Source organism: Haloferula sp. A504, assembly GCF_044385805.1.
Lineage (GTDB): Bacteria > Verrucomicrobiota > Verrucomicrobiia > Verrucomicrobiales > Akkermansiaceae > Haloferula.
This window is the reverse complement of the sequence record NZ_JBISBU010000010.1, coordinates 57,672-115,031: the sequence shown is the minus strand read 5'-3', so window position 1 is coordinate 115,031 and position 57,360 is coordinate 57,672. Positions and strand designations below refer to the sequence as shown.

Below are 57,360 nucleotides of genomic sequence, written 5' to 3'. Positions count from 1 at the left end.
GAACTCGTCTCGCTGGTCCAGCTCCTCCACGACCGCGGAATCCTCGATGACATCGGCGGGCGGCCGGCCGTCGCCGACATCTACACCTACTCGCCGAACGCCTCGCACTTCGCCACCCACCTCAAGATCGTCAAGGAGAAGCACGTCCTGCGCTCCATCATCCGCACCTGCACCGAGTCGATCGCCGAGGCCTACGAAAACCCGGAGGACACCAGCGTGCTCCTCGACCAGGTCGAGCAGGAGGTGCTCGGCATCCGCCAGGGATCGGAAACCAAGGCCAGCTTCGACATCCGCACGGAAGTTGCCGAGGTCTGGACCAAGTTCCAGGAAGTCCTCGCCGGCGAGGTGGAAACCCAGGGCATTCCGATGGGCTACACCGACCTCGACGGCATGAGCAAGGGACTCAAGCCCGGGGAGATGTTCGTCATCGCCGCCCGCCCCTCGATGGGCAAGACCTCGCTGATGATGAACATCGTCGAACACGTCTGCGTGGACCAGAACGTGCCGACCCTCGTTTTCTCGTGCGAGATGACGGCCTTCCAGATCGTCCAGCGCCTGGTCTTCTCGCGGGCACGCTTCGCCCAGAGCCGGATCGGCAAGGGTTTCAAACCTTCCAAGGAGGAACTCCTCAAACTCAAGCGCTCGACCAAGGAGATCGCCGAGTCCAAACTCTGGATCGACGACACCGCCGGAATTCCGATCGACACCCTGCGGGCCAAGGCGCGGCGGCGGCACCGGGAGGACAAGATCGGCCTGATCGCGATCGACTACCTGCAACTGCTCAAGTCGAACACCCGTCAGGCCTCCAACTCCCGCGAGCGGGAGATCGGTGAGATCTCCGCCGGCATCAAGGCCCTGGCCAAGGAGCTGAACGTGCCGATCCTCGTCCTCGCCCAGCTCAACCGCGGTCCCGAGAGCCGCACCGGATCGTCCCTCGGTGTGCCGCGCATGTCCGACCTCCGGGAATCCGGCACCATCGAGCAGGATGCCGACATGATCGGTCTGCTCTACCGCAGCGCCTACTATGCCGAAACCGAGGAAGAAAAGGAGGAACTCGCCGGAAAGTCCGAGCTGGTCCTCGCCAAGAACCGGAACGGCGAGACCGGCCACATCCCCCTGACCTTCATCGCCGAGCTGATGCGTTTCGAGACGCGCGCTCACGAGGCGGATTGACCGTTGGGCGGCGAATCCCGACCGCTCGACTTTCTCCGATTGACCGGATCACAGGTTGGCACGAAGAGTGTTAGGGACAGCTGCCGTGCATCGTTTCGCCAATAAATCCCTACTCATCCGGCTGCGTCTCTCGGCTCTGCTGCTGGTTGTTTTCGCACTCAGCATGTTCCTGCTGCCCCTCGCCGTGGTGTGGGGAACCTTGATTTATGATCCGCGCGGTCTTCAAGCCAGCATCATCCTGCTCCCGACCGCCGTCGTCTCCGGGCTGCTGTTCCTGCTGGTGAGTTCGGACGTCCGCTGCCCGCTCTGCCGCGGCCAGGTGATGCGCCGGATGCGGGGGGCTCCGATCGGCAGAGGCGTCCAGCCGCTCCTCGGAAGTTATCGCTTCCGGGTCGTCACCCGGCTCTTCTTCACCGGCAACTTCCGCTGCCTCCACTGTGGCGAGACCTGCGATGCGACCGATCCCCGGCACTGACCGCTCGGGCTCGAGGCGATTTTCCGATTGCGCGTCACCACCCGGCGGGCTCCCTTGGCGGCGGATGTCCTCGCTCGAAATCCCGGAAACCTGCGGCGCAATGCTGCTGCCCGACTGCACCCTCTTTCCCCACGGCGGACTTCCGCTCCGGATCTTCGAGGAGCGCTACCGCAAGATGCTCAGCGACAGCCTGGCCGGCAGCTGTTTCTTCGCCATTGCCCGCCTGGTCGGCGAGGAAACCGGGAATCCGGTCGAATGCGTCTCCCCGGTCGGCACCATCGGGCTCGTGAGGGCCTCGCGAGAGATGGAGGACGGCACTTCCAACCTGCTGCTGCACGGCGTGATCCGGGTCCATTTCGTCGAGTGGCTCGAAGGAGCGGACTACCCGACCGCCCGAATCCGGCCCATCCCGCAGATCTTCGAGCCCGAGTCGCAGACCGAGGGCGCTCTGGAAGCCCTGCGGGAGGCGGCCGAATACGCCACCGCGGGGCTTCCCGGGGAGGTCAAGGACGCCTTCGACGCCATGGCCGCGGGCATCGACGACCCCGCAATCCTGGCCGACGTGCTCAGCCAGCAGTTCATCCACGAGCCCGACGACCGCTACGAGCTGCTGAGCATGGAGTCGGTCGCCGCCCGGATCGCCTGGCTGTGCTCGCGCCTCAACCCCTAGCCTGACGAACCAGCTCCGTTCCCCGCGGAATCCAAGCCTGGGGAACGAAATCGCGGCTTGCTTTGCAAGTTTCCCTCGTTTCCGATCGTGCCAACAAAAGATGAGCGAGGAAACGCAATGGTTCGTGATGCAGGGAGAAGAGCAGCTCGGGCCCTACACCGGCACCCAACTGGTCGAATTCGCCGCCAACGGCAACATCGTGAGGGAATCGCTGGTGTGGACGGAAGGCATGGAAAACTGGCTGCCCGCCGGTCAGATTGAAGGCGTTTTCCCCGCCGAAGCCGCCCCTGCCCAGATGGCCCCCGCCGGCTCCCCCTACGGAACCCAGATGGCGGCGCCGGCGGACCCCTCCGCTCCCTACCCGGCTCCCGAGGTTGGCCCCGGGAAGTTCGGACTGTGGATGGGCCTCTTCCTGGGAGGCATCGCACTGATCCTCATCGGTGGCCTGATGGTGGCCTTGGTCGGTTCCAATGCCAGGCTCGACGCCGAAGGCAATCCTTCCAACCAGGCGACAGCCGGCATGCTGATCGCCGGCCTTCTCGGCATGGCGGGCTACCTCGTCACCCTTCTCAGTGTCATCCCCTTCTACATGACCCTGTTCCGCGCCTGGAAGTGCCTCCAGCCCGGTGGGATGGCCCGCAGCACGCCGGGAAAGGCGATCGGCTTCATGTTCATCCCGTTCTTCAACTTCTACTGGATCTTCATGGCCATCAAGGGTCTCGCGACCGATTGGAATCGCACGGTCTCCACCTTCGAGGATCTCAAGGCCGCTCCCAAGTTCTCCGAAGGGGTCTTCCTGACCTTCTGCATCGGTGTTTTCGTCCAACCCCTCGGACTCATCATGATGTTTCCGGTGCTGTCGCAGATGTCCAAGGGCGTGAACTACTTCTGCTATCGCCCCAAGCCCGGACAGTCGGTCTTCGGCGGTTCGCCCGGCACCGGTGGCGGCACCGTCACCCAGGCCGGCGGCGGACTCCGGATCGGTGGAGGATTCACCCAGCACTGAAGCCACCCGCAACCAGGGTGCCTCAAAAGAAAAGGCCGATCTCCCCACGAGGAAGACCGGCCTGAAATTGACGGCGGAAATTTCAGCCACCGATATCGGAGCGACCCGAGTGGGAGGCACCGTCCTCCATGACGATGCTCTTGGTCTTGATGTCGCCGATGAGCCGGCTGTCGGTCTTCAGCTCGCAGCGCTCCGAGGTGATCTTGCCCTCGACCTTGCCGAAGACCTTGACCTCGCCGGCGGTGACGTCGCCCTTGATCTCGGCGTTTTCACCAATGGTCACCCGGCCCTTGTCTGAGATGATTTCGCCCTCGATTTTGCCATCGATGATCATGTCGTTGGAGAAACGGATCGAGCCATTGATATCGATGCCGCTCGCCAGCACGTTGGTTGCATTTGCCATGACGCCGTCAATGCAGCAGGTCCGGACCCCGAAAGCAACCGGGATTTGCGCCTGAACGAGCGGATTTCGAGGATCGCTCATTGGGCGGAATTTTCCGTGCCATCCGCCCCTGATCCACGTTAGAAAGTCTCTCGAAACCCCGTTTGATCCGTATGCCACGCGTCACCATCACCGTCCCGGAAAAGAACTCGCAGCCCTACCGCTTCGCGCTCGACCGCAAGAGCGTGACTCTGGGCCGGGGAAGTGAGAACGACATCGTGGTCGACTGCGGCTCCATCTCCGTCCACCACGCCGTCATGGAGCGCATCGAGGGCGGCTACCAACTCCGCGACCTCGGGTCGACCAATGGCACCAAATTCAAAGGTGAACTGATGCCGAAAGTCGAGCTGCTCGACGGCATGACCGTGCAAATCGGCGACGTCGACTTCGACTTTTCCCTGACGGCAGACGAACAGATGGCGCTGGCCAAGGAGCGCCCCGACGGCGATTCGCCGATCATCAAGGAAGGCGAGGAGGCTCCGAAACGAAAGAAGAGCCCCCCATCCGGCAAGCCTCAGCCCCGCCACAGCCCGCCGGTGGCCCAGCCGAGTTCCGCCGCCAGTTTCTTCATGACCCTGCTGTTCTTCCTGCTGGCGGTGGGTGCCTTCTTCATCGGGCTCTCGATCCGCTACAGCAAGGAGACGGGCAGGTCTTCGCTGGTGAACGATATCCGGAACGGCGTGCCTCCAGCCGAAGCTCCGGCTGAACCCGAAGCGGCGACGCCGGAAGATCCGCCGGAAGACTGACCCCGGCCCGCGGCGGCCGCTCGGTCAGCGTCCCCGGCGATCACCGTCCGCATTGAGAATGCGGCCCTTGATGGAATCGTCGATCGCGGTGCTCGACTCGATGTAGGCCCTGGCGGCCGCCTCGTCTTCCTCCATCCAGCGACGAGCGGTCATGCCGATCGATCTGGCGCGGTTGTTTTCGTCGGTGATCGACTCCGCCAGCGTGATGGCTTCGGTCGGCTCCATGTCGCGATTCATCCACAGATAGGTCTGGGCGGCACCGTCGCGAATGTCGCCCGCCGGTTGATCCTCGATGAAGGCGCGCGCCCCGGCCGAGTCCTGCGCGACCCAGTTGCCCATGATCCGGCGCATCGCGTCGTCGCCTTCGGAAGTCTCCTGGGTAACCAGCCATTCGGCGGCTCCGGCCGGGTCCTGCCGCGACCACTCCCCGGCCACCCTCTCGATCGCCCGGTCCCGTTCACGCTCGTCGCCGAGGGTGGAAATTCGCGCCGCGGCGGCCGCCGGATCGCTGCCGGCCAGAACTTCGATCACTTCCCGCATCGCCCGGTCCCTCGCCTCGCCGCTCAGCGTCGAGGCCCACGCGTCGGCCGCCTCGAAATCATCCCGCGCCCAACGCTCGGCGATTTCGCCATAGGCCCGGGCCTGATCGGCCCCCTCGAGACCCGCGGCCATCGTCGCCGCCTTGGACGGATCGGTGGCGGCGACCTCGCCGATCACCGACACCATCGCGTCGGTCCGTTCCGAACCTTCCAGCCCTTCCGCCCACTGCATCGCCGCCGCCGGGTCCAGCTTGGCCCACTCGCGCGCCACGATTTCCGCCCCGGCATCGCCCCGCGGACCCCGGCCGCGGCCCATGCCGCCGAACTCGTTGGGGTTCTCGGTGTAGTATTTCGCCGCGTTGACCGGATCGACGCTCGCCCAGCTCCGGAGGATGGTCGGCTTGGCAAACATGCCCCCGAAGCCCATCCCGTTCGCATAGCTCATGGCCCCCTGCGGATCGACCTCCGCCCAGCGGCTGAACAGCAGGACCGACGCCAGAATGCGGTCGCCCATCGGCAAGCCGTCAAGCTTCTCAGCCTCGGCCTCGAGCTGCGACGGATCCATCCCCGCATACAGATCGATCAGCGCCTGCAGGCGGGCGCTCTGCCCGGGTTCGCGCATGATCTCGTCGAAACTCCGGCCTCCCGAACGGGCCGGGCGGTCCTGAACCGCTTGCGGGCCGTCGCGACGGATCTTGGCCGGAGGCGGCGCATCGCTGGCCGTCGCTGCGGCGGCATCAGCCCCTCCGTTCGACTTTCCGACGAGAAATCCACCAGCCGCTCCCGCCAGGAGAGCCGCCACCCCGATCACAATGCTCTGGTTCATCGGCAGCTATAAACCCCGGAATTTCCGAGAAGTCGCGCCCAAATTTCGGCCCGGCCCCGGGAGTTCCACTGCATTCCCGCTTGGCCAATCGCGTTCGAATTCCGAGCATCCCGGAGTGACTCCCTACCGCATCCTCTTCGTCTGCATGGGAAACATCTGCCGTTCCCCGGCGGCGGAGATCGTCTTCACCCGTCTCGCCGAGCAGGCCGGCCTCGGCGATCGACTGGAAATCGATTCCGCCGGCACCATCGGCTACCACGCCGGAAGCCCGCCCGACCCCCGGATGAGCGAGACGCTCGAGTCGCGCGGCTACGTGGTCGAGGGAAGTGCCCGACAGGTAAAACGCCGCGACCTCGAGATCCACGATCTGATCCTCTGCGCGGATCGGGAGAATCTCCACGACGTCCGCTTGCTCGATCCCTCGGGATCGACCCACCACAAGATCCGGTTGTTGACCGACTACTGCCGGGAACACGATGCCGACCACGTGCCCGACCCCTACTACGGGGCCAGGGGAGGCTTCGAAGAAGTCGCCGACCTGATCGAGGACGCGAGCGCGGGTCTGATCGAGGACCTTCTCAAGACCGGTGCCATCGATCCCTCCGCCGGCTGACGCGGAATTCCGCGCGGCTTCATCAAGCCTTCATCGACGACCTGAAGCATTTCCGGATCCAGCCCATGCAGCTCGAGCAACCTCCTCCCGATCTGGCGATTCCCGAGGCCACGCCCTTCGACCATCTCCGGCCCAGTCTGTGGCGGGCCTCGAAGGTGGCCCACATCACCCTCGTGTCGCTCGGCACCATCATGCTCCTGCCGGCGGGCCTGGTGATGTTCGGGCTGATCCAGTTCTTCATCTACTTTGGCGGCATGTCCGCCGGCGGCTTCGGTGGCATGGGTAGCGAGGAGATGCTGGCGATGGGCTCTGCCGTGGTCAGCAGCAGCTTCGGCGTGCTGGCCTGGTCGGCGCTGTCGATGCTGTTCTTCAAGCGCAACGACGCCCGCTGGCAACGGATCTGCTGGGCCATCTGCGGGGTCTTCGGCACGATCGCCTCGCCCTGCATCCTCGGCTGGATCGCCTGGATTTCGTCCGAGGGCGCCGGAGTCGACGAAAGCTGGCTGTTCCTGATCTTCTGGTCGATGTTCGGCGTCGCCCTCGCGTCCGCCATCGTGGGGTTCCGCTACAGCGCGTCCGCCCACAGGGCACTCCAGCACCCGCCCACCGAGGAAGACCGGTCCCTGATCGGCTGAATGCTTCCCGGGCGGAAATGACCGAATCTCCCGGCATCCGGCGGATTCCTATTGCAACCCAGTCTCAACTGCGGCACCTTTTTGCCGATGGCTCACGTCTCCGCCGCCGAACTCGAAACTGACAGCCTTCAAACGCTGGCTCAGGCCACGGTCGGCTGTGACTTTCGAATTCGCTTTCTCGAAGGACCGGCCTGCGAACAACTCAGGCGTCTTGGCTTTTGCGAGACGCTCCGGGTGCGGAAACTCTCCCACGGACGCAACCTGATCTGCACGGTCTGCGGCACCCGCATGGCGCTCAGCCGTGAGCTGGCCCAGCAGGTCAAGGGCACTCCCCTGACCGCCGCCTGATTCCCGATGACCGCGCGGGAGATGGAGACGGTCGTGCTGGCCGGCAATCCGAATGTCGGCAAGACCACCCTTTTCAACGCACTGACCGGCAAGACGGGAAAGGTCGCCAACGTCGCCGGCGCCACCGTCGACCTCAAGACCGGCGAGACCTTCACCCCGCACGGACAGAAGCTGCGGATCGTCGATCTGCCGGGTTGCCTCTCCCTCAATGGCGAGGCACCGGACCAGCAACTCGCGCGCCGGGCACTCCTCGGGGAGCTTGAGGAGCTGGGCAAGCCGGACCTCGCGTTGTGCGTACTCGATGCCTCGAACCTTGAGCGCAACCTGATGCTCGCCCTCGAGGTCATCGAAGCCGGGCTGCCCGTCATCGTCGTGCTCAACATGATCGATGTCGCCGAGGCCTCCGGCATCCGGCTCGACCCGGTCGTGCTTTCCGAGGAACTCGGCGTTCCCATCGTACCGGTCCAGGCCAACAAGCAGCACGGCATCGTGGAACTCAAGCAGGCGATCCGGCATCCCCTGCCCCCCGCGTCCGGCGCCCCGTGGGCCAGCGCCGAGCATCCGGTCGAAGCCCGGCAGCAGCTGGCCCTGGAACTCTGTGAGCTTGCCGCCCGCCGGCCCGACTCGCACCAGAGCACCCTGTCCGACAAGCTCGACGCCCAGCTCATCCATCCCGTGCTCGGCTGGGTGTATCTGATCGCGATCATGTTCGCCGTGTTCTGGTCGATCTTCTCGTTTGCGGCCATTCCGATGGGATGGGTCGAAGCCGGGCAGGGCTGGCTTGAGGGCCTCGTCGCCGGTGCCATGCCCGAGGGTGACTTCCGCGACCTGATCATCAGCGGCATCATCGGCGGGGTCGGCTCGGTGGTCGTCTTCCTGCCGCAGATCCTGATTTTGTTCTTCTTCATCGGGCTGCTCGAAAGCTCCGGCTACATGGCGCGGGCCGCCTTCATGATGGACGGCCTGATGTCGAAGGTCGGACTCAGCGGCAAGGCATTCCTGCCGCTCCTCAGCTCCTACGCCTGTGCGATTCCGGGCATCATGGCGACGCGTTCGATCGACTCCGCCAAGGAACGACTCACCACCATCTTCGTCGCGCCCTGGATGAGCTGCACCGCCCGGCTTCCGGTCTATTTCCTGCTCATCCCGATGCTCCTCGGCGGCAGCGAAGGCGGTCTGACCCAGGCGCTGGTGCTGCTGGCGATCTACGTTTTCGGAACGCTCAGCGCCTTTGTGGTCGCGCGGGTCCTGCGCGGCCGCCTCGGTGAGGACGCCCAGCCCCGCCACTTCACCCTCGAACTCCCGCCCTACCGCGCTCCGCAATGGGGCTACGTGTTCCGCCACCTCGCGGACCGCGGCTGGTCGTTCCTCCGGAAGGCCGGCACCGTGATCATGGGGATCTCGATCGTGCTGTGGGCCCTGAGCACCTATCCGAAATCCGACAGCGACGATCCGGCGGAAATGCTCCAGCACTCGCTCATGGGCCGGATCAGCTCCACCGTCGAGCCGGTGGTCAGACCGCTCGGGTTCGACGGCCGGACCGGGACCGCGGTCCTCACCTCCTTCGCCGCCCGCGAGGTCTTCAACGCCTCGATGTTCCAGCTCTTCCGGGTCGAGGAAATCGAGGAGGACGAAACCGCCAGCCGTGACCGCCTGCGACAACGCCTGGCCGAGGAAACATGGGAGGACGGAACGGCCATGTTCCGGCCGCTGACGGTGATCTCGCTGCTCATCTTCTACATCTACGCCCTGCAGTGCCTACCCACCTCCGCCGTCACCGCGCGGGAGTCGGGATCCTGGAAATGGGCGGCGGGCCAGTTCGTCTTCATGACCGGTGTCGCCGCACTCGGATCCCTTCTGGTCTATCAGGTCGGCTCACTCCTCGGCTTCTGACATGAACGACTGGCAGACATGGGCGGCGCTCGGAGTGGTCGGGATCACGATCCTGCTCTTCATCCGGCGCGCGCTGCGTGGCAGGAAAGGTTGCCCGGGCGGTTGCGGATGCTCTTCACCGGACTCCCGCCGCCCTCCGAAGTAGGCCCGCCTTTCGCCCGGGTGTCACTGAGAGTGGTGGGCAGAGCGGTTGGGGTGACCGCCATGCAGCGGTCCGCGGCCGGGCGTTTCAGGCCCGGTGTTCCTCCCTTGCTCCCTGGCTTCACTCCGCCCCGGATGAGGAGCCGCCGGGAAATCTAGACTGCGGCGATTCATCGCCGCTTTGATGGAGGCGATTCATCGCCGGTGGCCCGGCTCGCATTGAAATGCTTCGCCAAAGCGGCGATGAATCGCCGCACTCTAGAGGGGGGGATGCCTGCCGACCGGCGTCGGCCCCGGACGTGACCCGGACCGAATTCCACTGGCCCGGAGCCGGTGCGGAGGAACTCGCGGAGGTGGTCCGGTCGATCGCCCCCGGCTTCAGCGTGGCGATCGTCCACGACGAAAGGGCCGAGGTTTGTCAGGCCCCGGTGGCCCGCTGCTCCGGTTGCTTCGCCACCTCGGTGGAGGGATTCGGCGCCTGCACCTTTTCGATGATCATCGCGACCACCCCGAAGCCGATGAACAACAGCACCAGCATGTAGAGCAGGTTGATGTAACCGCCTCCCTCGGTGAAGCCGTAGTTGTGCAGGCCGGTCCCCAGCAGGTTCACGTGCCACCATGAGAAGGTGACGACGGCGGCGAGCCCGATCGAGGCGAGATGGATACCCCACTCGCGAATGAAGCCGCCCACCCTCGCATGCAGGATGGCCAGGGTGGTCAGCACGATCATCAGGGCGCCGTTTTCCTTCGGATCCCAGCCCCAGAAGCGGCCCCACGAATCATTCGCCCAGATGCCGCCGAGCACCGTCCCGACGAGCGAGAGGATCAGCGTGAGACAGACCATGCCATAAACCGAGCGGGTGAGCGAACGACGCAGACTCTTGTCGCCACCATCCAGGCGCAGACCGCGCAGCAGCACGTAGACCATGGCGAGAAGGGCCGCCACCAGGCCACCGGCATAGCCGAGGGTGATCGTAATCACGTGGGTCGTCAGCCAGTAGTTCGAGCGCAGCACCGCCACCAGGGGATCCATGTGATCGCTGCCGTCACCGACCTCGAAGAGCCTCGCCAAGGTGATGAGGATCGTTCCGGCGATGGGCAGGAGTCCCAGTGCCAGCCGACGCTTGCTGAACAACTCCGCAACCGCCCCGAAGATGACCACCGCCGCGGTGATGAAGATGATGGTGTCGTAGAGATTTCCCACCGGAGGCCGCTGCATGATGATGCAGCGCTTGACGATCGGGATCACCGTGTAGGTCAGCCCCGCCAGCGAAGCCGCCCACACCCCCCATGACAGATACCGCTGGGCATTGCCCCGGAGCATCCACATCACGATCGCCAGCACCGTCCCGATCAGGAAGAAGGCGAGCGCGTAGAGGAACCAGTTCTTCCGGTAGTAGTCCGCTTCGAGCTCGATCGAGGCATACTCCCCGCGCGCCTCCGCCCGCTCGACGAGGTCGGCCTTCAGCGAAGCGAGCTCATGCTGGAAGGCGAGCCGCCTGAAATACGGCAACTCCCCGGGGCTGGCGGTCTCCAGAAGCTCCGCGGCCTTTCCCAGGAAGACCTTGTCCTCATCCCCGGAGCCTGCCCGCTCCGCCATCCATGCCGCCAGCGCTTCGGCGGACTCGGGGGTATCGTAGAGCGTGCGCGACAGCCGCTCGACCGCCGCCATGTCCTCGATCGAGCCCTCCAGGTCACGCGTCTGCATTGCCATTGCATTCATCACCCGCTCACCCGGACTCAGCCAGTGATCGTCGGACTCGGCTTTCGGGGGAAAGAGGAACAGTCCGAACTTCGATGCATTCGCCCCCTGGAGGATCTGTTGGAGCAAGTCCTGAACGTGGGGCGGAATCGGTTGGTTGGCCGACTGGCTCTCGGCAAGCACCCGCCGGATTACCGGAGCGGTGGCCATGGCGGCGCTGACATTGGCACGCCGCGTCGCGGCGGAATCCGGCAGGCCGTCGACATCGACCATGCGCAGACCATTGCGCGCCATGCCGAAGACGCCGATCAACTGCTCGTAGCTGCGGACGTTCTCGGCCAAGGTCAGAATCTGGCTCTCCAGCGGCGTCCTCTCGCCCTTCTCGATGTCAGTGTAGCCCTGGGCCAGTTCCATCAGCCGATCGATTCCCGGCTCCAGTTCCGCGTAGGAGTAGCGGTCGCGCTTCTCGCGGGCCTTCACGCCGATCGCATCGACAACGGCCGAGTCCTCGACCCGGAACGATGGCTGGCGCACCGAGAGATGCGGTCGAAAAAGCGCATCCAACATCCAGGCCAGCGGGGTCAGCTTGACCGCCTCCTCGTCTTTCCCCGGCTTGAGCATCATCGAGCGCGCCCCATACAGCCGCAGCATCGTGAAGCCCGAATAGGTGGTCAGCGGCTTGATCCGCCCGCCGTCCTGCACCGGAATCGACTCGGCGATCGCGAGCGTCTCCCGGTCCCACGGCACATAGTCCTCGACCACCCGGTGGTCTTCGGGAGGACGCGCATCCCGCACCACCACCATCAGAGTCAGACCGATCAGCACCAGTCCGACAACGAAGAGAATCCAACGAATCACCTGGGTCATGTAGCCTTGGGTTTGGAAGTTGAGCGACCGGCGGAGGCGACCAGCTTCATGATGAAGTGAATCAGCAGCCCGAGCGTCACGACGTAGAGGCTCCATTCCGGCCACCGGTCGGCCGGATTGGAGACCACTTCAAAGCCCGAGAACTCAGGGCCGTCGGTCCGTTGCGGACCGCCGCTCATGGTCCGCTGGAAGAACGTGAAGCCGCTCCGCCGCATCGGTTCGTTCATGCGGATCTCGACCGGTACCGTTTCCGACTCGATCCGCTCGATCTTGCTCATGAAGGACTTCGGCCTGGATGAGTTCGGGAAATACTCGGCAATCGCGTCGGTGAGCTTGACCTCGTAGGGAACCGGGATCGTCTCCTTGACCATGCGCAGGGCGAAGGTCCGGCCTCCCGCCTCGATGACGTAGGGGGCGAAGGACTCCAAGCCGCTCGTCGGTTGCGGCACGGCGAGGATGAATGGATCACCCTTCACGCCGTCTTCCCGGATCACCCGGGCGTAGCAGCCCGGCGCATTGAGTTCACCCTCGATCTCGATCGGCAGGTCCCTCAAGGTCCAACCATCGATGGCCGGATTGGTGGTCCGGCCGTCCTCAGGGACGACCACGACATTCCTGGCCCAGCCGCTCAGCTCCAGGTCGAAGGGCAGCCCGGGAAACCGAATCGTGCGCGACGAATCGCGCCCCATCCGCCGGAGGTCCGCTTCGCCGGCCACATGGACCTCCCCGACCGCCTTGCCGTCGCGGATCTCGAAGGCCTCGATGGTCGGATCGGTGAGCGACACCGCGTAGTCGGCCTGCTCGCCCTCGAAAAGGAACATGACGCCACGCTTCTCGAAGAGCTGGGCCACCCCGCCGGCGGCGATCATGAAGATGATGCCGAAGTGCGCGAGCATGACTCCGGCGGTCTTCCAGCCCTTGCGAATCCGGACCAGCCCGCCAAGCGTCATGTTGAGCAAAAGCAGCGCGCAGACCCAGTAGCCGCCCGGCATGGGAATCACCAGCTTCCAGTCGTTCCACGGCAGCGGCATGTGCGCCTTCACATACCAGGAGGTCCAGTGGAAGTACTTGTGGAGCGTCGCCAGCAGGCCCTCGTCGACCATCTCCAGCGTTGCCAGCCAGGTCTGGACGCCGAGCAGCACCAGCAGCACCACCGCCAGGCCGAGGCCGGACAGCAGCCTCCAGACGGCAATCAAAGGTGACTTCTCCTTGCTCATGTTGAAATCAGGCCCCGGCCCTACGGTTCCCATCGGCCGGGTTGTTCAATTTGTCGTCCTCAATCCTTCGACGAAGGCTCTCAAATTTTCCTCCTGCGCCGCCACCTCGGCCCCGGGCCCGAGCATTTTCACCGTAAGGATCTGGCCCTCGTTCTCGGCGACCACGCCGAGCAGGCCCCAGCCGGACTGGGGCGACTGCCCCATGCCGCCGCCGAAGTCACCCTCCGCCTCGACCCACACCCCGCGATGGCCGGCCGTTTCGACCTTTTCGAGCCCCTCCAGGCCCCCGGCGTCGATCGCATCCCGGCCGAACTGCTTGAGCCAGCGGTTGACGTTGTCGATCACTCCGCCGCGACTCGCCGACACGTAGACCTGGCCCGCGGTCCCGAAGGTGTAGTTGAGCAGGCGGAAACCGGTCGGGGGCGCTTGCTTCCAGTCACCGGGAACCACGCCCGCCGCCACCGGCGAGGGCGGCGACTCGACCGGAACCCTCGGCTGCGGGCGTCCCGGTTGAAAACGCTCGTCGTTGTCCGCTTCGAGGTTCAGACTCTCCTCGCGCATGGTCAGCGGACGGGTTTCGTCCGCCACGACCTCCTTCCGCTCGCCACAGGAAACGAGCATCAGGGGGATTGACAGTAGCGCTGCTCTGTATTTCATCCGCCGCCCGATAGCCCTGCTCTGCGCCGTAAGCAAGCGATACCGGAATGTCCAAGCCCTCCATCGAGTTTTTCAACCGCCACCGGAACCGCCTCCAGCGCGAAGAGGTCTATGGCGAAGGCTTCCTGCGTTTTGCCTACGGCAACCCCCTCGGGCGGCTGGCTCTGCACGCCTTCATCAAGCGCCCGGTCTTTTCCCGGTGGTATGGCGCCAGGATGAGCGATCCCGCATCGGCGGAGAAGATCGCGCCCTTCATCGAGCAGTACGGGCTCGACACCTCGGAGTTCGCGGACGCCCCCGACTCCTTCCCCGACTTCAACGCCTTCTTCTCGCGCAAGCTGCGACCCGGGTCCCGCCCGATCGATCCCAAGGCGACGGTGGTCTTCCCCGCCGACGGCCGCCACTTCGGATTCGAGCGTGCTGCCGAGGTCCGCTCGGTCTTCGTCAAGGGCCAGAAATTCGATCTTGCCCGGTTGCTGGGCGATGCCGACCTCGCCCACCGCTTCGCGAAGGGACCGCTGGTGCTCTCCCGGCTCTGTCCGGTCGACTACCACCGCTTCCATTTCCCCTGCGACGGCACGCCCGCGGAAAGCCAGCTCATCGACGGTCCGCTGTTTTCGGTCTCGCCAATCGCCCTCCGGCGGCGCCTGGCCTACCTCTGGGAAAACAAGCGCCGGATCACCCGGATCGAAACCGAGGACCTGGGCCTGGTGCTGATGATCGAGGTCGGGGCCACCTGCGTCGGCTCGATCCAGCAGACCTACGTGCCCGGCCAGCCCGTTGCCAAGGGCGATGAGAAAGGCTACTTCGGGTTCGGCGGATCGAGCACCATCACCCTCTTCGAGCCGGGCACGATCGAACTCGCCTCCGACCTCCTCGAGCACAGCTCACGCCGCCGCGAGCTCTACGCGAGGATGGGCTCGCTGATGGGACACTGAGGCCCGGTGCCGGTGCCGCCGAAACGCCCCGGCAAGGGACGCTCCGGACGGGCACGTGCGGACTCAGTCTTCGTCGACGATCGTCGGATGATCGAGCAAGCGCTGGTAGTCGTCGGCGCTGCCGTTGTCGAAACAGCAATCGATGATCTTCCGGCCCAGCGGATCGAGGTCATCGGCACGGAACTGCTCGAGCTCGCTGAGGAAGAAGTCGCGAAGAATCGCCGCTCCGGCATCATACGCCTCCTCGCCGACTTCCGGCTGGGTGTGGACCTGGAAGAAATACGATCCGATCGGACGGCCCTCGACCACGATCGATCTCGGATTCCATCCCAGCAGCTGACAGCGCGAGGGCTGGACCTGGGTCGAGTTGAACTGGGCCCCTCCCCGTCTTGCCAGATACTCACGCGTGATCCACTGCGGCATGAAGCTCACCTCCCAGCAACCGATGTGCTGGTTCGGCATCAGGATGTAGCGCACCGACGGCGTGTCGCGAATCTGGTTGAGAAGCAGGTTCGCCTGGTCCACCCGGCGGCCGGTCGCGAAGGGCCAGTAGGAGCCGACTCCTTCCGATGACATCCCGCCGCTGTCGACGATGCTGGGATTGGCATGACCCCGCGGCGCCACCAGGCGCCACAGCCACGCCAGCGCGGGCGGCAGGAGGTGGAACATTCCGATGATCCCGTAGGTCGGTTTCGTGTTCGTGCACGGGGGGCAGCGCACGCCGAAGCTGCGGATGTCGACATCGACCGAACCCTCGACGATGCCGGGAACCGCCCGGCGTGGAATGACCACGCGGGGATTCGGGCAAGGCACGCCGGGCTCGTCCTGGGTATGCTCCCAGATGATTGCCGTGCTGCCCGGCTTGGCGTCGATGTTGAGAAACAGCAGGCCTTCCGGCGGCTGCAGCGTGAGAGACTCGAGGTGGGGGTCGGTGCCGTACTTCGTGAGGTGGTTGACCCGTACGAACCACGCATCCTCGGCATCCATCAGGCTCAACTTGCCCCGGCCCTTGTCCAATGAGGGGTGGCACAGCGCCATGTCGTCGGTGATCGGCCGCAGGTCGCAGGCCTGGGGCAGGCTGAGCGTCCGCTTCTCCCCCGTCACCGTGTTCTTGCCGAGCAGCAGGGATCCGTCCCCCTGGCGATGAACCTGTTCAAGCAACTCGCTCTTGCCGCCGCCACTGGCCCCCTCGTGGGAAATCACCAGCTGGTGCTCGTAGGGCGTGATCACCTTCACCGTGGAGCAGTGCATCGTGATCCAGTTCTCGGACTCGCCCTGATTGATCAGCACCCCGTAGATCCCCTTCTTGGCGCTCGGGCCGGGATACAGGTTGTAGCTGAAGAGCTCGTGCATGCCCTCCTTGCGGTTGTGCACCACGACCTGCTTGCCGTCGAAATGGGTGTGACGGAAGGGCGGCGCGACATAGATCACCGCCTTCGGAGAAAATCCCTCGGGCACCTCATCGGGGGTCAGCATCCCCTGCAAGAGTGCCAGTCCGAGCGCGAAGAAACCGGCGTTGTCGGGTGCCACCACGATCGCATCCACACCCTTTCCGGCAATCCCCGCCGAGAACGGGAAAATCGCCAGCGACTGGCCTGCCAGCCACTCCAGGGTCTCCTCGCGAAGCGGGTCGAAGGAAGTGCCGAATCGCGCCTGGTAGGTGGGCTTGTCGGTGGGGCGGTCGTCGCCGATCACCATGCAGTCCGGATCGCGCCGCCGCATGTAGGCCTCGACGTAGTTGGCGGCGATGCCGTTCTTGACCCGGCAGACATCGACTTCCGGAACCATTCCGCGCCCCGGCACCTCGTAGGCCACCCGGTGCCAACCCGCCTCGTCGGCATCCCGCACGGCAAGATCCTCGATCTCCTTGATGGTATTGGGAACGACGACCGAAGGAGCCCGGGCGACCAGTTTTTCGACCTCCGCGGGCAGATCGAACGGCAAGGGATTGGCGGCGGCTTGAGTGCTGTCTGACATCGAGCGATGATCACCATGGAATCGCCGTTGACGACTACGCATCTAGGGCGCTACTACGCATTTTGTGACCGCAATTTTGTCACAGTAGTGTCAACTCATGCCAACGATCGCGCAAACGGCCCTGCTCCGGCGTCTGGATGAAACCGGAGCACTTCATTCCCTGACACAGGACTTCCTGCTGATCACCGGCTTGCCCCTTGGATTCGTGGCAACCGGAGCCTCTCCCCCCGGGACAAACCGGATCGTGGCAACGGTCGGAAACGGGCCGCTCGTCCTCGGCGAACTCTCCTGCCCCGCGACCGACGACGCCACGAAGAATGACGCACTGCAACGCCTCCTGGGGAGCCTCGCCGAGAGCCTGATCAGAAAGGTCATCGACGCCTCCGGCGCGGGCCGCCGGCATGTTCTGCCGGCAACGGTCGAGCGCGCGGCGAAGATCCTCCGCGAGCGCTTCCAGGAGCCGCTGCGTCTGGGCGAAGTCGCGCACGAGATCGGCATCAGCCGGGAGAGGCTCTCGCGTCTGTTTCACGCCACCCTGGGAATCACCTTCTCGGATTATCTGAACCGCGTGAGGCTCGATCACTGCCGGAAGCTTCTCCGGAATCCCGCGGCGCGGATCGCCGAAGTGGCCTTCGAGAGCGGTTTCCAGTCGCTCTCCCAGTTCAACCGCCGCTTCAAGGCCGCCGAGGGGATCAGCCCGTCCAACTACCAGCGGCGGATGTCGGGTTCCTGAATCCCAAGCCTCCGGTCAGTCGACACCGCTCCACTGGCGGATCGCCTTCACAAGGCCCGGAATGTCGTGCTGCCCGGCCTCGAAAGCCGGCTCCACTCCGTGCTTCCGGAGGGTCGCGCTCGTCACCGGACCGATGCTCCCCGCCGCGCAGCCATCCGGCCACGGAAGCCCGAGCTTGAAGAAATTCTCCACCGTCGAACTGGAGGTGAAGGTCACCAGGTCGGCACCCTCTTCCTTGAACCGCTCGGCGGCACCGGTCGGATCGGCGGTCTCCGGCACGGTCTTGTAGGCGGCGCACTCGTCGACGATGGCACCCTGCTTCACCAGCCCGTCGTAGATGACATCCCGCGCCTCCTGGGCCCGGACCCAGAGCACGGTCAGGTTCTCGATCGATTCCTTCTCGAAGGCCTCGACCAGTCCTTCCGCGACGAAGCGCTCGGGCATCAGATCCACGCCGAAACGATACTCCTTCAGCTTGTTGGCGGTTCCCTGGCCGATCACGGCGATGCGCGGATTGCCGAGACTGCGGGCATCCTCGTAAATGGTGAAAAAGGCATCGAAAAAGCGCTCCACCCCGTTCGGGCTGGAAAAGACCAGCCAGTCGTATTCGTGGGCATGGGCCACCGACTCGGCGAAGCCCTGCTTGTCGTCGGGCTTCTCGATCCGGATGGTCGGCAACTCGACCACGTCCGCGCCCAGATCCGCGAGATCACGGCTCAGGGCACCCGCCTGCTCGCGGGTCCGGGTGACCACGATCCGCTTGCCGAACAAGGGCCGTGTTTCAAACCAGTTGATCTTTTCGCGCTCGGTCACCACGTCACCGATCACCGCCACGGCCGGACTTTTGAAATCCTCGCGCTCGGCGATGTCCGCGATGTCCGCGAGAGTGCCGTTGATCGTCCTCTGCCGGCCCGTCGTCGCCCAGCGAACCAACGCGATCGGCGTCGAGGGTTCCGCTCCGCCGGCCACCAGCGAGTCCGCGATCTCGCGCAATCTCGCCACGCCCATGAGAAAGACCTTGGTTCCCGGGGCCTTGGCGATCTGGGCGTAGTCGATCGAACTCCCGCCCTTGGTCGGATCCTCGTGGCCGGTGAAGAGCGTGAGCTGCGAGCAGTGATCGCGGTGGGTCACGGGGATTCCGGCGTAGGCCGGGCCCCCGATCGCGGAACTGATGCCCGGCACGATCTCGAAGGCCACGCCCGCTTCCGCCAGTTCCGCGGCCTCCTCGCCGCCGCGACCGAAGATCATCGGATCCCCGCCCTTCAGCCGGACCACCGTCTGCCCCTTGCGGGTGCGGTCGACGATCAACCCGTTGATCTGGTCCTGCGGCAGTACGTGATCCTTCGCCCGCTTGCCGACGTAGACCCTCTCCGCGCCGGGCTTCATCCAGCGCAGGATCTCCGGACTACTAAGGGCATCGTAGACCACTACGTCGGCACGTTCGACACATTCCTTGGCCCTCAGGGTCACCAGGCCGAGATCCCCCGGCCCCGCACCCACCAGATAACAGATTCCTTTCTTGCTCATGCCAATGATTCAAACAGTTCGCCCGCCACTTCAATGGGATCCTGGCCCGCCGCCGCCCCTTCCCGCGGCTTTCCACCCTCCTCCGGAAAGACCCGCCCGGTCATCGAAAGCACACCGTCCTCGAGGCGCGTGACCACTCCGACCGGTGTGTGACACCCCCCGTCGAGCAGGCGCAGGAACTCCCGCTCCGCGGTGATCCGGATGAAGGTCGGCTCGTCGTTGATCGCCGCGATGGCCCCGCGGGCCGACTCGTCGTCCGAGCGGATCTCGAAGGCGATCGCCCCCTGCCCGGCCGCCGGCAGGAACTCCGCCTCGTCCAAGGGGTGAAAATGCAGGGTCGTCTCCTCCAGTTCGAGTTCCGTGTCCATCGGGTGACCCAGTCGCACCAGCCCAGCCTCGGCCAGCATGATCGCGTCGAATTCCCCCTCCGCCAGCTTGCGCAGGCGGGTCGGCACGTTGCCGCGGATGTCGACGAGTTGCAGGTCCGGCCTGAGCCATTCGAGCTGTCTGGCCCGGCGCACGCTGCTGGTGCCCACCCGCGCGCCCTCGCCGAGGGCATCGAGCCCGCCGGGATCCGGAGAGACGAGCACGTCCCGGATGGGTGCCCGCGGCAGCACCCCGGCGATCTCGAAATGCTCCTCGAGCACCGTCGGCACGTCCTTCAAGGAATGCACCGCGATGTCGATCCGTCCCTCCTCGAGGGCGATTTCCAGTTCCTTGATGAAGACCCCCTTGTCGTAGATGCCCTCGGCCTTCGCCACCTCGGACAGGGCCACGTCCGTCCTCCGGTCCCCGGTCGTCTTGATCACCACCCGCTCGAGCGTCCGCTCCGGAAACGCCGCCCCGAGCGCCGCTTCCGTCGCCCTCGCCTGCACAAGTGCCAGCTCACTGCCGCGGGTTCCGATCCTCAACTTGCTCATGTCCCGGGCAGGTTCAGCTTTTCGAGTTCCTCGTCAATGATCCGCGCACAATCCTCGATCTGTCGCTCGCGCCGCCCCCTCGCCTCGGCGGCGAGCTGCTCGAGCGTGTCGATGTCGTAGAGATACACTTCCTCGATCTCGCCCACCTCCGGGTCGATGTCACGCGGCACGGCGATGTCGATGAGGAACAGCGGGCGGAACTTCCGCACGCGCCGCACCGCCTCGACGTGGAAGGGCTTGACCACCGGATGGGGTGCGGAGGTCGATGAAATCACCACATCCACTCCCGCGAGCGTCGCCTGCCAGTCGTCGTAGCGAACGGCCCGGCCTCCCATCTCCTCGGCCAGGCTCTCGGCCCTTTCAAAGGATCTATTGGTCACGAACACGCTGGTGGCCCCGCGCGAGACCAGCGCCTTGGCGGTCTGTCGACTCATTTCCCCGGCGCCGATCACGATCACCCGGCAGCCCTTGAGCTTGCCGAAAATCTTCTCCGCCAGCTCCACCGCCGTGCCGGCCACCGAGGTGGCCCCCTCCTGGATCGAGGTTTCGGTGCGGATCTTCTTGCCGATGCCGAAGGCTCGCTGGAACAGGCGGTTGAGCACGCCCGAGGTGGCCCCGGCCGCATGGGCCCGGCGGTAGGCGTCCTTGACCTGCCCGAAAATCTCGGTTTCGCCGAGCACCATGGAATCGAGGCCGCCCGCCACGCGGCACAAGTGCCTGGCGGCGTCGAGCCGGCGCATCTCATACCAGTGATCCGACGCACCGGTGTCCACCACCCGGCGCAGCGAGGCGATCATTTCGTCACCGGACGGACCCGCGAGGTAGAACTCGGTGCGATTGCAAGTCGAGAGCACCACGCCCTCCTCGATCCCCTGCGCCTCCGCCAGCTCCCGCGCCTTTTCGCCGAGGCGCACCGGCGGCACGGCGAAGCGCTCGCGGACTTCGACCGGAGCGCTGCGGTGGTTGAGACCGAGACAAACAAGCTCCATCAGACAAAGGCGAACACTGAAAGGGAAACGACGAACAGCAGGACCGTCAGCAGCGAGAACTTCCGGCCGGTCAGGCCGCGGAACTGCGAGATCCCGACCAGGGCGGCATAGGCGGCCCAGACGACCACCGCGGCGATCAGGTGCGCGCCGGCAGATCCCTCGTGGGGCATGCGGAAGCCGGCGACCACGCCCACCGTGAGCATGAGCCACCCGAGCCACAGCAACCGGCGCCCGGAGACCAGCAACTCACGCACCGGCGGCAGGTTGCGGAACAGCCCGGAATTCAGGTGGTGCTCCTTCAGTTGACGGTCGAGCACGAGGAACATCACCGAGGACACCGCGGCCAGTCCCAGCGCCCCGTAACCGAGCACCGACATCGCCGAATGCATTTCGCGCCATGCATTCGTGGCCACCACGCGCTGCGGGTCCCGCTCCAGCACACCGGGGATGAGCGCCATTCCCTGGAAAAGCACCACCACGGGTGCCGAGAAAAGCCCCAGCAGGGAAAGCCGGTAGGTCGGCCCGACGAGGAGGTAGATCAGCGTCAGCGACCAGGCGAGGAAGACGAGAATTTCTCCCAAGCCGATCAGCGGACAGGCACCGCGGGCCTCGCCCCGCACCGCGAGGAAACCGAGCTGGGCCAGAAACGCCCCCCCCATCCAGAAAACCGTGGCCCGGCTCCGGTGGCCGTGGCGGAGCGACCGCACTCCGACCGCCCCGCCGATCGCGGCGAGCAGCGTGGAAACGATCAAAAACCAGAAGTACACGCCCCCCCATGACCCTTCCCGGCCTTCCACGCAAGCGCTATGGAACGCTATGGAGTGGCGCCTTCCATGCGCCATGCCGGGGCGCGGCCGCTTTCAGCCGCTTCGAAACAGACCGCCTGCGATGGAACGCCCGACCGCCATGCACAAAAGCGCGTCTCCTCTGCGATCAGAGATCGCCCGGCCCCGCTATGGCGCTTCCAAAGCGCCACTCCCCGGCTTCAGCGAGTAAAGCACCGACATCCGCACGGCGATGCCGTTCTCGACCTGACGGTTGATCAGGCTCCGCTCGTAGTCCATCGCCTCGTCGCAGAGTTCGACGCCGCGGTTCACCGGTCCGGGGTGCATCAGCCAGATTCCCTTGTCCGCCAGCTCCTTCAACCGCTCGCAGGTCACGCCATACACGCGGTGATACTCTCGCAGACTCGGGAAAAACTGGACGTCCTGGCGTTCCATCTGGACCCGCAGCAGATAGACGACATCCGGCCCCCAGGCCATTGCCTCGCCGTAGTCGGTGAAACGCCGGACTCCCTCGGGCGTCGCCTTGGGCACCAGCGATCCGGGACCGAGATAGGCCACCTCGACTCCGAGCCGCCGCAGCACCGTGCTGGTCGAGCGGGCGACCCGGCTGTGCAGGATGTCGCCGACGATGAGCACCCGCCGGCCCGCCATTTCCGGGAACACCTCCTTGACCGTGAAGGCATCGAGCAGCCCCTGGGTCGGGTGCGCGTGGGCGCCGTCGCCGGCATTCACCACGCTGGCCCGGGTATGGCGCGCGATCATCCCCGGCAGCCCGCTGCGACTGTGGCGCACGACGATGTAGTCGGTGCGCATCGCCTGCAGGGTCTCGACCGTTTCCCGCACCGACTCGCCCTTCACCACCGAGGAATGCGGCACGTCGAAGTTGGTGACGTCGGCCGACAAGCGCTTCGCCGCCACCTCGAAGGACGAGTGCGTCCGCGTCGAGGGTTCGTAGAAGAGCATCAGCACCGACTTGCCCTTCAGCGCCGGAACCTTCTTCACCGAGCGGGTGAACAGCTCCTTGAAGGGCACCGCCTCGTCGAGAATCCGGTCGATCTCCTCACGGGAGAGAGAAGCGAGTTCGAGAAGATCCTTACGCGCCATGGAGCTCGGGGAAGAAATAGAGGGTTCCGAAGACAAGGACAAGCACCGCGATGATGGTCATGAAGCCGGCGTGATGCCGCGACAGCGGTCGACGCCACGCCACCCAGCCGGCGATCAGCAGCACCCCGGCGCTGATCCCGCCGATCGCGCTCATGATGGCGGTTCCGTACCAGTCCGCCTGAACCGCCTGGCCGAGCCACTCGAAGGGCAGGTCGAAAGGCTGCGCCTTCGAGAACCACAGGCTCTCCATGATCAACAGCGCCACCGCCGCAAGCGCGAGGAGGTAGAACAGGATCATCACCGGCACCGAGACGGTCCGGCGGGCCAGGGCCTCGACCGGAGAGACCGCCGGCCCCGCGTCCATCCGTCGCAGCCGCATCAGCTCCTCATCGGTGTGCCGCCGCGCCGGCAGCGATCCATCCGGCCGGTGCCGGACCGGCTTCGGCTGATCGACCACCAGACTTGCGGACTTCCGGAGAGAGTGCGGAGGCGGGGTTCCGGTCACGGGCGATTCATCCTCCTTGACCTCCAAATGCGACGCTTCACCCGCTTGTGGCATGACCGTCCCGGTCATGGGCGGTTCGTCCGGCAACGCCCTTGCCTCTCCACTCACTTCCAACTCCTCTGATCCATGACCGGGACGGTCATGCCACGAAGCATCCCTCGCCGGATCCGGCTGCTCAAATACCGCCGCCTTGAGTTCATCCACCTCATCCGAACCGGGTGCCGGCTCCTCCCTCCTCACCCCTGGCGCATCGGGCGGCGGGCCGTCGGCCGAAATCCCGAGCGACTCCCGCAGCTTGGCGAGTTCCTCGGCGGTCTTTCGGCGTTCGGGAAGCGGGCTCATTCCCTGCTGCGGATCTCGACCTTGTCCTCGCCGTCGGTGTTCGCCAGCGAGACGTGAACGTGATCATGCCGATCGGTCTCGAGCGGGATGCCGACGTAGTCCGGCTGGACCGGCAGTTCCCGGTGCCCCCGGTCGATCAGCACCGCCAGCTCGACCCGGCCCGGACGGCCGTAGTCGGAAATCGCATCCAGTGCCGCGCGGATCGTTCGCCCGGTGAAGAGCACGTCGTCGACCAGCACGATCTCCGCTCCATCGACCTCGAAGGTGATGTCGCTGCCCTGCAGCTTCGGATTCTCCCGCAGGTGTTCGTAGTCGTCGCGGTAGAGCGAAATATCGAGCGTGCCGAAGTCCACTTCCTTTCCGCTCGCCGCCAGCTTGTCGCGCAGGCGCTCGGCCACTTCGTCGCCCCGGCTGCGGATCCCGACCAGGGCGATCGCCCGGCCCGCGCTGCCCGCCAGAATCATTTCGGCCAGCCGGTCGACGCCGGCCGCCATCTCGCTCGCATCCAGTCCCCGGATCATGTCGTTTCAAAGTGAAGGATTCCAATGTCGCGACGCCGCTGCATCCCGTCGAAGCGGACCTGGTCGGCGGCCACGTGCGCCGCATCGACCGCGGCCTTGCGATCCACGCCGCCCGCCACCACGGCCAGCACCCGGCCGCCGTTGGTCTGCCAGTCGTCTCCGGAGCGCTTCGTCCCCGCGTGATACACCCGCGCGTCGCCGATCGCATCGAGGCCGGTAATCACATCGCCCGATCGCGAACCCGCCGGGTAGCCGGCCGAGGCCAGCACCACGCAAACGCTCCAGCCTTCGTCGAAGGTAAGGAGATCGGAACGCAACTCGCCCTGCGCGCCGCCCAGGCAGAAGCCGGCCAGATCACCCTTCACCAGCGGCATCACCGCCTGGCACTCCGGATCCCCGAAGCGGCAGTTGTACTCGATGACCTTCGGACCCTCCGGGGTCAGCATCAGGCCGAAGTAAAGGAAGCCGCGGTAGGGAAGATTCTCCGAGCGCAGCCCCGCCACCGTCGGAGCGACCACCTCCTGCTCGATGCGTTCCAGCGTCGCGGCGGGAATCAGCCGCCGGCTCGCGACCGCCCCCATGCCCCCGGTATTGTCGCCCCGGTCGTCCTCGCCGATCCGCTTGTAGTCCCGGGCCGGCGTGAAGATGAGATACTCGTCATCCACCACTGCGGCGAAAATCGAAACCTCCGGCCCCGTGAGAAACTCCTCGACCAACACCCGGCCTTCGCCGAAGCGCTTCTGGACGAAGACCTCGTCGAGAAAGGCCTCACCCTGGGATTCCTCGAGGCAGACCGCGACGCCCTTTCCCGCGGCGAGTCCATCGAATTTGAGAACGACCGGATAGTGCCCGCCGATCGCGGCCCTGGCCTCCGCCAGGCTTCCCGCCGCGACCGCACCCCCGGTGGGAATGCCGTGTCGCTCCATGAAACGCTTGGCGAACTCCTTCGAAGCCTCCAGCTGCGCCGACTGCTTGTGCGGTCCCCAGCAGGGGATGCCCGCTTCTTCGCAGAGATTGGCGAGCCCCTCGCCCTTGACCAGGTAGCTCTCCTCACCGGCCACGCAAAGCTCGATGTCGTTGACGCCCATCCACTCGATCAGGGCCTCCAATCCATCGACCTCGACCGGCTGCGCGATTTCCGCGATCGCGTCGCTTCCCGGGAAACAGAACAGGTCCGTCGGTTCCGGCGACTCATCGAACGCCCGCAGCAGCGCGTGCTCGCGCCCTCCTTTTCCTACCACCAAGATCTTCATCCGCGCCCTTTCTCCCCGATCCGCGCCCCGGCATCAACCCCGAACCGGGCTGAACCTGAACGAGCCCCGCCCGCTCCCTCCTCCGGCATCCCCAACGCGCCGAGCCAGGCTTCACCCCCGCGGCCACATGACTGCAAGATAGGCGGCGTAGGCCGCGAGCAGGATCCAGCCCTCCCGCCGCCCGACCACCCGGCCGCTGCGCATCATCGGCCACAGCAAGACCGCCGTCCCGAGCAGGAAGGCCTGATCGACCGGCCGCACGCCCGCCCCGACGATCGGGTGGATGACCGACGCCAGGCCGAGGACGAAAAGGACGTTGAAGATGTTGGACCCAATCACGTTTCCCAGCGCGATGTCCGACTGGCCCCGCAAGGCTCCGATCACCGAGGTTGCCAGTTCCGGCATCGACGTCCCGGCGGCGATGATCGTCAACCCGATGACCGCCTCCGAAACACCCAGGGCCCGCGCGATGACGATCGAGTGGTCCACCAGCAGCTTCGAGCCCGCCGCCAGCAGCCCCAGCCCGATCACCAGATAGAGCACCGCCCGACCCACCGGAATCGGGCTTTTCCCCGCGCCGGACTCCCTCCGCTCGAGCCGTGCCTGACGAACGATCCACACCGTGTAGAAAATGCTCGCCACCACCAGTAAGGCACCCTCCAAGCGGGACACGTTTCCGTCCCACAGCACCGCCAGTGCGGCAAGGCTCACGCCGACCATCACCGGCCCGTCGCGGCGGATCGCCTCGGATTCGACCTTCACCGGCCGGATCACCGCCGCCAATCCGAGAATCACCGCGATGTTGAAGATGTTCGAGCCGACGACGTTGCCCACCGCGATCCCCGGTTGACCGCTCCATGCCGCCTTCAACGACACCAGCAACTCGGGCGAAGAAGTGCCGTAGGCGACCACCGTCAGGCCCACCACAAGCGTGGTCAGGCCCAGCCGAAGCGCCAGACCGGCACCGCCCTTCACCAACCACTCCGCGCCCCAGAACAGGAGACCGAAGCCGAGCGTTGTCAGCAGGATCGAAACAATCACCAGCCATCCGTAACAAAGCCGCTTCGGGCCGTCGATTGGGATCCGGAAACCATTCTTCAATCGCTTCCACATCGGCCCGGGAACCCTGCCGTTGATCCGGGGAAACTGGTGGTTCAAGCTTACCTCCCACGGCTGGGCTCTGATACACGCACGGCGACGATCAAATCATCAGGTCATGAGGATCACCGTTTTCAGCACCAAACCGTATGATCAGGAATTCCTCGATGCCGCCAACCGGCAGAAGGAACACGATCTCGTCTACCATGAAGCACGGAGTCGCGCTTTTGAACACCAGCCGCGGCGGTCTGGTCGACACCACCGCCGTGATTGCCGGATTGAAGTCCGGCAAGATCGGCAACCTCGGCATCGACGTCTACGAGGAGGAGGATCGTCTGTTCTTCGAGGACCAGTCGACCACGGTGTTGCAGGACGATGTTTTTGCCCGCCTTCTCACCTTTCCCAACGTCCTCATCACCGGCCACCAGGCCTTCTTCACCCGCAACGCCCTGACCCAGATTGCCCGCACGACCCTGGCCAACCTGAGTCAGCTCGAATGCGGTGAAGCCTGTTCCAACACCGTGACCGCGGATCGGGACGGCTGAGGCGTCTGTCGGCAGCTCACCGGACCGGGGGATCAAAACTCCGAACCGGCAAGCGGATCAACCGCACGCTCCGGACCGGCAGGTTGATACCGTCGCAGCCGATCTCTTCGCCATTGAGGACATCGGATCCGCGATCATGAAAACTCCCGTCGGCTTCGAGGCGGACCGTGACGGACTGATCGAGGACGTTGACCAGCAGGATCAGCAGGCCGTCATCCTCCCGGACGAAGCGGTGCATCACCCCGAAAGCTCCCGGAAGATCCGTCCGCTGCACCCGCAGGGGCCGCCCGCTCAATACGTGCTCCAGCTCCCGCCCCAGCCTTCGGGAGACGTCCTCCGCCGAGCCCTTCTCCACCGACGCCTCCGTGCTCAGAAAATCCGTCGCCTCAACCGGATGAGGAAAACCGTAGGAATCCAGCAACGGAGTCCTGTCTCCGTAATTCAAAAGGCGATGCCCCGCCTCCTTCGCTCTTCTCAGGGCCGCCAACGCCTCTCCGGAAAGATGGCGCACGTTCGGGATGATGAGCACCCGGCAGTCCTCCGGCACGCCATCGGCCTCCAGCTTGTCCTCGGTCACGAAACCGATCCGCAGACCGTGGAAACAACTGCCTTCATACACCCGGTGCAGGGCGTCGATGTGCGCCTGGTCGTGGATATAGGATGATTTGGAAACCAGCAACCGGACCGGGCGTTCCTCCACACCCGCGAGGCGTTCGACCTCGGGACCGAAGGCATTCAATTCGAGCATCGTGTGGAAATACTCCGCCGCTGCCAAAGGCTGGGTGGAGAGACTGCTGCGGAACCACCAGTGAAAATACTTTTTCGGAAACGGGTCTGGTCCCCACCGGCGGTGCCAATACCACGCCATGTTTCCGATCAGCCCGTGAAGGTGCGCCAGCCACAGGGTTGCCCGTCCGTGATCGACCGGCAGGTCCGGGATCCGGATCGCGTTGATCGAGAAGGCGTGATACTCGAAGTCGACGATCGGGCGCGAGGGCGGCAGCGAGGTCAGGTAGTCGTAGGTGAAGGACTGCCCGAGCCAGTGAAAAGCGTAAGGTTCCTCGTCGTAGTCCGACGCCGCCATCCGGGGTTCGGTCACCGGCAGCGGACGCGTATCGAGCCCCTGGATCTGACAAAAAGGCGTCAACGCCTCCCGATCGATCCCGTGGCCGACGGCGTCTGGCATCGGTCCGAGGCTGGAATTGTCCTGCGACTTCAAATGAACCGCCGCGCCCGGCACGTGTTCGCGAATCACCCCGCTGAAAAAGCCGAAGAACGAACTCACGCGGTGGTTGTGAAAACTCACCCGGTCGAACCATTCGCCGGCCGGGCATGACTCCGGCTGACTGGTCTTCGGCGGGGGAATTTCTTCAAAAGTTCCGAATCCGCTTCGCCACCGTTCGTTCAACCGCTCGATCGTCCCGTGCCGCTCGCGCAGCCATTCCCGGTATTTACCGACGCCATGGGGGCTCCACTCCTCCATACTGAAGAAGGGTTCATTCGCCATGTCCCAGGCCACGACGGCATCGAGCCCGCCGAGTACCGGAAGGACCCTGCCACCGATCTCCCGAATCAATTCACGAGTCCCGGGGTGGTCGATGTCGAGCGCCACGCCGTTCCCCCGGAAGCTCGTGATGCCCGGCCAGCGACGCTCGAGAACTTCCGCATCCCCTCCCCAGTGGAACAGCACGTTGATCTTGAATCCCTTCGCGGCGAAGCCCCGGATCTGCTCGACATGGGTGTCCAGCAGCTCCTGCCGGAAGCCTCCATCCGGACCGATGAACTGGGGCAGCGACACCCCGTGTTCGATGACCCCCACGCCCATTTCACGCATCTCGTCGAGGAAGCGGTCGAGCCTCGCACGCGATTCCCGCGCCTGCTCTGGATGGAGCGAGAGGTCGACGAGTTCCTTGCGGATCATGTTGAAGCCACCGGGAAACACGGCACGATCGCCCATGCGGAAGTAGCCGTCGGCGAAGCGCATCCGCTCCCAGTCCGGCCTGAAGGTCACAGGCCAATCACGCTGTGCCGTCAACCGCGCGGCGGCCTGCTCCACCAGTGCAAATGCCCCGTCGAGTTCCCGCTTGAGATGTTCCCGGTAACGTTGGGCCGCCACCTCGGGAGCGGGCGGTTCATCACCGTGGAAGATCCAGTCGCCGACGAGCGCCTGCTTCATCAGCGCGGGATTCTCCAGCTCCCACTCGATGTAATCCGCAAACCATCGCGCGACCTGCAGGTCGATTCGTCCGGCCTCCGCAGCGTAGCCCGCCGCCCCGTCGATCAACTCCGCCGTCCGCTCAAGACTCCCGCGCAGTTCGACCAGACGTTCCTCGTGGTCCACCGTCGCACCCGGTGACACCCCGGAGCAGAGCACGAGAAGCGATGCCATGACGCCTCGGGACCGGAAGATCATCGGGACATTCAACGGGGCCGGGACCCCCGCTCTTTCCACACGCTCTTCTCGGAATAGCGCAACGCCGCAACAGCATGGGTTCGACGACTCACGCGGGGATTCGGATGGGTGTCACTGAAAGTGGTGGGCAGAGCGGTTGGGGTGACCGCGAAGCAGCGGTCCGCGGCCGGACGTTTCACGCCCGGTGTCCCTCCCTTGCTCCCCGGCTTCACTCCGCCCCGGATGGCGAGCCTCCGGAAAATCTGGAGTGCGGCGATTCATCGCCGGTGGCCCGGCTCGCATTGAAATGCTTCGCCAAAGCGGCGATGAATCGCCGCACTCTAGAGGGGGGACGCCTCGCGGCCGGCAAGTCCCGGCCATGCCCACCACTTTCAGTGACACCCGATTCGGATTGCAGCAAGCCACCAGCCCCCCTACTCAGGCGAGGTGATCCTCGGGGGAGATTTCGGTGGAACGCGGATCAAGCTGGGCTTGATTGACGAAGGATGTGTCGTCGCCTCAACGGTGGTCGACTCGATGGCCCATCTCCCGAGCGCCGAGTGGTTCCCGACGCTCGATCAAGCCGTCACCGACTTGTGCCGGACGTCGGGGGTCCGTCGGCAAGCGATCGACGCCATGGTATGGGCACTGCCACTCATCATCGATCCCGGTCTGCGACGGGCGACCCGGGCCTTCGGCAAGTTCGAGGACGTGACCGATGAGGACTTCTGCTCACGGGCGGAAGAGCGGTTCGGGCTTCCGCTACTGCTGGATGGCGACGCCCGGGCGGCGGCCATCGGCGAGTGGCAGGCGGGTGCCGGCAAGGGCTCCGATGATCTGGTCATGATCACGCTCGGCACCGGCATCGGCACGGGCGTGATCCAGAACGGATACCCGGTCCGCGGCCGGACCGGCATGGCGGGCACCCTGGGAGGACTCTCCATCACTCATCTCGGCTCTCCGGGCAGTGACCGCGTGGCTCCCGGCTGCACCGAGGGACAGGTCGCCACCTGGGCCCTGCCAGAGCGGGTTGCCGCCCATCCGGAATTCGGCGCCAGTTCTCTGTCGAACGTGTCCCCAGTCGACTATCAGGCCTTGTTTTCGCACGCCGCCCAGGGCGATCCGCTGGCCTGCACGATCCGCGACCACGCCCTCGAAGCCTGGGGCGCGCTCACCCTCAACCTGATCCAGGCGTTCGACCCCGGGCGAGTCGTCATCGGCGGCGGCATCATGGCGGCGGCCGAAATCATCCTGCCGCCGGTGCGGCGGTTCGTCCGTGACCACGCGATCCAGCCCGGGGGTCCCGTGGAAATTGTCGCCGGCACCCTTGGCGACCACGCCGCACTGATCGGATGCGAATGGATTTGGAACCACGCCAGCCGGTGACCCCCAACTACGACAAGTTTCCGAAGGTGGAAGTTCCCGGCTGCTGCCTCCGCGGATGGGAGGCCGTGACCACCCGCCTCAAGGAGGCGATGGACACCCGCAAGGCTCGCCGCACCGTCCTCACGTTCGAGTGCTACAGCGGGGTGTTCATCGACGAAATCACCCGGGCGCTCTCCGGCGCCTTTCCCGAAGCGCTGTTCCTGCAGAGCGACGAGGCGTTTCACGATGGCGAAGAGATCGACCGCCGCGTCGCCCCCTTCAACGGTGGCGATGACCCGGTCTTCGGCTGGTTGACCCGCCTGCGGATGCAGGACTTCCTCGATCCCGAGAAGATCACCTCGATGCAGGAGCGGATCGGGCACTCCGAGGTCGCCCTCGTCATCCTCATCGGCCCCGGTGCCAGCCTGATCCATCCCGGCGACCTGCTCGTCTACGCCGACCTCGCGCGCTGGGAGGCCCAGCTGCGGATGCGCCGCGACGAGATCTCCAACCTCGGCGTCGAGAACCGCGGGCTGAAATGGAGCCTGCAGTACAAGCGAGCCTTCTTCACCGACTGGCGGGTCTGCGACAAACTCAAGCGCGAGCTGATGGATCGATGGGACTTCGTCCTCGATACCCACCAACCGGGCGACCCGCGCATGGCCTCGGGTGAGGCCGTTCGCGAAGGACTGCTCGAGGCCGCACGGCGACCCTTCCGGGTGGTTCCCTTCTTCGATCCCGGCCCGTGGGGCGGACAGTGGATGCGGAAGGTCTGCGACCTCGACCCGGAACCGGAGAACTTCGCCTGGTGCTTCGACTGCGTGCCCGAGGAAAACAGCCTGTTGCTCGACTTCGACGGGACCGTGATGGAACTCCCGTCGATCAACGTCGTCTTCCACCAGCCGCGGGAGTTGCTCGGCGAAAGGGTCTTCTCGCGCTTTGGTGCCGAGTTCCCGATCCGCTTCGATTTCCTCGACACGATGGACGGCGGCAACCTGTCGTTCCAGGTCCACCCGCTGACCGACTACATCCAACGCCACTTCGGGATGCACTACACCCAGGACGAGTCCTACTACATCCTCGATGCCGACGAGGGTGCGGAGGTCTTTCTCGGACTGCGCGAGGGCGTCGACCCGGAGGAAATGATCGACGACCTGCGAACCGCCCAGCGCGGGGAGAAGACCTTCGACGACGAGCGCTTCGTCGCCCGCTTCCCGGCGAAGAAGCACGACCATTTCCTAATCCCGGCGGGCACCTGCCACTGCAGCGGCCGCAACAGCATGGTCCTCGAGATCAGCGCCACGCCCTACATCTTCACCTTCAAGCTGTGGGACTGGGGCCGCCTCGGCCTCGACGGACTCCCCCGCCCGATCAACATCGAGCGCGGCATCGCGAACATCCGCTGGGAGCGCGACGAGAGCTGGGCGAAGGAGAACCTGGTCAACCGCATCGAGCCGGTCGCCTCCGGCGATGGCTGGCGCGAGGAACGCACCGGACTCCACGAACTCGAGTTCATCGAAACCCGCCGTCACTGGTTCACCGGCACCGTCGAACACCACACCGGCGGCGGCGTGAACGTGCTCAACCTGATCGAGGGCCGCGAGGCCGTCGTCGAGAGCCCGACCGGAGCATTCGCGCCGTTTGTGGTTCACTATGCCGAGACCTTCATCGTCCCCGCCGCCGTAGGATCCTACACGATCCGCCCGCACGGCAAGGCGGTCGGCACCGAGTGCGCCACCCTCAAGGCCTTCGTCAGGACCTGACAGGCCGCACCTCCCATGAGCACCATTCCCTCCGCCGCGGGGCCGATCCACCGCCCCAACCTCCCCTTCCTCATCTTCATCTGCGTCGCCTCGACCCTCGGCGGCCTGCTGTGGGGCTTCGACGCGATCGTGATCTCGGGCACCACCGATGCGGTGAAGGCCCAGTTCACGCTCTCGCCACTCATGGAGGGCTTCTTCGTCAGCTCGGGCCTGCTGGGTGCCGTCATCGGATCGGGGCTCGCCGGCTGGCTGGCCGACCGTTTCGGCCGCAGTCGCAATCTGCTGCTGGCCGCCGTCCTGATGTGGCTCTCCGCCGTCGGCAGTGCCTTCGCCACCCACATCGAACTCCTGGTCTTCGCCCGCTGGCTCGGCGGCCTCGGCGTCGGCATCTCGGCGATGATCTGCCCGCTCTACATCTCGGAGATTTCCCCGGCGCACCTCCGTGGCCGTCTCGTGACGCTGTTCCAGTTCGCGATCACCGCCGGCATCATGATCGCGCTCTTCAACAACCTCGGCATCGTCCGCTGGTCCTCGAGTGCCGGGGACAGCGCGACTCCGGGCGGCTTCATGGAGTGGTTCCTGGTCAACGAAAGCTGGCGCACGATGTTCGCCTCCGAACTGATCCCCGGCACCCTCTTCCTCGGCCTCGCCGCGATGCTTCCGGAAAGCCCCCGCTGGCTGGTGAAGGCGGGGCGCGGCGAGCAGGCCGGGACCGTGCTCAAGCGGATTTTCGCCACCGGAGCGGACGAGGAACTCTCGGCCATCGAGCAAACGATCGCATCGGAGGACTCCCACCAGCATCGCTTCATCGATGTCTTCGCCCCGCGCTACCGCAAGCCGCTGGTCATCGCGATGCTGCTGGCGGCCTTCGCCCAGCTAAGCGGCATCAACACCGTCTTCTACTACGGCACCTCGCTGCTCAAGGAGGCCGGCCTGAACCCCGATGGTGCCTTCAGCGGCATGGCTGTGATCGGGTTCTTCAACATGATCTTCACCATTGTCGCCGTGCTGTTCGTCGACAAGCTCGGACGCCGTCGACTGCTGCAGATCGGCACCATCGGAGTGATCGCCTGCCTGATTGGCATGAGCGCCTGCTTCGGCAGCGGGAACAAGTCGCTGCTCATCCTCCTGATCTGCAGCTTCGTCGCCTTTTTCGCGTTCTCGCTCGGGCCGATCAAGTTCATCTTCGCCTCGGAAATCTTCCCCACCCACATCCGCTCGCACGCCGTGGCCATCGTGATCCTGACGATGTGGTCGAGCGACTGGCTCGTCGCCCAACTGGTGCCCACGCTCCGCGACGGACTCGGCGCTTCGGCGATGTTCCTGATCTTCGCCGCCTGCGTCCTGCCCCAGATCTTCATGGTCTGGAAATTCATGCCCGAAACCGCAGGGCGTTCGCTTGAGGACATCGAAAAGGATTATCTGCCATGACCGCCATGCCAACCCGACTTCTCGCCGTTTCACTCGCCGTCACGGTCGCCTGCAGCGCCGCACAGAATCTCGCTCCGCTGGCGACGCTCGAGGGCAATGGCCAGAATCTCGAGAGCCTCACCGACGGCCTCAAGGGAACCGACAACGGAAAGGAGTGGTTCGTTCAGGGCCAGTTCAGCGTGTGGGGCGGGATCGCCCGGCCGACCGTGACACTGTCCTGGGACCAACCCCGCACCATGAACAAGGTGGTGATCTACGACCGGCCCTCAGCCGATGAACACATGGCAGCCTGCCAGTTGAAGTTCAGCGACGGCTCCGAGGTCCAGGTCTGGGCGGTTCCGAACGACGGCTCACCCAGAACCGTGGTCTTCGAACCGCGCGAGGTCACCCGCATGACCCTGCATTGCGTCGACGGGGTCGGGCTTCAGATTGGCATCTCCGAACTCGAACTCTATCATGATCCCGGGGCGAAGCCGGAAGTCCGGAAACGGGAGCTCACCGACCTCGTCTCGCACGTCGATCCGACCATAGAGACCGGCCGCGGACGCTGGTTCTATTGCACGCCGGGCAGCCGTCCCTTTGGCATGGTCAGCGCCGGCGCCTACACCCGGAACAAGAACCAGCTCGGCGGCGGCTACAACTACAACAGCACCGAGATCCTCGGCTTCGCCCAGATCCGCAACTGGATGATGTCGGGCGTGAACGTGATGCCGGTGAGCGGCGATGTGAATCCGAACCTCGGCGAGCAGGGCTGGAAATCCCCCTTCTCCCACGAGACCGAAATCATCGAGCCGGGATACCACAAGCTGTTCCTCGACCGCTACCAGACGCAGGTCGAGTACAGCACCACCGACCGGGTCGCCTTCTACCGCCTCAAGCACGAAGGTTCCGCCGACCCGCAGCTCCTGCTCTCACTCGGTGGCTTTGTCGGCAACGTGAGCTACGTCGATGGCAAGGCAAAGCTCGTCAGCCCGACCCGCGTCGAGGGTTCCCATGGCATGACCGACCGGATCTGGGGCGGCCCGAAGCTCAGCCATGTGTTCTTCGTCATCGACTTCAACCGCCCGATCACGCGGATGGACGGCTGGAAGGGTGCCGGGGAAAAGCTCTCCAATCTCAAGGAGTTCGCCAACCCGGTGCCGGCAGGACGGATCATCGAAGGCAACGCGCAGGCCCTTTCGAAATACGTCCTCCGCAACCTCCCCGAGGAGCAGGCCGGCGTCGCACTGTCCTACGACGCCGAGCCCGGCGACGAACTCCTGTTCAAGATCGGCATCTCCTACACCAGCCTCGAAAACGCCCGCAGGAACCTCGAGGTGGAATGCCCGCACTGGGACTTCGACAAGGTGCGCCAGGAGTCGCGTGAGATCTGGAACGAGTGGCTCGGGAAGATCACCGTCAAGGGCGGCCCCGAGGACACCCGCGTCAAGTTCTACACCGACCTCTGGCATGTCCTGTTAGGACGCCACAAGCTGGATGACGTCAGCGGCGACTACCCGAGCTACATGGGCCCGCGGGCACCCGGCGAACCCGCCCTCAAGGTGCGAACCGTGCCGATGGACGAAAAGGGAAAGCCGAAGTTCCACATGTACAACTCCGACGCCTACTGGCTGACGATGTGGAACCTCAACATCCTCTGGGGCCTCGGGTGGCCGGAGCTGCTCGATGAATTCGCCGCCTGCCTGGTGCAGAATGAGAACGACGGCGGCCGCCTGCCCCGCGGGCCCTCGGCCGGCGGCTACACCGGCATCATGACCGGCTGCCCGGCCACCAGCCTGATCACCGCAACCTGGCAGAAGAACCTGCTGACCAAGGTGAATGCTCAGGCCGCCTACGAGGCGATGAAGCGCAGCCATCCGCTCCAGCTTCCCGAGAAGGTTTCGGTGGATCCACCTCGCCTCGGCGTCGCGGTTCAGGGTGCCTTCGAATACTGGGCGCTCGCGCAGATGGCGGAGGAACTCGGCCACCCGCAGGATGCCGCCTCATGGCAGGAGTGGATCGACTGCTGGAAGCGGTTCCACGACCCGGAGTCGAACCTGTTGAAGGGGCGCTGGGTCGAGGCCAACGACTGGCAGGGCACCTTCGGCGTGTCGCACGACATCCCCGGACTCGCCGAGCTGATGGGTGGCAATGAAGCACTGATGAAGAAGCTCAACCAGGCCTTCGAGGAAGAGGCCGACTCCGACTTCGTCTTTTCCTACGGCAAGGGCAAGGTCAGCTACGCCAACCAGCCCGGTTGCTCGAACGCCCACGTCTTCAGCCACGTCGGCTACCCGTGGATGAGCCAGTATTGGGTGCGGCGGGTCAGCCAGCAGGCCTACGGCGGAACCAACCCGAGTCTCGGTTACGGCGGCCACGACGAGGACCAGGGCCAGATGGGCGGCGTCAGCGCCCTGATGAAACTCGGCCTCTTCAGCCTGCGCGGCACCTGCTCAAAGGAACCGATGTACGAGATCACGACGCCCGAGTTCGACGAGATCGTCATCCAACTCGACCCGCGCTACTACCCCGGCAAGGAGTTCCGCATCGTCACCCATGACAACACTCCGGAGAACGTCTACATCCAGGAGGCCAGCCTCAACGGCATGCCGCTCCAGACCTTCCAATTCCCCCACACCGCATTCGCCAAGGGCGGCAAACTCGAGCTCTGGCTCGGCCCCGAACCGAACAAGAACTGGGGAGGCCGCTGACGGGCAGCAACGATAGAGAGTGCCCAAAGCCCCCCTTCACAAGCAAACCTCAGGCAGTCGGGGGAGGAGTGCGCCAGGCATTACCGGTCACCCGATTGACGCGCGGCACCGCCGCCACCCTTGTTGCCACCACTGGTGGTGCCGACTGCCGGACCGGACGAGGCGCTTCCCCCACGGGCTTTGCGCCCGGCACCCGCGGCCCCCGTTTCCACGTCTCCGGCCTCGATCAGTTTGGCCAGGGGCGGATGCTGGAGCGCCTTTGGATTGATCTGGCCGGTCTTTCCCGCCTGGAGAAAGAGCTTCTTTCCCCCGGGCAGGGGCACGCTCAATGGCTTCCGGGTCTTGTTGGTAATATCCATGAATCTGTTTGATTGTGCGCATCCTATCATGGGCACGCCCAGCCACCAGCTCGAACGGGCGGATCCTTCAGCGCTCAGCGTTATCCGTTCTTCAGCTCCTCGACCGGGCTGATCGGGCCGCGGCCAGAAGGGCGGGCAACACCCACGTTCACCAGCGAGCCTATCGATTGAACCCCTTGTGGTTCATGAACTCCCAAATGCGATCCATCCAGGTGTAGCTGCCGGTGCCCGGGGCGGCCTTTCTCTGAAAACAGTGGCCGCGTTTGGCGAGTGTGTGAAGGTCCGACTGGATGCCCATCCGGCGCAGCTGTTCCCAGCATTTAACCGAATTCATGGCGGCCCAGCCGTCCGCATCGCCGTGCAGGAACAGCATCGGACAGGTCGCCAGGTCGAAGGAAAACTCCGGAGCAAGCCGGGCATCGTCTGCGTTTCCGCCGGTCGCATTGTGGGAGTTTTCACCATCTGTCAGCGCATAGGCGGGGTAGATCGCGACCGCCCACTGGACGTTGCAGGCAAGCTTGTCCAGGTCGTCGATCGGCCGGTAGGAACGGCGCTTCGAGCTGGTCGCGCCCATCAGCGTCAGGTGTCCCCCGGCCGAGGATCCCATGATGCCGATCCGGTCCGGGTCGAGGCCTTTCGCCGCGGCCTTGCTCCGAACGATCCGGACGGCCCTCTGCAGATCCTGCCACGCCGTGGTGTGCTTCGCCAGCCCCCCCTGCGGACGGGGTGTGCGGTATTTCATCGTCACGACCGTCATGCCCTTTTCGTTCAGGTATCGCCTTGCAGGGGCCACTTCGAATCCGTCCGGATCGTTGCCTTGATACGAGCCACCCGAATAGATGATCTGGATCGCCTGGGTCGCGCGATCCTTGGGCATGTGCCACTCGAGGTAGGGCTGGCACTGCTTGGCCTGCACATCCGGCATCCGGCCTTCCGGCCAGACCGGCTCCTTGTGATGCTCGCCGCGTGCATCGTCGTTCGGATAGCGGGTCATCAGGTCGACTTCCGCACCGAGACGCCCGTCAAAATTCATCTGGCGGAAAAACTCGGGGATCCGGTCGAGCCAGTGGTCATAGGCGGCGCCGTCCTCCCCCCTGTCCGGGTTGCCCATGAAACCGTGGCCGCGATCCGCAAAGAGATGGAGCTCGGCCGGAATCTTCATCCGCCGAAGCTGACGGTAGATCTGCGTCGAGCCATTCGGAGAATAGACATCGGTCCCGCCATGGAAGAGTGCCATCGGACAAGTTCTGGCATCGAACTTGAACGCGTCCGTTAGTTTCACATCGATCGCATCCCCATCGCGTGTATTGGGACCCGTGAGGCCATCCGTGAGCGCGTAGGCCGTGTAGATGGGCACCGCCCAGTTGATGTGGCAGGGCAGTTGGTCGAGTTCGTCCACCGGCCCGTAAGCCGGTGTGAGTGCGCTCGTGCCAAGCAGAACCGCCAGGTGAGATCCGGCGGAAAAGCCAAGCACGCCGATCTTTTCCGGATCGAAGCCGCGCTTGGCCGCGTCGTTGCGCACCAGGCGAACGGCGCGCTGACCGTCCTCCCACGCGCTCTGGTAGATCGGCAAACCCTGCGGACGCGGCGTGCGGTAGGTCAGGCTCGCGCACACGAACCCGAGTTCGGTGAACCTTTTGGCGACCCGGTCGATCCACACCCCATCGCAGCAGTTCTGGTAGCCGCCACCGGAAATGAGCAGCATGCATGCCCCGTTCCTCTCCGCCGGCGCTTCGTACCAATCGAGGTGCGGCATGGCGTGATCCGCGGCCTTGAATCCCGGCACGGCGGCCTCCTGGGTGGTGGCCGCAATCTGCCGGGCCTGGAAATTCGGGATCTTTCCTTCCGGCCACAGCGCGACCCGGTCGGCAGCGGATGTCAGCACGGAGATCAGGAAGCAAAAAACCAGGCTCCATGTGTTTCTCATTGCGTGGATTCCTACCCAATCCGATCCACCGACACAATGTTGCGACGGTGGCTCGTTCCCTCGGTGGAGACTCAGGAAGGGGCGACGCCGGCTCCGAGTCCATTCCCGTGAAACCCCGTCCCTTGCGTTCAACCCATCGGGCTTGATGGAGGGGTACTTCACACAACCTCCGGGCTTCTGCGAGGAATCCGGTCGGGGCCGCGTATGCTTGACCGTGACCGACTCCAAAGCCTCCTTGATCAGCCGCCGCCGCGTCATCGGTGGCCTGGGGGCCGCCGCCCTGCCCTTGATCATCCCATCCCGATTGCTGGGCAAGGCATCCCCCTCGAACCAGATCAACCTGCTCATGCTCGGGACCGGGCGGCAGGCCTTCTTCACCAACCTCCCCACCCTGCTCGGCCTGCCCGAGGTCCGGATCGTCGCCGTGTGCGACGTCGATCGCAAGCGGGCGGAGGTCACCAAGACGAAGATCGATCAGACCTACGGCAATCGCGACTGCAAGCTATTCACCGACTGGCGCGAGGCGCTCGAAATGGAAGGACTCGACGCCGTGATGAACTCGACCCCCGACCATTGGCACGTGATCACTTCGCTGGCCGCGGTCGAGAAGGGCCTGCACGTCAGCTGCGAGAAGCCGCTCACCCGGTATCTCGCGGAGGGCCGGGTTCTTGCCGATGCCGTCAAGCGCAAGGGCGTCGTCTTCCGCACCGACTCGGAATGCCGGTCCCACGGCTACATGACGAAAGCCGCCGACCTCGCAATCAACGGCTACCTCGGCAAACTCAAGCGCTTCGAAGTGGGTGTGCCCCGCGAAAAAGGCGACGGCTTCGGTGATCCGAAACCGATGCCGGTGCCCGACCACCTCGACTATGAGATGTGGCTCGGACCCGCACCGCAGGCCCCTTACACGGTCGACCGCGTCCATCCAACAGCCCACAACGGTCGCCCGGGCTGGATGCGCATCCTCGACTACGGCGACGGCATTGTCACCAACTGGGGCACCCACCTCCTGGATGTCGCCAGCCTGATCAACGGCAGCGAACGCAGCGGCCCGATATCCGTCGAAGGCAATGGCAGCTTCCCGCCCGAGGGTTCGTTGTGGAACACCCTCGTCGATTTCGAGCTGCACTATCAATACGCCGACGGCGTCAGCCTCGACTACAAGATGGACGTTCCCTACCTGCGGGTGGAGGGCGACGAGGGCTGGATCCAGGCGCACTGGCACAGCCAGGGCGGACTCAAGGCCAGCGATCCGAAGCTGCTGCGCATCAAGCTCAAGGACTCCGACAAGCGGGTGCCGACCCGCGGCGACAAGGAGGACTTCATTTCCGCGATCCGCAATGGTACAAAGCCGATGGCCGACGCCGAGATCGGTCACCGGACCTGCTCCATCGGCCAGATCGGTCACATCGCGATCCAACGCGGCAAACGGCTGGAGTGGGATCCCGAGACCGAGCGATTCACCAACGACACGGATGTCAACACGCTGCTGACCGGCACTTATCGAGCCCCTTGGAAACTCTAACATGAAGATAATCCTCACCATCACCCTGCTGCTGACACACGCTCTGTTCGCCCGGAGTTTCTTCGCCTTCGACAACGGGCTCACCGACCTAAAGTCACCGGAGAAGCAGGCCGCTCTTCTCGCCGAATTGGGTTACGACGGACTGGTCGGTCGCGTTGGCAATCACGCCCGGATGCTCAAAGCCCTCGATCAGCGCGGACTCAAGCTGGGCGCCACCTATCTGGTTCTGAATGCCAACGCCACAAGCTGCCCGGTCCCCGACAAGGTCGTCTCCGAGCTCAAGGCGCTCAAGGGTCGCGAGACCAAGGTATGGTTGGCGGTCAATGGTCGCTCGACCGACGAGATCGTCGTCCCGTCGATCCGGAAGGTCTGCGACCTCGGAGCGGAACTCGGGCTCGAGGTCGTGCTCTACCCGCACACCAACTTCCACACCGACACCGTCGCGAGCTGCCTGCGCCTGCTTCGCCAGGTGGAGCGCAAGAACCTCGGTGTTTCCTTCAACCTCTGCCATTTCCTCAAGCAGAGCGACCCCGCCGATCTGGAGAAGACGATCCGCGCCGCCGCTCCCCACCTGAAGCTCGTCTCGATCAACGGTGCCGACACCGGCGACACGCGAGCCATGGGCTGGGACCGCCTGATCCGTCCGCTCGGCGAGGGTAGCTTCGAGGTTTCGCAGATGCTCAAGCTGCTCGACGAGATCGGCTACCGGGGCCCGGTCGGCCTCCAATGCTACGCGATCAAACAACCCGCCACGGTCCACCTCGCGAAGTCGATGGACGCCTGGCGCAGACTCACCGGGGATTCCCAGGCGACGGTGCCCGCGAAGGTTCCGGAGCTTCCTCTCCCCTGGCCGAGCGATATTGCGCCGCGACCTCGACTGCCGTCAGAGGCCGCTTCCACAACGCGATCTCGTCCAGCCAGCCCGTAAAGGGAGCAATCCCGCCCTCTTGCGGGCCGCTTCCGACGCGGAGTTCGCTGAGTTGCCCGGGAGGAGTCGGTGACGTCGATGGAAAGCGGGCGCTGAGGGGTCACCGTCGCCCGGTATAGATACTCGCGACACCGAAGGTCAGCGGGCAGGCCTCGGTTTCGGAAAACCCACATTCATCCATCAGTCGGGTCATCTCCCCGCCCATCGGGAACTCCTCGATCGAGCCGCCCAGGTACTCGTAGGCGTCCGGTTGGCGCGTGAGCCACCCGGCGAGCTTCGGCAGCACCCGGTGCAGATACCACCGGTAGGGTCGGCGCAGCACCCCCTCCGGTAGCGAAAAATCGAGAACCAGCAGGTGCCCGCCCGGACGCAGCACGCGGTGCATCTCCTTCAAGGCATCGGGGTAGCTCGCCATGTTCCGCAGGCCAAAGGCGACGGTCACCGCATCAAAGGACTCATCCTCGAAAGGCAGCGCCAAGGCATCGGCCACCAGGGTCTTGGCGAGACCCCGAGCCTTGGCGTGCTCGAGCATTTCCGCGCAGAAGTCACTGCCAATCACCTCGGCGTCCGGGCAGGCGTCCTGGATCTCCAGCGCAAGGTCCCCGGTGCCGGTCGCGATGTCCAGAACCCGCTCCGGTTTCCAGCCGCGGACGATACGCGCGACCTTGCGACGCCACAGGATGTCGGTGCCGAGACTCAGCACGTGATTGGTCGTGACGTAGCGGTCCGCGATGCGGGCGAAAGCCTCGCGCACGTACTCCGGGTCCTGAATGGTGCCACTGCCCACGCTTCCAGTTACCCCCGATTTGGATTTCGCCAAGCCTCGAACACAGCTCCACCCAACTGACATCTCCCACCTACCAGTGGCATGACCGTCCCGGTCATGAATGGGCCAGGCGCGCCATACCTGCCCCAATGGAAATCGATCACTCGCTCCGGGCCTCGGCCGCCCATGACCAGGACGGTCATGCCACTGGCAGGAAACGCGTCAACGATCATGGCTCCTCGCCCCCTTTCGTCTGCCCTTCCCCACGGATCCGATACTGATAGCTGGTCAACTCCCTCAGCCCCATCGGTCCGCGGGCATGCAGCTTCTCGGTGGAAATGCCGATCTCGGCCCCGAACCCGAACTCCTCACCATCGGCAAAGCGGCTGGAGACATTGTGGAACACACACGCCGAGTCAACGGCGGACAAAAAGCGCGACGCCGCGCCCTCGTCGCCGGTGACGATGCACTCGGAATGGTGGGATCCGTAGCTGTTGATGTGCGCCACCGCTTCATCGAGCGACTCGACCACCCGGATCGAGAGGATCAGGTCGAGATATTCGGTGCTCCAGTCCTCCTCGGTCGCTGCTTGGCAGTCGATCACCGCCCGCGTCCGCTTGCAGCCGCGGAGTTCTACCCCCTTGGCGCGCAGTGCTTCGGCGACACGCGGCAGGAAACCGGCAGCGACGGACTCGTGAACGAGCAGGGTTTCCATTGCATTGCACACGCCGGGCTTCTGGGTCTTGGCATCGACCGCGATCCGGACCGCCATGTCGGGGTCCGCGGCGGCGTCGACATAGGTGTGGCAGATGCCGTCGTAGTGCTTGATCACCGGCATGCGGGCCTGCGAGACGACCGTTCCGATCAAGCCCCGACCGCCGCGCGGAATGATCACGTCGAGCCACCTCTCCATCCTGCACAGCGCGGTCACGCTTTCACGGTCGGTGAAGGGGACAAGCTGGATCGCATTGTCGGGCATGCCGGCCGCAGCGCCCGCCGACGCCAAGGCCTCGGCTATCGCCCGGTTTGAGTGGATCGCCTCCGATCCCCCGCGGAGGATGGTCGCATTGCCCGCCTTGAGACAGAGCACCGCGGCATCGCTGGTGACGTTGGGACGACTCTCGAAAATGATCCCGATGGTCCCGATCGGCACCCGCACCTGCTCCAAACGCATGCCGTTCGGGCGGGTCCAGGACTCCATCACCTGGCCGACCGGATCGGGGAGCCCGGCGACCTGCTCGATTCCGCCGGCAATCGCCTCGACACGCGCCTCATCGAGCCGGAGCCGATCGAGCATGGCCGGGGCCAGGCCCTTTTCCCCGCCCGCTGAAAGATCCTTGGCGTTGGCCGCCAACACCGCCGGAGTCGCCTCGCGGAGTCCGGTCGCCATCGCGGCCAAGATCGCATTCTTCCCGTCCGTCGAGAGCTGAGAAAGCTTCAGCGCGGCCGCCCGAGCCCGCCTGGCCATGAATTCAATTTGTTCGTGAATTTCTTCTGAAATCATTGGTCTTAAGAGATCGGCAAATTTCAGCATTTTCTATCTCACGAGAAACCGTGTCGAGAGCCCAGGTTCACCAGCGATAATACCCGCGAGGCGCTCCGGATGGCGTCCGTGAGCGATGTGGGTCTCGATACCACATTCCACGGCAAGCTGCACGGCCTTCAGCTTCGAGGCCATTCCCCCGATCGAGAACCGACCCTGATCCTCCCGGACGAACCCTTCGACCGTGGCCAGGTCGGTCACTTCAGCGACCACTTCGTTGCGACTCGGTTCCAACAGACCATCCACGCTGGTCAGCAGGATCAGCCGTCGGGCCCCCAGCAAGCGGGCCACCCGGGCGGAAAGCATGTCGTTGTCGCCGACCCGGAGTTCCTCGACGGCGACCGAGTCGTTCTCGTTGAGGATGGGCAGAATGCCGTCGGTGGCCAGCAGGCGGGTCAGCGTGTTGCGAACGTATTCCGCCCGGTCGGGGCTGCCGAGGTCGGCTCCGGCGAGAAGGACCTGGGCGACGGAGAGACCGAAGTTGCGGAAGAGGTTTTCGTAGGTGTGCATCAACCGCGCCTGACCAACCGCCGCACAGGCCTGGCGCGTGACCAGCTCATCGGGATAGCCGGTCAGCCCGAAGGCGGAAACGCCGGCGCCCACCGCGCCCGAACTGACCAGCACGCAGCGTTCGCCATCCTCGATGAGGCCGGCGATCGCGGTCACCAAGCGGACCAGCGCCGCGCCATCGAGCGTGCCATCCTCGACCCGGGTCAACACCCCGGTCCCGGCCTTGATCACCGTCAGTTCATTCATCGGATGGCGCGCCGTATGAACCGAAGTGACGCGGTTGACCACCGCAAATCCTCGGGCCCGGCGGCATCCGGCGCGATCAGATCGCCTTGTAGCGCACCCTTTTGCCGTCCGGCCCGATCGGACGATCATCCACGCGCTCGACCTCGACATTCATCGAAACGCGGGGGCGGCGCGGTGCCGCCGGCTCATCGCGCCCACGGTCCTCCGCTTCATCGGCACGCAGTTCGCGGCCTCCCAGCTTGAGTCCGTTGACGGTCTCCATCGCCTTCATCCCGGCATCCGGCGTGGCGAAGGTAATGAAGGCGAAGCCGCGCGGCTTTCCGGTCTCCCGGTCCAGCGGACGCCGGATCTCGAGGATGGGTTCATGCTCGGCCAGGGCTTCGCGAAGCTCCTGCTCGGTGGTGTTGTGACTCAGGTTTCCTACAAATATCTTCATCATGTTTCTTCAGTGTTCCGGCCTGCCGAAGGAACCACAGGACACAGCGCTTCAACCCGACACCGGAGGCTCTCCCCCCGCTCACCAAGCAAACGGCCCATGCCTGCCCGCGGCAGGCGCCGGGAAGAGCCTACGCGGGATCGGCACCGATTCCGAATGTTTTTCGGGAGAGATTCTTTTCCACCGCCTCCCGCCACCTGAAATCCCGCCAAGGCTTGATCGCCACCCCGCCAGCCGCTACAGGCCGCCCCATGAGCGACACCCCCTTTCCTGCCCGCGGCGACAAGAAGCAGGTCGAAGAAGGCCTGAACTTCACCCCGAAGTTCGACAGCGACGGCCTGATCCCCGCGGTCGCCCTCGATGCGACCACCCGCGAACCGCTGATGCTCGCCTACATGAATGCCGAGTCGCTGCGGATGACGCTGGAAAAGGGCGAGGCCGTTTACTGGTCGCGCAGCCGCCAGGAGCTGTGGCACAAGGGAGCGACCTCGGGACACGTGCAGAAGGTCCGCGAGATCCGCACCGACTGCGACCAGGATGCGATCGTGATGTTCGTCGAGCAGATCGGTGCCGGCGCCTGCCACACCGGACGCTCTGGTTGCTTCTATCGCCGGATCGAGGGGCCGGACGGCACCCTCACCCTGACCGAAGAGGGCCGCTCCTTTGACCCCGATGCCGTTTACGGCGGAGCTTGAAAAAATCGCGGGAAAGCCACAATTTCGCGATTGCAAAGCACCGGGAGTTCACCTAGTTCTCCCGCCCCCGCCCGCGGGGGCCGTTTTCAACGCAAGGAGGACCACCATGGACATCATCAACAAGATCGAGAAAGAGCAGATGAAGGACGACGTCACCGATTTCAATGTCGGCGACTCCGTCAAGGTCCACACCCGCGTGGTCGAGGGCGGCAAGGAGCGGATCCAGATTTTCGCCGGTATCGTGATCGCCCGGCGCGGCTCGGGTGTGAACCAGTCGTTCACCGTCCGCAAGATCTCCTACGGCGAAGGCGTCGAGCGGGTCTTTCCGGTCCACACGCCCCGCATCGCCAAGATCGAGGTGACCAACCGCGGCAAGGTCCGCCGGGCAAAGCTGCACTACCTGCGTCAGCGGGTCGGCAAGAAGGCCACTCTGGTGAAGAGCGCCGACGCCTGATCGGACCGGTCGCACCCACGATTTCAAGCGCCCGCGGTCCATGACCCCGGGCGCTTTTTGTTTGCCCCGGCCGTCATCTCCACTTGGATACGCCGTCGGGACACGCCACGCTCCCTCCTGATGCGAAGGATTCCGCTCATCGTGGTCATCTTATCGATCCCGCTCGTCATCGGGATCACCTGGTGGCTGGGCACGCGGCACCACGACTTCCTCCGCGAGCCCACCGCGACCGAGATCGAAACCGCCAAACTGCGGGCGACTTCGGAGCTGATCCGCCCGTCCGACCTTTTCGTGCTGGAAGGAGCCGATTCCGAAGAGCCGCCCGAACCGGCCCCACCCCCGCCCCCGGGACCCGAGCCCGTGAAGCCGAAGCCGCCCCTGATCGACATCTCGGACCCCACCTCCGAGGCACCGATCGACGCCTGGGCCGAGCGCTTGGACCTGCCGGCAGGCTCCTTCATCGAGCTTGCCTCGCGGCTCGAATCAGACGCCCACCTCGCCTGGGCCCGCGTCACCTGGGAACGGGTCATCGACTTGGCCGACTCCAGCCCGGAGGACCTCGAGGTCGCGGTGAGGGCGATCGCACGAATCCGGGCCTCGATGCCGCCGCCGGCCGAGGTTCCCGAAGGGGCTCCGGCGGTCGGACTGGTCGTCGACACGCCGGAAGACCGGGTCGAACTCACCCGTCGTGCGGCCGCCGAGGCGAGCGAAATCCTCGAATCCGCCGCCGACCGGAGCATTGCGTTCAGCGCGAAGGTCCGGGCCGACGAATCGGATCCGCCCGTCCTGAGGGTATCCCTGATTCCTCCGGGAGCGGAAGACGACCCGCCGGCCTCGGTGCCGCTCGATCCTCCGTCGGATCCCGACATCATCCGCCAGGCCATTCTCAGGGCCGCTTACAAGTTGATCGCCTCCGAGCTTTCCACCTCCGGGGACCTCCGGACGCTTTCCACTCCCCGGGAGAAGGAAACCCCCGCCGAGAGTCTGTCGCACCGGATCACCCGCAGGGCCTGGGCCACCTACGCCGCGGAAAATCCGTGAGAAATGGCGTTCCGTCGGATTTGTTCGAGCGCTTTCACACTCCCAGCCCACAGCCATCCCCGGGTCCGTCACCCCCATTTTCAAGACGGCAAATCTGGCGGAGCGCCAAGAATGGTGGTCGGGGCGGCCAGATTGCCTCGCCTGCGGCGACGCCATGCCGATTTCGCTCACTCCGCTCGCAGACTGATGCCGCCGACATCGTCGGCTTCCCGCATTCAAACGGCTCGCTCTGCTCACCAAGCTTCACGGACCCCCTCGAAATGATCGGCCCCTGTCCCCGGGCAAGCCGGAGAAAGGGGCCGATGGTCGGGGCGGCCAGATTCGAACTGACGACATCCTGCTCCCAAATCCAACAATCTTTCTTAACTTCCTGAGCCTCATGACCCTTGTGCCCTCCCATGTCCCCCATGTCGGGGCCTGTCTCGACTTTTCAGGGCAATGAGGGCACCAACTGTAAGTTCGAGTGGGCTGGCAAGTCGATGGTGGCCACTTGCGTCTCGTCTTCGCAGGTCGCCGACGCTCAGTTTTCGCCCGGATCGCTGTCCACTTCCATCCGGTCGAGGACGGCCTGAAATTCGTTCTTCAGGACTTCGAGCCGTGATCCTGCCGGAGGGTCCGGCAGCGGAGAGGTTTCACGCTCATCGTTGATCACATCATAGAGTTTTCCGGCAGTGGCTCCGACATACGGTGATCCGGTATAATCGAGTCCGGAGGCGTAGAGCTTGTAGTGCTTGTTGCGCACCCAGGCGCTGCGACGACTGCTGAACCGGCTGTCGTAGTAGTAGCCGTAAACCCAGCGCCGCGGGTCGCGGCTGCGCCCGTGGAGTTGCGATCGCAGGCTGCGGCCGTCGATTACGTAGTCCTCGTCGATCGGGACGCCCGCGACGTCGCAGATCGTCGGCAGGATGTCCGTCAGGTCGGCCAGGTCATCGCAGACGGAGCCAGCCGGGATGCCGGCACCCCATGCCACGAAGGGAACATGGGTTCCGGGATCGAAGGTCCCCGCCTTGCCCCCTTGGTAGTTCGCTCCGTTGAAGACGGTGGTGATCCCGGCGTTGGTTCCGTTGTCGCTGGTGAAAATCACGAGAGTGTTGTCCGCGAGAGCCGGGGTGTTCCGGATGAGGTCGAGGGTGGCACCGACACTCTCATCCATGTATTCGACCATCGCCTCGTGCTTCGCCTTGTTGGTCGACAATCCCGAGAAGCCGGGCGGCGTGACGAAGGGGTCGTGCGGGTCGATGAGCGGGCAATAGACGAAGAAGGGCTCGGAGGCGTCGGCGGCATTGGTGATGAAGCCGTTGATGAACTCGCGGACCAGCGTGGGCCCGTACTGCTCGCTGGTGCCGTCGATGACGGTGAAGTTGCCGCCGGGAGTGGCCGGGTTGGTGTAAAGCTTCGGACTCCAGTAACGGCTGCCGTAGTAGGACGAGCTGCCGCCGCTGATGTTCCAGAGCAGGAACTCGTCGAAGCCGAGGTCGATCACCCGCTGGGGCAGGGCCGGATTGGTCGCGGGATCGCCGCTGGTCCGATAGTCGAGCTGCCACTTGCCCGCCACGCAGGTGACGTAGCCGCCCTGCTTGAAAAACGTCCCGAAGCACTTGTCCGCCTCGTAGTCGCCGAAAGTGGTGCCGTTGCGGTGGTTGTACTGGCCGGACATGATCTGCACCCGCGACGGGGTGCACAGGGGCTGGGAATGGAAGTTGGTGAACTTCATCCCCTCGGCCGCCATCTGCGTAATCTGCGGCGTCTGGTGGTCCGAGTCGCCGTAGATGTCGAAGCACTCGTAGCCGAGGTCGTCGGCCATGAAGACGATGATGTTGGGGCGGGTTCCGGCAGACGGGGTGCTGGCCGATGCGATGCGCGAAAATTCCGTTTCGCTCCCGGGCACCGGGGTGCCGTCGGCCGGGTCGACGCGGCGGATCTTGACCCGGTACGCGTAGGTGCCGCCGGCGGCGAGGCCGGAATCGATGTAGAGCCGGCTGCGCTGCCAGCCGGAATCGTTGCCGCCCGCTGAGACGGCTTCGAAGAAATACTCCACCGTGCGCGGATCGAGATCCGCCTGACCGGCGGTCATGGACACCGTCGAGGGGGTGGTCGCTTCCGGCACGATGGCGAAGCGCGGGACGTAGAGGTCGTCGGTGACCGTGATCCGGACGAAGACCCGGGGCGCGTTCAACAGGATCGGGTCGTCGAGGCGGATGGTCACTTCCTCGGTTGCTCCATCCGGCAGAATCGTGCGTCCGAGTTCGGTGAGGGAGCCGGTCGACCAGTTCTCGAGGTTGGTCGAGTAGGATGCCTCGGCGTGGACGCCCGGGGAACTGATGCGTTCGTGGTAGGCGAGCACCGGCGGGCTGCCGTTGCCGGGTCCCAAGGCGATCGTGGAGGAGCCGCGGCTGGCGGGATCGGCTTGGTCGGAGCCGAACACAAATTCCATATTGTCCGGATCTCCATCCCCGTCGCCATCGACTTCAAGGTCGGCGGGAAGCGATGCGAGATGGGGAAACCCAGCGAAGTCCTCGAACTGTGAGCCGCTCAGATTGGCGAGGGCATCGTCCCCGGTGGTCTCGGGCGCGGCAGACACCTGACTGCTGGGAGCCGACTCCTCACTGCCGGTGTTCCTGGCCGTCACGTGGTAGGTGTAGCGGTGCCCGTTGTGCAGGCCGTTGTCGGTGAAAGAGCTCTCAGTCGGGGTGCCCACGAGCTGGAATTCGCTGGCTTCGGTCCGACGATAGACGCGATATCCGGCCAGATTCGGTTCGGTGTTGTCATTCCAGTCGAGCGTGACCGTGCCGTTGCCGGCAACCGCCGTCAGACCGGTGGGGCTGGCCAGGCCGGGCACACTGTCGCCTTCAGGCGTGGCATCGACCTCGTTGCTGGATTCTGACTGGGCGCTGCCGGTCTTGATCGCCGTGACGTAGTAGGTGTAGGTCTGTCCGTTGATCAGGCCGGTGTCCGTGAACTCGCTCACCGTCGGGGTGGCCACGAGTTGGAACGTGCTCGCGCCGGTTCGGCTGTAAACACGGTAGCCGGCGAGTTCCGGTTCGGTGTTGTCGTCCCAGTCGAGGGCGACCATGCCGTCGCCCGCAACCGCCGTGAGACCGGTGGGCGCGGCGGGAGGAGGCACGGTGGTGCCGTTGTCCAGGTCGGCGGGCGTGATGGTCCCGGCGTAGAGGTCGGCGATCTCCTGGACGCTGAGCAGGCCGTCGTAGAAAGCAAGATCGTCGAGACCCGCCGTCTGGATGTCGCTGGTAAAGTCACCTCCATTGATGACCCCGATCTCCAGATCCTGGGAGGGTGAGATGACTCCGGTGAGGGCGGCAATACCGTAGGTGGCCTGCGAGCTGCCGTTGAAGAAGATCTCCGCCTGATTGAGGGTTCGGTCCACGTTGACGACCACGAAAGTCCAGGCGTCATCCGCCTGCGTCGGATCGGGATTGGTCTCGTCCTTGCTCAGCACCTCGTTGCCGGCGTCGTCATCCATGCGGAAGTTCAGGCCACCGGAGGTGGTGGTGCTCAACTGCAGGCCCGTGTCGGTGCCGTTGAGGCAATCGAAGGTGCGGGGACCGGAGCCGCTCCCATCGGTGGAGTCCTCGTAGGACCAGTAGCTGAAGGAAAAGCTGCCGGGGAAAACCAGTGCGGTGGCGGTCGTGCCGTCGTGAACCTCCGCCGTCAGCGGGACGCCAAAGACACCAATGTCGGTGCGGAGGTAGTTCCCCCCGGAACCCCCGGCGGGGCCGTAGGCGGTGTGGGTGAGATCGAGATTGGCGCCGGCGGTGGTGACGAGGCCGCCGACCACATCGAGCGGAACGCCCCCGCCATCGACGGTGTCCATGTCCCAGTAGTGGAGGACCTCGGCCGCATGGACGGTGGTCACGACCGCTCCGGCCAAGGCGAGAATCAGGGTAGGTTTCATAAGACGGTGAGTATTCCGAATGGGGGCCTGCAAGTGGGTTGGAAAGGAAGTCGGACCTAGTTTTGCACGTTCGGCTCCGTCGGACTCCCTCCCTGCCCATCCCGCTCCGTATCGGGATCGGTTCCTGCCTTCGCCGTTTTCCGAAGACCCACCCGGCTCCCCAGCGTACCATCGCCTCCCTTGGGAAGCAGCCCTTCCTGGGAAATGCCGTCCCCATTATCGTCGTACTGGAAGCGATAGAAGCCGCCTCCGGAACCCGACTGGCGGCGGACACAGACATAGTTGAACGCCTCCAGAAAGCTCACCATGCCGTCGCCGTCGGCATCCGCCTGATCGAACTTCTCCCCGAAGGCCTCGATCAACTTCTTCGGCATGACCTGGGCGCTGGCGCTGCATTCCTCGGGAGACCCGCAAAGGATGATCGTGTTGTCGGAGGAAAGGTCATTCACGAATCCACCACCGAAGCACGAGTTGATGAGGAAAACCTTCGTCCCCTTCGTGATCGTGTCGGCGTAGTCCCGCACCTCGTCGTCGATCAGCTCGTCGCGATGGATCTGGATGGTTTCGTGCACCGACACCCAATCGTCCATGTCGCCGTCGTCGTTGAGATCGAAGCCGTCGATGCAGCCGTCGTTGTCCGTGTCGGTTCCATCGACCTCGAGCTGCTCGCCGGGGTTGATGTCGATGTCCGCCCGGTTGTCCAGGCCGGCGTCCCAGACCGTGAACTTGACACCGCCAAGCTTCGAGTGCCATGCGCCCGAGGAACAGTCGTCCTCGAACTTGTCGATCTCCCCCCAGTCATCCTCGTCGAACTCGCCCGTCTCCGGATCCCATGGCGGCTTGCCGTCGCCGTCCGGATCCCAGACTTCGCCGAGGTCCTTCTCGATCCTCCCGTTCTTGTTGTGATCGCCGAGGGTGTAGTCGGTGAAGCGCTCGAGAAGTACATCCGAGTCACTCAGCTTGCCCATGCCCGCGACCTGAACATCCCCGAAATGGCTCATGACCCGATAGCGGACCATTTTCGACCGGGGATAATAGGCGACGCCCCATTCCCCCATGCCGTAGTGAAAGTCGCGACCGGTCAGGAGCCCGCCCGCGGCGCAGAAAAGCGACAGGTTCAGCTCGGATTCCTTGAAGTCCTTCTCGTCCCCTTCCCCGGCGATCAACGGCGGGCTGCCGAAAAAACCGTGATAGGCCGCGTTGCGTTTGATCTCGGGGATGCGACCCACATACCCCTTGCCGTGCCACTCGACGTAGAAAAGGAACAAGTCGTCCTCGTCGATCTCAGCGGCAATCTTCGCAAACGCGGCACCCAGGGTCTCGCGGGTGGCCATGCCGTCCACGATCTCCGCGGAGGTGTCCGGTTCCTTCCCATCGGCGATCAACACGTGCAGATCGGCAGGATCGGCCGCGTAGTCATTGACAAGCAGGTCGTGAAAGTCCCGCGTCTGCGGCCAGTGCTGACTCCCGCTGCCGGAGATCAAAATTCCGTGAATCCTCTGATTTCCATCGGCCGCGATATCCGCACCATGGCAGTCCACCCCACCCAGAATCCACGCGATGCAGGCGGCAGCGAACATGCCAAACCCGCCTCCAGTTGCACGACGGGAAAAGCACTGGCGATGGCAGAGCCGATTCGGTTTCACAAGTCTGGGGGTTGTATGAACTTCAGGTCCGTGCTCCTGGAGAGCACGATTTCACCCGCTTCCAAACGACGAACAAGTCCGGCCCCTCCACCGCTTCTGCCGCCGTCCGAAGCCGACCAAGTTCGGCAAGCCACGACCGCCAAGCAATTCGGCAGATACTCCGGGTTGGATGGGTGCCCCACCAGACCGTTGGCTCGAATAGAGGGCGCAGATGGGGCTCCATGGAATGGGCGTCGCTACACGCTGCGGCGGCGGCGCAGCAACAGTGCAACGCCACAAAGCCCGCCAAGCAGACTGCTCGACGGTTCCGGAACGGGAGCAAAAGCGATCTCCCGGGCACCGACCCAGCGGGTCGGATCCGCCTGATTGTTGATCATTTTGAACTCCACCGATAGCACCCCCTCATAGGCGCTTGCGAAAGTGAAGGTTTGCGAAGGGATGGCTACTCCGCTCAATGGCCCGATGGCCGCAGTGGCAGAGTATACCGTACCAATCTGACTACCGGTCGCACCCGCGCCATCATAGAAGGTCAGCGAGAAATCGCGGACTCCGCGGTCACGTGGATTGTCTGAGGTATTGTGCGAAATATTCCAAAGATAGAAGGCGCTCAGGTCAACGGCCTCCGTGAAGTCGACCGTGATGGTCACCGGAAAACCGCCGGTCGGCGGATCTGCACTAACATAGGCGATGTTGTTGTTGCTCACGGTGCCTGGAAGCGTATCGCCCGGACCTGTGACACTTTCGTCAAAAAGGTTCGAGACGTCGAACAATGACGACGATGTCCCGCCGTCCGTCGTTGCGGAACTCGGGTAGATCACTGCGGCCGAAGCCAGTGGTGCCGCTACGAGAACAAGGCTAGAAAACACCGGAATCGAGAGGAACAAGGTTGGCTTCATGATTGGCGACGGGGTGGTTGAAGTGAATTTCATGATTCGAATGGGTTCACTTGGATATTCGATGGATTGACCGTGGACGGGAGATTGCTCGTTGTTCAGGAGGCCCGATTACTTCCTCACTCGGGCACCTCCTCCGCCCGGAGGAAGGTGGCGGACTTGGCGGTGCCGAGGTTGAACTGCACCGTGGCATTGCCGCTGCCGTCGGTGGTCACCTCGTTGCCGTTGAGGGTTCCAACGCTGGCACCGGTCAGCGGGATCGGATCCTGGTCCGGATTCGAAAAATCCAGGTCATCAGCCTCGACCAGTTTGTAGTTGGTATTGGCGGCACCCGTGATGCTCACCTCGGCACTGCCGTCGCCCGGATCGTAGCTGAAGTCGGCCAAGGCAAGGTCGGCGGAGGGTCCCCCGATGGCGCTCAAGTCGAACTGGATCTCCTCCACCCCCACCTTCCTGCCGGAATGACGGGACAACAGCGTGAACTGGATGTAACGGGCGGTCACCGCTGCAATACTCTGCAGGCCGTCGGTGTTCGCGGTGCTGGCAGTGCCGTTGATATCGGCGATGGACGACCCGAAGCTGGCGGTGCCCTCCGCATCCGTCGCAAAACTCAGAGCGTAATCCTCCAGCATGTTGCTTGAGAAGGTTCCGTCCCGATAGTTCCAGATCTGGTAGCCGGAAATGATGGTGTCCGCCCCGAGATCGAAGATGATCACCGGGGCTGGATCGTTGTTACCTCCCGCGGTCGTACTGCCGACATTTTCGGAGAGGAAAGAGTAAGCCTGCAAACCTCCCGAGTAGCCGGAAGGAGTGTCCGGAGCAGGAACGTAAGACGGGCTCAATGGATCTTCGGGGTCGTAGATGCCGTTGCTGATGTTGACGAGTTGGGTGCCGTCAGGAGCACCCGGCTGGCCGAGTGTGCCTGCACCTTCGAGGACGACCGCAGGCGTGGTGGTCGTGATCGAGTCCCCCGTGTTGTCGGAGTCACCCGTCCAATCGAGAACGCTGGTGAGTTCGCCGGGAGAAGCGCCCGTCGTGCCGAAGGCGACGGCAAGGGCGAGCAAGCTTGCTTTGACTTTCATGGTCGGATGATTTTCGACGAGATGGCTTCGGACAGGAAATGACTTTCGGATCACGCCCCCGGACCGCCAGGCTCGACGGATGGGGGCGATGTCAGCGAATTCCCAGCACAATGCCGGCCAGGAGGCGCGTCTCTCAATTGGAAAATCACCAAGCAACTGAGTCCATTTTTAGGACAGATTGCACGGTTCTGGCTGTGATCCCCCGGGCTTCAGGCGCCCCTCCCCTCACCACTCGACCCGGTAGCGCGACCCCGCCCGGGTGGAAAAGCGGAAAACCCCGCCAGGATCGGGACTCACCGTGACACGGGTCCCGCCCGCTTCGTCGATGCAGTGAACCTGGTCTGTTTCGACCGGCAGCCTCAGGCTCACCGGTCCGCCGCTCAGGGAATGGATCGAGGCCCCGGTGATGCCCCCTTCGTCCCAGCTCGCGCCGACCTCGAATCCGCCCCGGGCCCGGAGGCCGGCGAATGAACCGCGCTTCCATTTCACCGGAACCGCAGGCAGGAGGGAGATTTCTCCCGCATGACTCTGCACGAGCATCTCGCAGATGGCGGCGGTCATCCCGAGGTTGCCGTCCACCTGGAACGGTGGATGGGTGGCGAGCAGGTTGGGCAGCAGATTGTGGGTCACGAGCCCGCGGATCATCCCCCCGGCTCGTTCCGGCTCGCCGAGACGGCTCCAGAGCGCGCACCGCCACGGCCAGGTCCACGAACGGCGGGAGTTGCCGGAAGTGCCGCGGGCGGTGAGCGAAACCTTCGCCGCCTCTGCCCACTGCGGCGTGCCCGTGGCCGAGATCTGACGCCCGGGATACACCGCAAACAGGTGCGAGGTGTGGCGGTGGCCGGACTTTTCGAGCTGCGGTCGCTCGGTCATCCATTCCATCAACTGACCCCAGGAACCGATCTGCGGTCCGTGCAGTCGGTCCCGCGCCTCGCGCACCCGGCCGACGAAGGCGGTGTCGATTCCCAGCACGGCGGCCGCCTCGAGGGTGTTCGTGAAGAGATCCCAGACGAGCTGTTGGCCATGGGCCACCCCGTCTTCGCGCGGACCGTGCTCGGGCGACCAGTCATTGGGCACGACCAGCTTGCCGTCCCGCTCGACCAGATGGCCCAGCCAGAAGCCCGAGACTTCCTCCAGGACCGGCCACGCGGTTCGGGCGAGAAATTCGCGGTCCTGGGTGAAGGCGTAGTGATCCCAGTAGTGCCGCGCGAACCATGCGGAGGCCGGCAGGTTCCAGGTCGCCATGGCGCCGCCGAAGGCGTTGACCATGGTGCGCATCGTCCAGCCCGGGGTCTCGTCCCCGAAGGCCTTCCGGGTGGCCGCCCGGTTGGTGGGGATGCACGCCTCGATCCAATCGAAAAGCGGCTTGGCGCACTCCGCCAGATTGGCCGGTTCGGCCGGCCAGTAATTCATCTGGAGGTTGATGTTGGTGTGGTAGTCGCAGCACCAAGCGGGATCGTTCATCTCATTCCACACGCCCTGGAGGTTGGCCGGCAGGAAATCCCGCGACGATGAGATCAACAGATACCGCCCGAACTGGAAGAGCAGCATTTCCAGATGCGGGTCCTCGGCTCCCGCGCGGTAGGCGTCGAGGCGCTCGTCGATCGAAAGCCCCGCGGGCGCGGCACCGAGATCCAACTCGACCCGCCCCATCAGGGACTGGAAATCGCGCAGATGACGCTCGCGCAGCGCCCCGGGATCCTGCCCCACCACCGCCTCGGTCTGACTGGCGATGGCGACGAGCGGATCGATCCCATTCCGGAAATTTCTGGATGGATCGAGGGCATAGTCGGTCGCTGCCGCCAGGATCAGAGTGGCGGCATTTCCCGTGAAGCTGAGTCGGCCGTCACGCGATTTGATCTCGCCTCCCTCGTTCAGAACCGTGACCGAGGCCGCGTAGCGCAAATCGTTGGAGAACTTTCCGCGGAAGCGGATCCGGTTGCCTTTCGTAAAGCTTGTTTCGCCGTGGGCACCTTGCAGCCGAACGGTTCCCGCAACCTTTCCGGGCTGATCCGCCGTGATGCGGACGACGATCACCTCATCCGGATGGCTGGCGAAGACCTCGCGCTGGAACTTGACGCCATCGCGGGTCCAGCGGGTGCGGTGGGTCGCCGTCGAGAGGTCCAGAACCCGCGAGTCATCTTCGACTTCCCCCTCGCCGTCCATCTCGATGAAGAGGTCGCCGAAGCTCTGGTAGCTGCCGAACGGTTCGAAATCGTATCCGGGGTAGTCCTCGGCGCCTCCCGTCCACAGGCTCAGTTCGTTGAAATGGATGCGTTCATTCAGCGGGTCGCCGAAGACCATCGCGCCGAGCCGGCCGTTGCCGACGGGAGAGCCTTCCCGCGACCAGTCCGAATGGGCGAAGGTCATGGCATCGTCCATGTATCTCCGCAAATGCTCCGGGTTGCGGTAAACCGGCGGCTGACTGCGCCGGATTTCCAAGGCGATGGGCTCTCCAGCGGTGCTGAAGGAGTCGGTGGCGGCCGACGGGAGCTCCCTTGCTACCCCAGGAAGGACGGCGGTGAAGAGCAGGCAACGCACGAGCCGGGAGGTTATGCCGGAGAGCTG

At 64.7% G+C, this 57,360-nt stretch carries 47 protein-coding genes and 1 pseudogene (1 of these 48 cut by a window edge); 21 read left to right on the top strand and 27 right to left on the bottom strand.

Annotated elements, in window-relative coordinates; genetic code table 11:
- The 4 genes from dnaB to ACG2LG_RS07470 all read left to right on the top strand — a co-directional run.
- Positions 1 to 1,173, top strand: the 3' portion of a protein-coding gene (dnaB, locus tag ACG2LG_RS07485; RefSeq protein ID WP_396257748.1) for a replicative DNA helicase. The gene continues 246 nt to the left of window position 1, outside the view; 1,173 of the gene's 1,419 nt are visible here — the last part of the coding sequence; its start codon lies beyond the left edge, outside the window; it ends in the stop codon at positions 1,171 to 1,173.
- Positions 1,174 to 1,258: 85 nt separating this feature from the next.
- Complete coding sequence (locus tag ACG2LG_RS07480) at positions 1,259 to 1,648, top strand: hypothetical protein (RefSeq protein ID WP_396257747.1); 390 nt, start codon at positions 1,259 to 1,261, stop codon at positions 1,646 to 1,648.
- A 64-nt stretch (positions 1,649 to 1,712) separates the two neighbouring features.
- Positions 1,713 to 2,318 carry an LON peptidase substrate-binding domain-containing protein gene (locus ACG2LG_RS07475; protein ID WP_396257745.1) on the top strand — a complete coding sequence of 202 codons (606 nt, stop codon included), beginning with the start codon at positions 1,713 to 1,715 and terminating at the stop codon, positions 2,316 to 2,318.
- 100 nt (positions 2,319 to 2,418) lie between these two features.
- Complete coding sequence (locus ACG2LG_RS07470; protein WP_396257743.1) at positions 2,419 to 3,324, top strand: DUF4339 domain-containing protein; 906 nt, start codon at positions 2,419 to 2,421, stop codon at positions 3,322 to 3,324.
- An 82-nt stretch (positions 3,325 to 3,406) separates the two neighbouring features.
- Here ACG2LG_RS07470 and ACG2LG_RS07465 read toward each other — a convergent pair whose 3' ends face one another.
- Positions 3,407 to 3,727: a polymer-forming cytoskeletal protein gene (locus ACG2LG_RS07465; protein WP_396257741.1), complete on the bottom strand. Its 321-nt coding sequence runs from the start codon at positions 3,725 to 3,727 to the stop codon at positions 3,407 to 3,409.
- 152 nt (positions 3,728 to 3,879) lie between these two features.
- Between ACG2LG_RS07465 and ACG2LG_RS07460 the strand changes: the two genes are divergently transcribed.
- Positions 3,880 to 4,512: an FHA domain-containing protein gene (locus ACG2LG_RS07460; protein WP_396257740.1), complete on the top strand. Its 633-nt coding sequence runs from the start codon at positions 3,880 to 3,882 to the stop codon at positions 4,510 to 4,512.
- Between the two features lie 24 nt (positions 4,513 to 4,536).
- On the opposite strand, the gene ACG2LG_RS07455 is transcribed toward ACG2LG_RS07460, so the two are convergent.
- Positions 4,537 to 5,877: a hypothetical protein gene (locus ACG2LG_RS07455; RefSeq protein ID WP_396257738.1), complete on the bottom strand. Its 1,341-nt coding sequence runs from the start codon at positions 5,875 to 5,877 to the stop codon at positions 4,537 to 4,539.
- A gap of 115 nt (positions 5,878 to 5,992) precedes the next feature.
- Here ACG2LG_RS07455 and ACG2LG_RS07450 point away from each other — a divergent pair, with 115 nt between their 5' ends.
- The 4 genes from ACG2LG_RS07450 (at position 5,993) to ACG2LG_RS07435 (ending at position 9,366) form a co-directional block, all read left to right on the top strand.
- Positions 5,993 to 6,490, top strand: coding sequence for a low molecular weight protein-tyrosine-phosphatase (locus ACG2LG_RS07450; RefSeq protein WP_396257737.1), 498 nt, complete (start codon positions 5,993 to 5,995; stop codon positions 6,488 to 6,490).
- Positions 6,491 to 6,555: 65 nt separating this feature from the next.
- Positions 6,556 to 7,125 carry a hypothetical protein gene (locus ACG2LG_RS07445; RefSeq protein WP_396257735.1) on the top strand — a complete coding sequence of 190 codons (570 nt, stop codon included), beginning with the start codon at positions 6,556 to 6,558 and terminating at the stop codon, positions 7,123 to 7,125.
- An 87-nt stretch (positions 7,126 to 7,212) separates the two neighbouring features.
- Entirely contained in the window at positions 7,213 to 7,473 is a 261-nt protein-coding gene (locus tag ACG2LG_RS07440) for a FeoA domain-containing protein (RefSeq protein ID WP_396257733.1), read from the top strand.
- A 6-nt stretch (positions 7,474 to 7,479) separates the two neighbouring features.
- Positions 7,480 to 9,366 carry a ferrous iron transporter B gene (locus ACG2LG_RS07435; protein WP_396257731.1) on the top strand — a complete coding sequence of 629 codons (1,887 nt, stop codon included), beginning with the start codon at positions 7,480 to 7,482 and terminating at the stop codon, positions 9,364 to 9,366.
- Positions 9,367 to 9,925: 559 nt separating this feature from the next.
- Here the strand turns inward: ACG2LG_RS07435 and ACG2LG_RS07430 are convergent.
- The 3 genes from ACG2LG_RS07430 to ACG2LG_RS07420 are packed head-to-tail and all read right to left on the bottom strand — an operon-like array spanning position 9,926 to position 13,914.
- Entirely contained in the window at positions 9,926 to 12,067 is a 2,142-nt protein-coding gene (locus tag ACG2LG_RS07430; RefSeq protein WP_396257729.1) for a cytochrome c biogenesis protein, read from the bottom strand.
- A gap of 5 nt (positions 12,068 to 12,072) precedes the next feature.
- Complete coding sequence (locus tag ACG2LG_RS07425) at positions 12,073 to 13,293, bottom strand: cytochrome c biogenesis protein ResB (RefSeq protein ID WP_396257727.1); 1,221 nt, start codon at positions 13,291 to 13,293, stop codon at positions 12,073 to 12,075.
- 45 nt (positions 13,294 to 13,338) lie between these two features.
- The gene (locus ACG2LG_RS07420) at positions 13,339 to 13,914 is read right to left on the bottom strand and encodes a hypothetical protein (RefSeq protein WP_396257726.1); all 576 of its coding nucleotides are present in this window, start codon (positions 13,912 to 13,914) and stop codon (positions 13,339 to 13,341) included.
- Positions 13,915 to 13,997: 83 nt separating this feature from the next.
- Between ACG2LG_RS07420 and ACG2LG_RS07415 the strand changes: the two genes are divergently transcribed.
- Entirely contained in the window at positions 13,998 to 14,888 is an 891-nt protein-coding gene (locus ACG2LG_RS07415) for a phosphatidylserine decarboxylase (RefSeq protein ID WP_396257724.1), read from the top strand.
- Between the two features lie 63 nt (positions 14,889 to 14,951).
- Here ACG2LG_RS07415 and ACG2LG_RS07410 read toward each other — a convergent pair whose 3' ends face one another.
- The gene (locus ACG2LG_RS07410) at positions 14,952 to 16,865 is read right to left on the bottom strand and encodes a DUF4914 family protein (RefSeq protein ID WP_396257723.1); all 1,914 of its coding nucleotides are present in this window, start codon (positions 16,863 to 16,865) and stop codon (positions 14,952 to 14,954) included.
- Positions 16,866 to 16,962: 97 nt separating this feature from the next.
- Here ACG2LG_RS07410 and ACG2LG_RS07405 point away from each other — a divergent pair, with 97 nt between their 5' ends.
- On the top strand, positions 16,963 to 17,598 hold the full coding sequence (locus ACG2LG_RS07405; protein ID WP_396257721.1) for a helix-turn-helix transcriptional regulator: 636 nt from the start codon (positions 16,963 to 16,965) through the stop codon (positions 17,596 to 17,598).
- A gap of 15 nt (positions 17,599 to 17,613) precedes the next feature.
- Here the strand turns inward: ACG2LG_RS07405 and cobA are convergent, their stop codons facing one another.
- The 9 genes from cobA to ACG2LG_RS07360 form a co-directional block, all read right to left on the bottom strand.
- Positions 17,614 to 19,125: a uroporphyrinogen-III C-methyltransferase gene (gene cobA / locus ACG2LG_RS07400; protein WP_396257719.1), complete on the bottom strand. Its 1,512-nt coding sequence runs from the start codon at positions 19,123 to 19,125 to the stop codon at positions 17,614 to 17,616.
- Positions 19,122 to 20,045, bottom strand: coding sequence for a hydroxymethylbilane synthase (gene hemC, locus ACG2LG_RS07395; protein ID WP_396257718.1), 924 nt, complete (start codon positions 20,043 to 20,045; stop codon positions 19,122 to 19,124). The genes cobA and hemC overlap by 4 nt, the downstream gene beginning before the upstream one ends.
- On the bottom strand, positions 20,042 to 21,034 hold the full coding sequence (gene hemA, locus ACG2LG_RS07390) for a glutamyl-tRNA reductase (protein ID WP_396257717.1): 993 nt from the start codon (positions 21,032 to 21,034) through the stop codon (positions 20,042 to 20,044). The genes hemC and hemA overlap by 4 nt, the downstream gene beginning before the upstream one ends.
- Complete coding sequence (ccsA, locus tag ACG2LG_RS07385) at positions 21,034 to 21,801, bottom strand: cytochrome c biogenesis protein CcsA (protein ID WP_396257715.1); 768 nt, start codon at positions 21,799 to 21,801, stop codon at positions 21,034 to 21,036. The genes hemA and ccsA overlap by 1 nt, the downstream gene beginning before the upstream one ends.
- A gap of 186 nt (positions 21,802 to 21,987) precedes the next feature.
- Positions 21,988 to 22,923: an aspartate carbamoyltransferase catalytic subunit gene (locus ACG2LG_RS07380; RefSeq protein WP_396257713.1), complete on the bottom strand. Its 936-nt coding sequence runs from the start codon at positions 22,921 to 22,923 to the stop codon at positions 21,988 to 21,990.
- A complete protein-coding gene (locus ACG2LG_RS07375; RefSeq protein ID WP_396257712.1) occupies positions 22,913 to 23,770 on the bottom strand; it encodes a hypothetical protein in 858 nt (285 codons plus the stop codon). The genes ACG2LG_RS07380 and ACG2LG_RS07375 overlap by 11 nt, the downstream gene beginning before the upstream one ends.
- On the bottom strand, positions 23,767 to 24,291 hold the full coding sequence (gene pyrR / locus ACG2LG_RS07370) for a bifunctional pyr operon transcriptional regulator/uracil phosphoribosyltransferase PyrR (protein ID WP_396257710.1): 525 nt from the start codon (positions 24,289 to 24,291) through the stop codon (positions 23,767 to 23,769). Before pyrR ends, ACG2LG_RS07375 begins: the two co-directional genes overlap by 4 nt.
- Entirely contained in the window at positions 24,288 to 25,544 is a 1,257-nt protein-coding gene (purD, locus tag ACG2LG_RS07365; protein ID WP_396257708.1) for a phosphoribosylamine--glycine ligase, read from the bottom strand. The genes pyrR and purD overlap by 4 nt, the downstream gene beginning before the upstream one ends.
- Before the next feature lie 111 nt (positions 25,545 to 25,655).
- Positions 25,656 to 26,657 carry a calcium/sodium antiporter gene (locus ACG2LG_RS07360; protein WP_396257706.1) on the bottom strand — a complete coding sequence of 334 codons (1,002 nt, stop codon included), beginning with the start codon at positions 26,655 to 26,657 and terminating at the stop codon, positions 25,656 to 25,658.
- 191 nt (positions 26,658 to 26,848) lie between these two features.
- On the opposite strand from ACG2LG_RS07360, the pseudogene ACG2LG_RS07355 reads away from it, so the two are divergent.
- Positions 26,849 to 27,187 (top strand): annotated as a pseudogene (locus ACG2LG_RS07355) (NAD(P)-dependent oxidoreductase); the annotation flags it as partial.
- A 16-nt stretch (positions 27,188 to 27,203) separates the two neighbouring features.
- On the opposite strand, the gene ACG2LG_RS07350 reads toward ACG2LG_RS07355, so the two are convergent.
- Positions 27,204 to 29,576 (bottom strand): beta-galactosidase, encoded by a 2,373-nt coding sequence (locus ACG2LG_RS07350; RefSeq protein WP_396257704.1) that lies wholly within the window; start codon positions 29,574 to 29,576, stop codon positions 27,204 to 27,206.
- A 495-nt stretch (positions 29,577 to 30,071) separates the two neighbouring features.
- Between ACG2LG_RS07350 and ACG2LG_RS07345 the strand changes: the two genes are divergently transcribed.
- From ACG2LG_RS07345 to ACG2LG_RS07330, 4 genes are read left to right on the top strand one after another with little or no spacing between them, the layout of a single operon-like run.
- A complete protein-coding gene (locus ACG2LG_RS07345) occupies positions 30,072 to 30,965 on the top strand; it encodes an ROK family protein (RefSeq protein WP_396257702.1) in 894 nt (297 codons plus the stop codon).
- Positions 30,938 to 32,707 carry a class I mannose-6-phosphate isomerase gene (locus tag ACG2LG_RS07340; RefSeq protein WP_396257700.1) on the top strand — a complete coding sequence of 590 codons (1,770 nt, stop codon included), beginning with the start codon at positions 30,938 to 30,940 and terminating at the stop codon, positions 32,705 to 32,707. The genes ACG2LG_RS07345 and ACG2LG_RS07340 overlap by 28 nt, the downstream gene beginning before the upstream one ends.
- A 15-nt stretch (positions 32,708 to 32,722) precedes the next feature.
- On the top strand, positions 32,723 to 34,138 hold the full coding sequence (locus tag ACG2LG_RS07335) for a sugar porter family MFS transporter (RefSeq protein ID WP_396257698.1): 1,416 nt from the start codon (positions 32,723 to 32,725) through the stop codon (positions 34,136 to 34,138).
- A complete protein-coding gene (locus ACG2LG_RS07330; protein WP_396257696.1) occupies positions 34,135 to 36,828 on the top strand; it encodes a glycoside hydrolase domain-containing protein in 2,694 nt (897 codons plus the stop codon). The genes ACG2LG_RS07335 and ACG2LG_RS07330 overlap by 4 nt, the downstream gene beginning before the upstream one ends.
- An 80-nt stretch (positions 36,829 to 36,908) precedes the next feature.
- On the opposite strand, the gene ACG2LG_RS07325 is transcribed toward ACG2LG_RS07330, so the two are convergent.
- Together ACG2LG_RS07325 and ACG2LG_RS07320 are read right to left on the bottom strand one after the other, a co-directional pair.
- A complete protein-coding gene (locus ACG2LG_RS07325) occupies positions 36,909 to 37,187 on the bottom strand; it encodes a hypothetical protein (RefSeq protein WP_396257695.1) in 279 nt (92 codons plus the stop codon).
- A 160-nt stretch (positions 37,188 to 37,347) separates the two neighbouring features.
- On the bottom strand, positions 37,348 to 39,072 hold the full coding sequence (locus ACG2LG_RS07320) for an alpha/beta hydrolase (RefSeq protein ID WP_396257694.1): 1,725 nt from the start codon (positions 39,070 to 39,072) through the stop codon (positions 37,348 to 37,350).
- A 256-nt stretch (positions 39,073 to 39,328) separates the two neighbouring features.
- Between ACG2LG_RS07320 and ACG2LG_RS07315 the strand changes: the two genes are divergently transcribed.
- Together ACG2LG_RS07315 and ACG2LG_RS07310 are read left to right on the top strand one after the other, a co-directional pair.
- Complete coding sequence (locus ACG2LG_RS07315) at positions 39,329 to 40,639, top strand: Gfo/Idh/MocA family protein (RefSeq protein WP_396257693.1); 1,311 nt, start codon at positions 39,329 to 39,331, stop codon at positions 40,637 to 40,639.
- Between the two features lies 1 nt (position 40,640).
- Positions 40,641 to 41,567: a sugar phosphate isomerase/epimerase family protein gene (locus ACG2LG_RS07310; RefSeq protein WP_396257691.1), complete on the top strand. Its 927-nt coding sequence runs from the start codon at positions 40,641 to 40,643 to the stop codon at positions 41,565 to 41,567.
- A gap of 100 nt (positions 41,568 to 41,667) precedes the next feature.
- Here ACG2LG_RS07310 and ACG2LG_RS07305 read toward each other — a convergent pair whose 3' ends face one another.
- The 4 genes from ACG2LG_RS07305 to ACG2LG_RS07290 form a co-directional block, all read right to left on the bottom strand.
- Complete coding sequence (locus tag ACG2LG_RS07305) at positions 41,668 to 42,387, bottom strand: ubiquinone/menaquinone biosynthesis methyltransferase (RefSeq protein ID WP_396257690.1); 720 nt, start codon at positions 42,385 to 42,387, stop codon at positions 41,668 to 41,670.
- A gap of 175 nt (positions 42,388 to 42,562) precedes the next feature.
- Positions 42,563 to 43,837, bottom strand: coding sequence for a glutamate-5-semialdehyde dehydrogenase (locus tag ACG2LG_RS07300; RefSeq protein WP_396257689.1), 1,275 nt, complete (start codon positions 43,835 to 43,837; stop codon positions 42,563 to 42,565).
- Positions 43,838 to 43,870: 33 nt separating this feature from the next.
- On the bottom strand, positions 43,871 to 44,632 hold the full coding sequence (gene proB / locus ACG2LG_RS07295) for a glutamate 5-kinase (protein WP_396257687.1): 762 nt from the start codon (positions 44,630 to 44,632) through the stop codon (positions 43,871 to 43,873).
- A gap of 76 nt (positions 44,633 to 44,708) precedes the next feature.
- Complete coding sequence (locus ACG2LG_RS07290; protein WP_396257686.1) at positions 44,709 to 45,071, bottom strand: RNA recognition motif domain-containing protein; 363 nt, start codon at positions 45,069 to 45,071, stop codon at positions 44,709 to 44,711.
- A gap of 248 nt (positions 45,072 to 45,319) precedes the next feature.
- Here ACG2LG_RS07290 and hisI point away from each other — a divergent pair, with 248 nt between their 5' ends.
- The 3 genes from hisI to ACG2LG_RS07275 all read left to right on the top strand — a co-directional run bounded on the left by hisI (position 45,320) and on the right by ACG2LG_RS07275 (position 47,258).
- Positions 45,320 to 45,763, top strand: a complete 444-nt coding sequence (hisI, locus tag ACG2LG_RS07285) for a phosphoribosyl-AMP cyclohydrolase (protein ID WP_396257684.1) — start codon at positions 45,320 to 45,322, stop codon at positions 45,761 to 45,763.
- A gap of 106 nt (positions 45,764 to 45,869) precedes the next feature.
- Positions 45,870 to 46,217, top strand: a complete 348-nt coding sequence (gene rplS / locus ACG2LG_RS07280; protein ID WP_396257682.1) for a 50S ribosomal protein L19 — start codon at positions 45,870 to 45,872, stop codon at positions 46,215 to 46,217.
- Positions 46,218 to 46,337: 120 nt separating this feature from the next.
- Positions 46,338 to 47,258: a hypothetical protein gene (locus ACG2LG_RS07275; RefSeq protein WP_396257680.1), complete on the top strand. Its 921-nt coding sequence runs from the start codon at positions 46,338 to 46,340 to the stop codon at positions 47,256 to 47,258.
- Between the two features lie 520 nt (positions 47,259 to 47,778).
- On the opposite strand, the gene ACG2LG_RS07270 is transcribed toward ACG2LG_RS07275, so the two are convergent.
- From ACG2LG_RS07270 to ACG2LG_RS07250, 5 genes are all read right to left on the bottom strand, one after another.
- Positions 47,779 to 51,171: a sulfatase-like hydrolase/transferase gene (locus ACG2LG_RS07270; RefSeq protein ID WP_396257678.1), complete on the bottom strand. Its 3,393-nt coding sequence runs from the start codon at positions 51,169 to 51,171 to the stop codon at positions 47,779 to 47,781.
- Positions 51,172 to 51,227: 56 nt separating this feature from the next.
- Positions 51,228 to 52,655, bottom strand: coding sequence for a hypothetical protein (locus ACG2LG_RS07265; protein WP_396257676.1), 1,428 nt, complete (start codon positions 52,653 to 52,655; stop codon positions 51,228 to 51,230).
- A 398-nt stretch (positions 52,656 to 53,053) separates the two neighbouring features.
- A complete protein-coding gene (locus ACG2LG_RS07260) occupies positions 53,054 to 53,746 on the bottom strand; it encodes a PEP-CTERM sorting domain-containing protein (protein WP_396257674.1) in 693 nt (230 codons plus the stop codon).
- Between the two features lie 83 nt (positions 53,747 to 53,829).
- Positions 53,830 to 54,792, bottom strand: a complete 963-nt coding sequence (locus ACG2LG_RS07255) for a discoidin domain-containing protein (protein ID WP_396257672.1) — start codon at positions 54,790 to 54,792, stop codon at positions 53,830 to 53,832.
- Positions 54,793 to 55,017: 225 nt separating this feature from the next.
- Positions 55,018 to 57,333, bottom strand: coding sequence for a glycosyl hydrolase family 95 catalytic domain-containing protein (locus tag ACG2LG_RS07250; protein WP_396257670.1), 2,316 nt, complete (start codon positions 57,331 to 57,333; stop codon positions 55,018 to 55,020).
- Between the last annotated feature and the right edge of the window lie 27 nt (positions 57,334 to 57,360).

Excerpts from the sequence above, each read along its gene's own strand:
- ACG2LG_RS07475 (WP_396257745.1), top strand. The coding sequence starts at position 1,713 with ATGTCCTCGCTCGAAATCCCGGAAACCTGCGGCGCAATGCTGCTGCCC.
- ACG2LG_RS07470 (WP_396257743.1), top strand. The coding sequence starts at position 2,419 with ATGAGCGAGGAAACGCAATGGTTCGTGATGCAGGGAGAAGAGCAGCTC.
- ACG2LG_RS07465 (WP_396257741.1), bottom strand. The coding sequence starts at position 3,727 with ATGGCAAATGCAACCAACGTGCTGGCGAGCGGCATCGATATCAATGGC.
- ACG2LG_RS07460 (WP_396257740.1), top strand. The coding sequence starts at position 3,880 with ATGCCACGCGTCACCATCACCGTCCCGGAAAAGAACTCGCAGCCCTAC.
- ACG2LG_RS07455 (WP_396257738.1), bottom strand. The coding sequence starts at position 5,877 with ATGAACCAGAGCATTGTGATCGGGGTGGCGGCTCTCCTGGCGGGAGCG.
- ACG2LG_RS07445 (WP_396257735.1), top strand. The coding sequence starts at position 6,556 with ATGCAGCTCGAGCAACCTCCTCCCGATCTGGCGATTCCCGAGGCCACG.
- ACG2LG_RS07440 (WP_396257733.1), top strand. The coding sequence starts at position 7,213 with ATGGCTCACGTCTCCGCCGCCGAACTCGAAACTGACAGCCTTCAAACG.
- ACG2LG_RS07435 (WP_396257731.1), top strand. The coding sequence starts at position 7,480 with ATGACCGCGCGGGAGATGGAGACGGTCGTGCTGGCCGGCAATCCGAAT.
- ACG2LG_RS07425 (WP_396257727.1), bottom strand. The coding sequence starts at position 13,293 with ATGAGCAAGGAGAAGTCACCTTTGATTGCCGTCTGGAGGCTGCTGTCC.
- ACG2LG_RS07420 (WP_396257726.1), bottom strand. The coding sequence starts at position 13,914 with ATGCTCGTTTCCTGTGGCGAGCGGAAGGAGGTCGTGGCGGACGAAACC.
- ACG2LG_RS07415 (WP_396257724.1), top strand. The coding sequence starts at position 13,998 with ATGTCCAAGCCCTCCATCGAGTTTTTCAACCGCCACCGGAACCGCCTC.
- ACG2LG_RS07410 (WP_396257723.1), bottom strand. The coding sequence starts at position 16,865 with ATGTCAGACAGCACTCAAGCCGCCGCCAATCCCTTGCCGTTCGATCTG.
- ACG2LG_RS07405 (WP_396257721.1), top strand. The coding sequence starts at position 16,963 with ATGCCAACGATCGCGCAAACGGCCCTGCTCCGGCGTCTGGATGAAACC.
- cobA (WP_396257719.1), bottom strand. The coding sequence starts at position 19,125 with ATGAGCAAGAAAGGAATCTGTTATCTGGTGGGTGCGGGGCCGGGGGAT.
- hemC (WP_396257718.1), bottom strand. The coding sequence starts at position 20,045 with ATGAGCAAGTTGAGGATCGGAACCCGCGGCAGTGAGCTGGCACTTGTG.
- hemA (WP_396257717.1), bottom strand. The coding sequence starts at position 21,034 with ATGGAGCTTGTTTGTCTCGGTCTCAACCACCGCAGCGCTCCGGTCGAA.
- ACG2LG_RS07380 (WP_396257713.1), bottom strand. The coding sequence starts at position 22,923 with ATGGCGCGTAAGGATCTTCTCGAACTCGCTTCTCTCTCCCGTGAGGAG.
- ACG2LG_RS07375 (WP_396257712.1), bottom strand. The coding sequence starts at position 23,770 with ATGAGCCCGCTTCCCGAACGCCGAAAGACCGCCGAGGAACTCGCCAAG.
- pyrR (WP_396257710.1), bottom strand. The coding sequence starts at position 24,291 with ATGATCCGGGGACTGGATGCGAGCGAGATGGCGGCCGGCGTCGACCGG.
- purD (WP_396257708.1), bottom strand. The coding sequence starts at position 25,544 with ATGAAGATCTTGGTGGTAGGAAAAGGAGGGCGCGAGCACGCGCTGCTG.
- ACG2LG_RS07360 (WP_396257706.1), bottom strand. The coding sequence starts at position 26,657 with ATGTGGAAGCGATTGAAGAATGGTTTCCGGATCCCAATCGACGGCCCG.
- ACG2LG_RS07350 (WP_396257704.1), bottom strand. The coding sequence starts at position 29,576 with ATGGCATCGCTTCTCGTGCTCTGCTCCGGGGTGTCACCGGGTGCGACG.
- ACG2LG_RS07340 (WP_396257700.1), top strand. The coding sequence starts at position 30,938 with ATGGATTTGGAACCACGCCAGCCGGTGACCCCCAACTACGACAAGTTT.
- ACG2LG_RS07335 (WP_396257698.1), top strand. The coding sequence starts at position 32,723 with ATGAGCACCATTCCCTCCGCCGCGGGGCCGATCCACCGCCCCAACCTC.
- ACG2LG_RS07330 (WP_396257696.1), top strand. The coding sequence starts at position 34,135 with ATGACCGCCATGCCAACCCGACTTCTCGCCGTTTCACTCGCCGTCACG.
- ACG2LG_RS07325 (WP_396257695.1), bottom strand. The coding sequence starts at position 37,187 with ATGGATATTACCAACAAGACCCGGAAGCCATTGAGCGTGCCCCTGCCC.
- ACG2LG_RS07310 (WP_396257691.1), top strand. The coding sequence starts at position 40,641 with ATGAAGATAATCCTCACCATCACCCTGCTGCTGACACACGCTCTGTTC.
- ACG2LG_RS07300 (WP_396257689.1), bottom strand. The coding sequence starts at position 43,837 with ATGATTTCAGAAGAAATTCACGAACAAATTGAATTCATGGCCAGGCGG.
- proB (WP_396257687.1), bottom strand. The coding sequence starts at position 44,632 with ATGAATGAACTGACGGTGATCAAGGCCGGGACCGGGGTGTTGACCCGG.
- ACG2LG_RS07290 (WP_396257686.1), bottom strand. The coding sequence starts at position 45,071 with ATGATGAAGATATTTGTAGGAAACCTGAGTCACAACACCACCGAGCAG.
- hisI (WP_396257684.1), top strand. The coding sequence starts at position 45,320 with ATGAGCGACACCCCCTTTCCTGCCCGCGGCGACAAGAAGCAGGTCGAA.
- rplS (WP_396257682.1), top strand. The coding sequence starts at position 45,870 with ATGGACATCATCAACAAGATCGAGAAAGAGCAGATGAAGGACGACGTC.
- ACG2LG_RS07275 (WP_396257680.1), top strand. The coding sequence starts at position 46,338 with ATGCGAAGGATTCCGCTCATCGTGGTCATCTTATCGATCCCGCTCGTC.
- ACG2LG_RS07270 (WP_396257678.1), bottom strand. The coding sequence starts at position 51,171 with ATGAAACCTACCCTGATTCTCGCCTTGGCCGGAGCGGTCGTGACCACC.
- ACG2LG_RS07260 (WP_396257674.1), bottom strand. The coding sequence starts at position 53,746 with ATGAAATTCACTTCAACCACCCCGTCGCCAATCATGAAGCCAACCTTG.
- ACG2LG_RS07255 (WP_396257672.1), bottom strand. The coding sequence starts at position 54,792 with ATGAAAGTCAAAGCAAGCTTGCTCGCCCTTGCCGTCGCCTTCGGCACG.